This is a genomic window from Phragmitibacter flavus, assembly GCF_005780165.1.
Lineage (GTDB): Bacteria > Verrucomicrobiota > Verrucomicrobiia > Verrucomicrobiales > Verrucomicrobiaceae > Phragmitibacter > Phragmitibacter flavus.
On the sequence record NZ_VAUV01000001.1, the window covers coordinates 115,343 to 173,013 of the forward strand.

At 56.9% G+C, this 57,671-nt stretch carries 51 protein-coding genes (1 of these 51 cut by a window edge); 19 read left to right on the plus strand and 32 right to left on the minus strand.

What is annotated here, in order from left to right:
- A protein-coding gene (locus tag FEM03_RS00515) for a hypothetical protein (RefSeq protein ID WP_138084216.1) crosses the window boundary here: on the minus strand, nt 1-1,937 show its 5' portion. 220 nt of this gene lie to the left of the window's left edge; 1,937 of the gene's 2,157 nt are visible here — the first part of the coding sequence; it begins with the start codon at nt 1,935-1,937; the stop codon falls past the left edge of the window.
- Nucleotides 1,938-2,165: 228 nt separating this feature from the next.
- On the opposite strand from FEM03_RS00515, the gene FEM03_RS00520 reads away from it, so the two are divergent.
- Entirely contained in the window at nt 2,166-2,912 is a 747-nt protein-coding gene (locus tag FEM03_RS00520) for an RNA polymerase sigma factor (protein ID WP_138084217.1), read from the plus strand.
- A 6-nt stretch (nt 2,913-2,918) separates the two neighbouring features.
- Here the strand turns inward: FEM03_RS00520 and FEM03_RS00525 are convergent, their stop codons facing one another.
- A complete protein-coding gene (locus FEM03_RS00525) occupies nt 2,919-5,297 on the minus strand; it encodes a serine/threonine-protein kinase (protein WP_138084218.1) in 2,379 nt (792 codons plus the stop codon).
- Nucleotides 5,298-5,397: 100 nt separating this feature from the next.
- On the opposite strand from FEM03_RS00525, the gene FEM03_RS00530 reads away from it, so the two are divergent.
- From FEM03_RS00530 to FEM03_RS00540, 3 genes are read left to right on the plus strand one after another with little or no spacing between them, the layout of a single operon-like run.
- Nucleotides 5,398-6,807, plus strand: coding sequence for an outer membrane protein assembly factor BamB family protein (locus tag FEM03_RS00530; RefSeq protein WP_138084219.1), 1,410 nt, complete (start codon nt 5,398-5,400; stop codon nt 6,805-6,807).
- Between the two features lie 53 nt (nt 6,808-6,860).
- Entirely contained in the window at nt 6,861-7,418 is a 558-nt protein-coding gene (locus FEM03_RS00535; RefSeq protein ID WP_138084220.1) for a TFIIB-type zinc ribbon-containing protein, read from the plus strand.
- Nucleotides 7,419-7,457: 39 nt separating this feature from the next.
- Complete coding sequence (locus tag FEM03_RS00540) at nt 7,458-8,117, plus strand: hypothetical protein (protein ID WP_138084221.1); 660 nt, start codon at nt 7,458-7,460, stop codon at nt 8,115-8,117.
- A gap of 4 nt (nt 8,118-8,121) precedes the next feature.
- On the opposite strand, the gene FEM03_RS00545 is transcribed toward FEM03_RS00540, so the two are convergent.
- Complete coding sequence (locus FEM03_RS00545) at nt 8,122-8,733, minus strand: DUF2239 family protein (protein ID WP_138084222.1); 612 nt, start codon at nt 8,731-8,733, stop codon at nt 8,122-8,124.
- 185 nt (nt 8,734-8,918) lie between these two features.
- Here FEM03_RS00545 and FEM03_RS00550 point away from each other — a divergent pair, with 185 nt between their 5' ends.
- On the plus strand, nt 8,919-9,476 hold the full coding sequence (locus FEM03_RS00550; RefSeq protein ID WP_138084223.1) for a YqgE/AlgH family protein: 558 nt from the start codon (nt 8,919-8,921) through the stop codon (nt 9,474-9,476).
- Between the two features lie 89 nt (nt 9,477-9,565).
- Here FEM03_RS00550 and FEM03_RS00555 read toward each other — a convergent pair whose 3' ends face one another.
- The 5 genes from FEM03_RS00555 to FEM03_RS00575 form a co-directional block, all read right to left on the minus strand.
- Nucleotides 9,566-10,906 carry an outer membrane protein assembly factor BamB family protein gene (locus FEM03_RS00555; protein WP_138084224.1) on the minus strand — a complete coding sequence of 447 codons (1,341 nt, stop codon included), beginning with the start codon at nt 10,904-10,906 and terminating at the stop codon, nt 9,566-9,568.
- Between the two features lie 23 nt (nt 10,907-10,929).
- On the minus strand, nt 10,930-11,913 hold the full coding sequence (locus tag FEM03_RS00560; protein WP_138084225.1) for a Kelch repeat-containing protein: 984 nt from the start codon (nt 11,911-11,913) through the stop codon (nt 10,930-10,932).
- A 46-nt stretch (nt 11,914-11,959) separates the two neighbouring features.
- The gene (locus FEM03_RS00565) at nt 11,960-14,170 is read right to left on the minus strand and encodes a PEP-CTERM sorting domain-containing protein (RefSeq protein WP_138084226.1); all 2,211 of its coding nucleotides are present in this window, start codon (nt 14,168-14,170) and stop codon (nt 11,960-11,962) included.
- Nucleotides 14,171-14,174: 4 nt separating this feature from the next.
- Complete coding sequence (locus FEM03_RS24640; protein ID WP_206170781.1) at nt 14,175-15,029, minus strand: type II secretion system protein; 855 nt, start codon at nt 15,027-15,029, stop codon at nt 14,175-14,177.
- 108 nt (nt 15,030-15,137) lie between these two features.
- Complete coding sequence (locus FEM03_RS00575) at nt 15,138-15,827, minus strand: PEP-CTERM sorting domain-containing protein (RefSeq protein WP_138084227.1); 690 nt, start codon at nt 15,825-15,827, stop codon at nt 15,138-15,140.
- A gap of 170 nt (nt 15,828-15,997) precedes the next feature.
- Here FEM03_RS00575 and FEM03_RS00580 point away from each other — a divergent pair, with 170 nt between their 5' ends.
- From FEM03_RS00580 to FEM03_RS00595, 4 genes are all read left to right on the plus strand, one after another.
- A complete protein-coding gene (locus tag FEM03_RS00580; RefSeq protein ID WP_138084228.1) occupies nt 15,998-16,234 on the plus strand; it encodes a hypothetical protein in 237 nt (78 codons plus the stop codon).
- A 55-nt stretch (nt 16,235-16,289) separates the two neighbouring features.
- Nucleotides 16,290-17,333, plus strand: coding sequence for an A/G-specific adenine glycosylase (locus FEM03_RS00585; protein ID WP_138084229.1), 1,044 nt, complete (start codon nt 16,290-16,292; stop codon nt 17,331-17,333).
- Between the two features lie 39 nt (nt 17,334-17,372).
- Nucleotides 17,373-18,596: a tryptophan synthase subunit beta gene (trpB, locus tag FEM03_RS00590; RefSeq protein ID WP_138084230.1), complete on the plus strand. Its 1,224-nt coding sequence runs from the start codon at nt 17,373-17,375 to the stop codon at nt 18,594-18,596.
- Between the two features lie 110 nt (nt 18,597-18,706).
- Nucleotides 18,707-19,291 (plus strand): class I SAM-dependent methyltransferase, encoded by a 585-nt coding sequence (locus FEM03_RS00595; protein ID WP_138084231.1) that lies wholly within the window; start codon nt 18,707-18,709, stop codon nt 19,289-19,291.
- A 75-nt stretch (nt 19,292-19,366) separates the two neighbouring features.
- On the opposite strand, the gene FEM03_RS00600 is transcribed toward FEM03_RS00595, so the two are convergent.
- The 14 genes from FEM03_RS00600 to FEM03_RS00665 form a co-directional block, all read right to left on the minus strand.
- Entirely contained in the window at nt 19,367-20,719 is a 1,353-nt protein-coding gene (locus FEM03_RS00600; RefSeq protein ID WP_138084232.1) for a Gfo/Idh/MocA family protein, read from the minus strand.
- 331 nt (nt 20,720-21,050) lie between these two features.
- Nucleotides 21,051-21,401 carry a type II toxin-antitoxin system RelE/ParE family toxin gene (locus FEM03_RS00605; RefSeq protein ID WP_138084233.1) on the minus strand — a complete coding sequence of 117 codons (351 nt, stop codon included), beginning with the start codon at nt 21,399-21,401 and terminating at the stop codon, nt 21,051-21,053.
- The gene (locus FEM03_RS00610) at nt 21,401-21,700 is read right to left on the minus strand and encodes a type II toxin-antitoxin system Phd/YefM family antitoxin (protein ID WP_138084234.1); all 300 of its coding nucleotides are present in this window, start codon (nt 21,698-21,700) and stop codon (nt 21,401-21,403) included. The genes FEM03_RS00605 and FEM03_RS00610 overlap by 1 nt, the downstream gene beginning before the upstream one ends.
- A 199-nt stretch (nt 21,701-21,899) precedes the next feature.
- Nucleotides 21,900-22,604, minus strand: coding sequence for a hypothetical protein (locus tag FEM03_RS00615; protein ID WP_138084235.1), 705 nt, complete (start codon nt 22,602-22,604; stop codon nt 21,900-21,902).
- A gap of 50 nt (nt 22,605-22,654) precedes the next feature.
- Complete coding sequence (locus FEM03_RS00620) at nt 22,655-23,152, minus strand: hypothetical protein (RefSeq protein WP_138084236.1); 498 nt, start codon at nt 23,150-23,152, stop codon at nt 22,655-22,657.
- Between the two features lie 130 nt (nt 23,153-23,282).
- Nucleotides 23,283-23,726: a DoxX-like family protein gene (locus tag FEM03_RS00625; RefSeq protein WP_138084237.1), complete on the minus strand. Its 444-nt coding sequence runs from the start codon at nt 23,724-23,726 to the stop codon at nt 23,283-23,285.
- 12 nt (nt 23,727-23,738) lie between these two features.
- Nucleotides 23,739-24,503 carry a DUF2071 domain-containing protein gene (locus tag FEM03_RS00630; protein WP_138084238.1) on the minus strand — a complete coding sequence of 255 codons (765 nt, stop codon included), beginning with the start codon at nt 24,501-24,503 and terminating at the stop codon, nt 23,739-23,741.
- A gap of 4 nt (nt 24,504-24,507) precedes the next feature.
- Nucleotides 24,508-24,930, minus strand: a complete 423-nt coding sequence (locus FEM03_RS00635; protein ID WP_138084239.1) for a hypothetical protein — start codon at nt 24,928-24,930, stop codon at nt 24,508-24,510.
- On the minus strand, nt 24,927-25,364 hold the full coding sequence (locus tag FEM03_RS00640) for a G protein-coupled receptor family protein (protein WP_138084240.1): 438 nt from the start codon (nt 25,362-25,364) through the stop codon (nt 24,927-24,929). The genes FEM03_RS00635 and FEM03_RS00640 overlap by 4 nt, the downstream gene beginning before the upstream one ends.
- Entirely contained in the window at nt 25,361-26,140 is a 780-nt protein-coding gene (locus FEM03_RS00645) for a wax synthase family protein (protein WP_138084241.1), read from the minus strand. Before FEM03_RS00645 ends, FEM03_RS00640 begins: the two co-directional genes overlap by 4 nt.
- A gap of 59 nt (nt 26,141-26,199) precedes the next feature.
- Nucleotides 26,200-26,742 (minus strand): GbsR/MarR family transcriptional regulator, encoded by a 543-nt coding sequence (locus FEM03_RS00650; RefSeq protein ID WP_138084242.1) that lies wholly within the window; start codon nt 26,740-26,742, stop codon nt 26,200-26,202.
- Between the two features lie 93 nt (nt 26,743-26,835).
- Nucleotides 26,836-27,474 carry an HD domain-containing protein gene (locus tag FEM03_RS00655; protein WP_138084243.1) on the minus strand — a complete coding sequence of 213 codons (639 nt, stop codon included), beginning with the start codon at nt 27,472-27,474 and terminating at the stop codon, nt 26,836-26,838.
- Nucleotides 27,475-27,485: 11 nt separating this feature from the next.
- Nucleotides 27,486-28,346, minus strand: a complete 861-nt coding sequence (locus tag FEM03_RS00660; RefSeq protein WP_138084244.1) for a hypothetical protein — start codon at nt 28,344-28,346, stop codon at nt 27,486-27,488.
- A gap of 24 nt (nt 28,347-28,370) precedes the next feature.
- Complete coding sequence (locus FEM03_RS00665) at nt 28,371-28,868, minus strand: hypothetical protein (protein ID WP_138084245.1); 498 nt, start codon at nt 28,866-28,868, stop codon at nt 28,371-28,373.
- Nucleotides 28,869-29,151: 283 nt separating this feature from the next.
- Here FEM03_RS00665 and FEM03_RS00670 point away from each other — a divergent pair, with 283 nt between their 5' ends.
- Together FEM03_RS00670 and FEM03_RS00675 are read left to right on the plus strand one after the other, a co-directional pair.
- A complete protein-coding gene (locus tag FEM03_RS00670) occupies nt 29,152-30,660 on the plus strand; it encodes a S1C family serine protease (protein WP_138084246.1) in 1,509 nt (502 codons plus the stop codon).
- A 41-nt stretch (nt 30,661-30,701) separates the two neighbouring features.
- On the plus strand, nt 30,702-32,330 hold the full coding sequence (locus tag FEM03_RS00675) for a PDZ domain-containing protein (RefSeq protein WP_138084247.1): 1,629 nt from the start codon (nt 30,702-30,704) through the stop codon (nt 32,328-32,330).
- A 609-nt stretch (nt 32,331-32,939) separates the two neighbouring features.
- Here FEM03_RS00675 and FEM03_RS00680 read toward each other — a convergent pair.
- From FEM03_RS00680 to FEM03_RS00690, 3 genes are all read right to left on the minus strand, one after another.
- Nucleotides 32,940-33,698: a Nif3-like dinuclear metal center hexameric protein gene (locus FEM03_RS00680; protein WP_138084248.1), complete on the minus strand. Its 759-nt coding sequence runs from the start codon at nt 33,696-33,698 to the stop codon at nt 32,940-32,942.
- A gap of 51 nt (nt 33,699-33,749) precedes the next feature.
- Nucleotides 33,750-34,886, minus strand: coding sequence for a tetratricopeptide repeat protein (locus tag FEM03_RS00685; protein ID WP_138084249.1), 1,137 nt, complete (start codon nt 34,884-34,886; stop codon nt 33,750-33,752).
- Between the two features lie 108 nt (nt 34,887-34,994).
- Nucleotides 34,995-36,059, minus strand: coding sequence for a tetratricopeptide repeat protein (locus FEM03_RS00690; RefSeq protein ID WP_206170782.1), 1,065 nt, complete (start codon nt 36,057-36,059; stop codon nt 34,995-34,997).
- 281 nt (nt 36,060-36,340) lie between these two features.
- Here FEM03_RS00690 and FEM03_RS00695 point away from each other — a divergent pair, with 281 nt between their 5' ends.
- Entirely contained in the window at nt 36,341-37,078 is a 738-nt protein-coding gene (locus FEM03_RS00695) for an HAD family hydrolase (RefSeq protein ID WP_138084251.1), read from the plus strand.
- A gap of 96 nt (nt 37,079-37,174) precedes the next feature.
- Here the strand turns inward: FEM03_RS00695 and FEM03_RS00700 are convergent, their stop codons facing one another.
- Nucleotides 37,175-39,517 carry a Tex family protein gene (locus FEM03_RS00700; protein WP_138084252.1) on the minus strand — a complete coding sequence of 781 codons (2,343 nt, stop codon included), beginning with the start codon at nt 39,515-39,517 and terminating at the stop codon, nt 37,175-37,177.
- Between the two features lie 182 nt (nt 39,518-39,699).
- On the opposite strand from FEM03_RS00700, the gene FEM03_RS00705 reads away from it, so the two are divergent.
- A complete protein-coding gene (locus FEM03_RS00705; RefSeq protein WP_240772625.1) occupies nt 39,700-40,524 on the plus strand; it encodes a L,D-transpeptidase family protein in 825 nt (274 codons plus the stop codon).
- Between the two features lie 27 nt (nt 40,525-40,551).
- On the opposite strand, the gene FEM03_RS00710 is transcribed toward FEM03_RS00705, so the two are convergent.
- The 3 genes from FEM03_RS00710 to FEM03_RS00720 form a co-directional block, all read right to left on the minus strand.
- The gene (locus FEM03_RS00710; protein WP_138084253.1) at nt 40,552-40,986 is read right to left on the minus strand and encodes a PIN domain-containing protein; all 435 of its coding nucleotides are present in this window, start codon (nt 40,984-40,986) and stop codon (nt 40,552-40,554) included.
- Nucleotides 40,980-41,231: a type II toxin-antitoxin system Phd/YefM family antitoxin gene (locus FEM03_RS00715; protein ID WP_138084254.1), complete on the minus strand. Its 252-nt coding sequence runs from the start codon at nt 41,229-41,231 to the stop codon at nt 40,980-40,982. Before FEM03_RS00715 ends, FEM03_RS00710 begins: the two co-directional genes overlap by 7 nt.
- Before the next feature lie 110 nt (nt 41,232-41,341).
- Nucleotides 41,342-42,424 (minus strand): NHL domain-containing protein, encoded by a 1,083-nt coding sequence (locus tag FEM03_RS00720; RefSeq protein WP_138084255.1) that lies wholly within the window; start codon nt 42,422-42,424, stop codon nt 41,342-41,344.
- 189 nt (nt 42,425-42,613) lie between these two features.
- Between FEM03_RS00720 and FEM03_RS00725 the strand changes: the two genes are divergently transcribed.
- From FEM03_RS00725 to FEM03_RS00740, 4 genes are all read left to right on the plus strand, one after another.
- On the plus strand, nt 42,614-43,354 hold the full coding sequence (locus FEM03_RS00725; RefSeq protein ID WP_138084256.1) for a hypothetical protein: 741 nt from the start codon (nt 42,614-42,616) through the stop codon (nt 43,352-43,354).
- A 24-nt stretch (nt 43,355-43,378) separates the two neighbouring features.
- Entirely contained in the window at nt 43,379-43,714 is a 336-nt protein-coding gene (locus FEM03_RS00730) for a hypothetical protein (protein ID WP_138084257.1), read from the plus strand.
- 371 nt (nt 43,715-44,085) lie between these two features.
- On the plus strand, nt 44,086-45,066 hold the full coding sequence (locus tag FEM03_RS00735) for a YHYH protein (RefSeq protein WP_206170783.1): 981 nt from the start codon (nt 44,086-44,088) through the stop codon (nt 45,064-45,066).
- Between the two features lie 29 nt (nt 45,067-45,095).
- Nucleotides 45,096-46,538 (plus strand): sulfatase-like hydrolase/transferase, encoded by a 1,443-nt coding sequence (locus tag FEM03_RS00740; protein ID WP_138084259.1) that lies wholly within the window; start codon nt 45,096-45,098, stop codon nt 46,536-46,538.
- Between the two features lie 569 nt (nt 46,539-47,107).
- Here the strand turns inward: FEM03_RS00740 and FEM03_RS00745 are convergent.
- From FEM03_RS00745 to FEM03_RS00755, 3 genes are all read right to left on the minus strand, one after another.
- Nucleotides 47,108-47,674: a hypothetical protein gene (locus FEM03_RS00745; protein WP_138084260.1), complete on the minus strand. Its 567-nt coding sequence runs from the start codon at nt 47,672-47,674 to the stop codon at nt 47,108-47,110.
- Between the two features lie 222 nt (nt 47,675-47,896).
- Nucleotides 47,897-50,119 carry a serine/threonine protein kinase gene (locus tag FEM03_RS00750; protein ID WP_138084261.1) on the minus strand — a complete coding sequence of 741 codons (2,223 nt, stop codon included), beginning with the start codon at nt 50,117-50,119 and terminating at the stop codon, nt 47,897-47,899.
- Nucleotides 50,104-50,721, minus strand: coding sequence for an ECF-type sigma factor (locus FEM03_RS00755; RefSeq protein ID WP_138084262.1), 618 nt, complete (start codon nt 50,719-50,721; stop codon nt 50,104-50,106). The genes FEM03_RS00750 and FEM03_RS00755 overlap by 16 nt, the downstream gene beginning before the upstream one ends.
- A gap of 553 nt (nt 50,722-51,274) precedes the next feature.
- Here FEM03_RS00755 and FEM03_RS00760 point away from each other — a divergent pair.
- Both FEM03_RS00760 and vccA read left to right on the plus strand, forming a co-directional pair.
- Complete coding sequence (locus FEM03_RS00760) at nt 51,275-53,746, plus strand: PEP-CTERM sorting domain-containing protein (protein WP_138084263.1); 2,472 nt, start codon at nt 51,275-51,277, stop codon at nt 53,744-53,746.
- A 19-nt stretch (nt 53,747-53,765) separates the two neighbouring features.
- Nucleotides 53,766-57,671 carry a Verru_Chthon cassette protein A gene (gene vccA, locus FEM03_RS00765; protein ID WP_138084264.1) on the plus strand — a complete coding sequence of 1,302 codons (3,906 nt, stop codon included), beginning with the start codon at nt 53,766-53,768 and terminating at the stop codon, nt 57,669-57,671.

Here is a 57,671-nt window from a genome sequence, read left to right on the forward strand (position 1 = left end):
GCGACTGGCTTGCGTGAGGTATCCACCGCATACCGCTCAAGCCATTGTTCCGCACCTTCCAGAGCACCATCGGGTTTGACCTTCACCAATTGACGGGTCCAAGCGCTGACCTGCTGGGTGATTTTTGGCACCACGGCCACATTGCCAGCCCAGTCCACGGACTTGGTGGAATCAACGACGCGAAACATGAAACCTCCACGCCTCGGCAAGGGCGGCAGACTGGACTCGGAAATCATTCCGGCCGTGCCATTGATCTTCGCCGCATCCAGCACGATCTTTTGACCTGAACCATACAGATTGTTGAACACCGCCCTCGCTTGATTGAGCGATGCCAGCACATTTTTCGATTCCAATCCAGACACTCCGGCAGCTTCCAATCGTGAGCGGTCGGCCGCATTGCCGGCGGATGCGAGCGCATACTTGACGGTGAACACGGTGTCGCGATTGACCTTGGCCCCACCGTCGAGCAGTGATCCATCGGGACCGGTAATCGGCGGGATGTTGACCGGACCAAACTTGAACGTGTAGCCATTCGCCGGTGCCTGTGCCCAGTCGGACATCACTGCGAGTTTGCCTTTGGCGGGATCATTCGAATCGGCCAGCGTGGCTTTGAAAAGTTTGTCCGCATAGGTGCATTCCACCGAGGAAATGTTGAACCACGGAGAAACATCCGGGGCCACCGCGATGGTGGGCCGCGCCACCGACCAGTCGCTGGCCTGCGCTTCGGTGTAATGACGTTTGGTATTGCCGGGTTTGTAGGAGAAATCCAGCACAGCAAAACGCGAGTCCGACTTGGTCAGTTTGGTGCGCCCGGACCAGTTGAAGGTAAAGTCTTTCTGCTCCGACTTCTGCGACTGCTTCATCGAGAACGAAAAGGCAAGACCGGCTTTTTTCTCGGGAAGATTGGCCGGGGTTCCATCGAGATTTTTTTTGCCTTCGTTGAGGTTAACCGCCTCCATCTGCGGCTCGCCCTTGCCCTCGGCCAGTCCCGGCATCGGGGACACGGTGGAAAAATCCATGAAGTTCTCCAACACCTTGTCCACCACTTTGCTCTTGATGCGATCCACCAACTCGTCGTCCTTGCCAGCGTCGCCCAATACCGTCACCTTGATGGCATTGCTCTGCAGCAGGCTTTGTTTGAAATTTTCGTAGTCGGCACTCCCTTTGAAGAACCAGTATTGGCCTTCCACCCCTGTTTTGATGTGATCCGTCTTCATGATGGAGGAAGACTTGCCCGTCACTTCCACCGAATAGTCGTTGTCGTAACCTTCATAAGAGAAAGCGAGATAGGCAGTGAAGGGCGCGTTCGACGTGCCCGATGGGGTCTCCACGATAGGCTTGAGAATGTCGAGGGCGGACCGTGTCAGCGGAATGGTGACGGAGAAAACATCATCGGTAAGCGGTGCCGGAATTGGACCCAGCTTCACGCTTTTGCCGCCTTCCTCTGGATTGATGTATTCGATGTAAATATTGGCACCGCGCAGTGGAAGTCTGCCCAGCTTTTGTCCGGGCTTGAGCACCTTTTTGCGGATGATATCCAGCGCGCCTGGATCGAGTCCGAAATCGAACGTGGCCTGGAACACCCCTCCCTGAAGCACCCTGCCATCTGGGTCCACGGCGAGGCTGCCCTTCTCGTCGTAAATCTGGTCGCCCGAATACGCCAGATTGTATTTGGTCACCGTCCACATCGGCTCACCCTGACTGTCCTTCATGAACCGGATGGTGGAAGGCAGGTAATAAAATTGATTGGGATTTTTCAGCGACTGGAAAAGGGTGTCCATGCCCGTCGACTTGAAGGCCGAACTGGACAGGTCAAGCGCCTGGGTTTCCTCCTCAATCAAAGCGTCCGAGGCCACCAGTGCCGAACCTTGGAAAGACAGCCAGGCTCCGCAAAGAAGCGCACCAAAATGGGTAAAATGCCGGATGGATAATTTCATGATGTTAAGTCGGAGATGCTGAACTTTGCCAATGGATGCAGATGGCCCTCCAGTCCCACTACCGCCGCCGCCCAAATACACCCCCGGAGAGCAAAATCTCCGTTTGGCATTGGTAGGTAAGCGGTGGTAATTGACCGTGGTTTTAGTAGTAGCCTCCTTCCTTGTGCCCAACGGCCCTTCCTTCGTAACGGTGATGACGAAAAAAAAGAAAATCTCTCAAAGCCTTCCATGACCTCACCGTCCTCCCCCGACTCTTTTTCCTCCGATCCTTTTCCGACCACGCAGTGGACCCTCGTTCAGATCGCCCAAGGCGGAACCGCCGAGGAGATGCGCGTTGCGATGGAGGAAATTTGCCGGCGTTACTGGCGGCCCATCTTCAGTTTCCTCATTCACAGCGGTCATTCCAAACCCGATGCCGAAGACCTCACCCAAGTGTTTTTCCAGAAGATCATTTCAGAAGAAGCCATCCTCGCCGCCCGCAGCGAGCGTGGGCGGCTGCGGTCCTTCATGCTCGGCATGCTGCGACGCGTCATCAGCCGGCATGCGCGCCACGATGGTGCCCAAAAACGCGGCGGCGGCCGACAGGCCATCTCATTGGACGCCCTTCTCGAAGACGAATTCCACGCTCCCGAACTTATCGATGGTGCCGATCCCGAAACGCTCTACAACCGCCTGTGGGCCCGTCAGGTCATGGAACATGCCCGCCAGCAATTGCGCTTTGCCTTTGAGCAAAAGAGCCGCGTCGAAGTCTTCGATGCCGTATCCCCCTTCCTCGCCTTCGACACCGAACCTCCCTCATTTGGCGAACTGGCCATCGCCTTGAAGTCCAGCGAAAGCGCCGTCCGTCAGCTTCTGCATCGGCTTCGAAAAAAATATCGCGACCTCCTCGACCAGGAAGTCGCCCGCACCGTCATGCGACCGGAAGATGTGCGCGAGGAACTCGAATGGCTGCGTCATACCATGAGCCGGGGCTGAAGCACGCTACGTTTTCGGCACCGTCAAAACCTTCGCCAGGTTCATCGCTTCCGCCTTGATCAATCGCCGCTTGTCCACGTCCGCAGGTTTCGATTTCGACTTCGCCCGCAAGGCCGCAATGCCACGGGCGAAAATCTCCTGCGCCTCCTCGCGACGATCCGCGTGAACCACCGCCATCGCCTCCGCCCGCACGCAGTCCACCCATCCCGACGCCCCCTTGACCACCCCCGCAAAATCCTCTGCCCTTAGGAGTTCATCCACATAAACCAGACACAGTTGCGGATCATCCACCACCGCCCGCTCCGCATGCTCCAGCAGCACCTTGCCCAAGTCTTCCGCCGTCCATTGGTAATGCTGATGCCCCGCGGGATGAAACTTCTTCACCTCGTCAAACGCCTCGCGGGCATAGCGCATCTGGGCCTCCCAATTTTTTCTTCCGCCCTCCACCCGCTGCATGCCGCGCAGCAAATACCATAGGTTCGGCCGACGCTCCGCCTTGAAAAACTTCGCCTCCTGCCGCATCGCCTCCTCAAACGGCGCGGCCGCCTCATCAAAACGTTCCATCCGGCAATACTGCATGCCCAGATTGCCTAGGCAATTCGCCACAGTGGGATGCTCGTTTCCATACAACTTGCGCAACGCCGCCAAGTGTTCTTTGACCACCTCCAGGCTTTCCTCATGCCTCTTCAAGTGATGCAGGATCGCCGCCATCAGGTTGGGCGACAAATGCAACAGCGGGTCATCCGGATACTTGCGCCACTGCTCAAACGCCATCCGCGCTTCCGGTTCCGCCTCCCTCGCCCGACCCCAGCGCATCAAAATCCACCCCAGCTCGACTTGCGTCGACAAGGTCCGATGATCCCTCTCCCCATACAATCTCTGCTTCATTTCGAGCGCCTCACGCATCTGCTGCTCCGCCTCCTTCGGCTTGCCAAATTCATGCAGATGAAGCGCCCCAAAATGCAATGCCTCCGCCAGCGATGGACGATCTGACATCCCAAACGAACGCTCCAGTTCCAATGCCGCCGCCGACTGCTCGTGAGCCTGATCATAATAACCCAAATCCAGATAAGCTTGCGAAATGACCGCCCGCAATTCCGCCTCCACACGCGGCTGATTTTTTAAATCCTGCCCCACCCTCTTCGCCGTCTGGTCCAGGATCTCCAGCATCATGGTCGAATCCCGCCCCAGCGACTTCGAAGCCCTCGCATGCCCCAGCGTGTCCTTCAAAAACTGCGTCACCTGACGGCTTCGCTCCAGCTCCTGCTGAGCCCGAAGATACATCAACGTCGATGCCGTCACCCCCGCCAACAACGCCAGCACCACGACTGCCGTCGCCACCGTTGCCACCCGATTCCGACGCGCAAAACGTCGCATCAGATACCAGGCCGTCGGCGGCCTCGCCGTCACCGGACGATGCTCAAGAAACGCCAGCAAATCTGCCGCCAGCGCATCCGCCGAGTCATAACGCCGCTCCCGATCCTGTTCCAACGCCTTCACCACAATCCAGTCCAGATCACTCCGCACCTGACCAATCAACCGCGCCGCTTCCGTCTGCCGCGCCGTCGCGATTTTCTTCAGCTCTTCGCGATGCAATGACCTTAACACCGTCGACGGCCGTTTCACATCGCGCGATTTCGCGTCCTTCCGTTCCCACGGCACCTGACCCGTCACCAGTTCATACAACACCACTCCCAAGCTGTAGATGTCCGTTCGAGTATCAATGTCCACCCCCAGCCCTCCCTCCGATTGTTCTGGACTCATGTAAGCCGGTGTGCCCATCAACCGGTCCGCCCGCGTCACCAGCGTCTGCTCTATCAAGCGCCCGCCCGCCGTCGCTTTCGCAATACCGAAATCAATCACCTTCGGCACCACTTCGTTGCCCATCTCTGCCACCAGAATGTTTGACGGCTTCAAATCCCGATGAATCACCCCCTTTTGATGCGCATGTTGCACCGCATGACACACCTCAATGAACAACTCCAGCCGCTCGCTCAATGACAAAGTCCGCGCATCGCAATGCCGTGTCACCGGCTCACCACGCACCAGTTCCATCACAAAATACGGACGCCCCGATGGCGTCGCCCCCGCATCGAAAACCTTCGCGATCCCCGGATGATCCATCACCGCCAATGCCTGCCTTTCCAACTCAAACCGCGCCGTCACTTCACGAGTGTCCATGCCCAGCTTGATGATCTTGAGCGCCACCTCCCGCCGCACCGGTTGCGATTGCTCCGCCAGCCACACCGCACCAAACCCCCCTTGTCCCAAACACCTCACCAGCTTGTAGTGGCCAATCACCAACCCCGGCTGCTCGCCCATCGACTCGCCCAAATCCAACTCCTGCAAAGCTCCACCAACGAAGTATTCCAGTGAGTCCGACATCGGCGCAGAAGGTAGAATGTTTTTGCTCGATGACAAGGCGAATCCCGGTCACCATGATTCTCCATTGAATCCTCCTTGCCTGACGGTGTAGCCTGTCCCCATGCGAAGACTTCTCTGGCTGCTCCTCTTTTGCCTGCCCATGTTGGCCCAGGCCGAATCACCCCAGCCGTTTGACCGCCTCACCTTTCATCAAGGTCCCCAACCTCTCGCAAAAGATGCCGTCACCACCGACTGGCCACGCTTCCTCGGCCCCGACGACAACGCCATTTCCACCGAAAAGCCACTCCTTAAAACCTGGCCGGAAAGCGGTCCCGCCCTGGTATGGGAAGTCACCAAAGGCGACGGCTACGCCTCCCCCACCATCGTCGGCGACTACCTCATCCTCTTCCACGCCATCGACAATCACGAAACCATCGACTGCCTCCATCGCGAAACCGGCCAACGCTTCTGGACCTTCAACTACCCCGCCGAATACCGCGACCGATACGGTTATGCCAGCGGCCCACGCGGCAGCGCCGTCATCAGCGATGGAAAAGTCATCACCCTCGGCGTCACCAGCCAGCTCACCTGCCTCGACCTCAAAACCGGCAAGCTTCTCTGGCAACGCGACCTCCGCGCCGACTACCAGGTCCCCCAGGACTTTTTCGGCCACGGCAGCAGCGCCCTCATCCTCGACCAAAAAATCATTGTCAATGTCGGCGGCAAATCCCCCCAGGTCTCCGTCGCTGCCTTCGAACTCAACACCGGCAAAGAGATCTGGACCGTCCTCGACGAATGGGGCGCCAGCTACGCCTCCCCCATCCCCGCCATGATCCACGGTCAGCAAAAAATCCTCGTCTTTGCTGGTGGCGAAAGCAAACCCGCCACCGGCGGCCTGCTTTGCATCGACCCCAAAGACGGCACCCTCCACGACCGCTTCCCCTGGCGCGCCGACGACTACATCTCCGTCAACGCCACCTCCCCACTCGTCATCCCCGCAAAAAACCGCGCCTTCATCACCACCTGTTATCCCAAACGCACCCCACTCGGCGGAATCATGCTCGAATTCGACCACAACTTCAAAACCAAAGAAGTCTGGCGAAGTTCCAAATTCGGCATCCACTGGATGAACCCCATCTACCTCGACGGCTATCTTTATGGTATCGACGGCGAGCTCGACCGCACCTCCACCCTCGTCTGCGTCAATGCCGATACCGGCGAAGAGAAATGGCGCGAGTCCATCACCTGGCAGGACGCCAAAATGGGCGGCAAACTCGGCATCCAACGCGCCAGCCTGATGCATATCGACGGCAAATTTCTCTGCCTCGGCGAACTCGGCACCCTGCTCCGACTCGACCTCACCCCCGCCGGCTGCAAGATCGAACAACAAGCTCAACTTTTCTACGCCCCCCACACCTGGTGCCTCCCCGCATTGAGTCACGGCCTGCTTTATGTCATGCAAAACTACGACGAACAAGTCGGCCCAAAAACCGGCCAGCGTCTGCTTTGCTACGACTTGCGCGGACCTTGACGCCATCGTCAAAAATCCGTTAAATGAACCCTGAATATTTTTCCTCGACTCGCATGACACCCATCAAAAGTCCCATCTCCGGTCAAACCATGGAACGCGTCACCCTCGAAGAAGGATTGACCGCTTTCCGCTGCACGCAATCCGGCGGCCACTACATCCCCGCCACCGCCTACTGGAACTGGCTCAAACGCCAGCCCGAACGACTGCCGCATTTTCCCGATGGCGGCGACGCACTCGATCTAAGTCAGGACACCGCCACTCCTTTGTTCTGTCCCGAGACAGGAACCCTCATGACACGCTTCCGTGTCGGCCATGGATTCCCCTTTTCCATCAACCGCTCCATCACCGGCGGCCTGTGGCTCGACGGCGGCGAATGGGAAGCCCTCCGCCAGCGAAACTTTCACGACGAACTCCACCTCATCTTCACCGCCCCATGGCAACGCGCCGTGCGCGGCTCCGAGGCCCGGGCAGTCTACGAACAACGCTTGAAGGAAACGCTGGGCGAATCCCTCCTCGCCCAGCTCACCGAATTGCGTGACGCTTTGGAAGACCACCCCCACCATAGCCTGGCCATTGCCTATCTAACTGAGAACGATAGAAGTCGTATCTAAATCTCCCCCAAAGTATTTCATCACGTTCCCACCACTCTCGTGACACGCTTTAGCTCCATTTCATATTGGTTGTTATGGAGTGTATTCATCATCCTCGCCATCATCTCCTGGCGGATGGCTTGGAAGCGTGAATCCTTTCGAAAGCGAGCCCTTCCGCTGCTGAGACTCAGCCTATATCTCTGGAGCGTTGTCTCACTGGTGATGATCGCAGCGGTTGTTATCTATCTCACCACATTCGACGGATGGAAGGACCTTACTAGAGGGCGGGTCCATCGCATCGCTCATGACATTTTTTCTGACACTGCGTCTCTCACCAGGATCGAGATCTTTTTGCTCGATGGCGATGACTCACAGAAGGCCAACACCCGGTTTGAATGGCGTGGAACGGAAAACGGAGATCCCATCTATGGGGAGACCACCGTGTCCGGTGGAGCTCTCAGGGGTTTCTTGGAAACTTGGAACGGTCAACCGCTCAATGGTTCACATACCGGTGCCATGTGTCATGACCCGCCGTATGGCTTTCGGGGATATGATGGCGACAGATTGGTCTTTGAAACCACCATTTGCTGGCGCTGTCAAAACATCGCTTTCGTGCCCTTTCATGGATCTGAAATCTATTATGGGTTCGACAGCGAAAGCGATATCGCCAAAGAGCTACTGAATCGATGCGACCAACTTTTGCCATACAAACGCCATTGAGGGTTCAGTTACACGGTGCGAACGCCACCTCCCCAATTTTCAGCGCCATCCCGCGCACATCCTCCGGCCATCCGGCGATTTCGAGCTCAAACTTCTCCCGATTCCCCGCAAACAAGGCCCGGTTGGCTTCCTCGAATCCGGCGCGATCTCCCGCCATCGTTGTCATGAACCGATAACACGCCTCCTGTGCCTTGCGCTTCGCATCGCGCCCCGCGTTTGCCTTCTTCGCTTCCTCCACCAGTTTTCGCAAAGTTACCGAAGCCCCACCCGGTTGCTCGCCCAGCCATTCCCAATGCCTCGGCAGTAAGGTCACCTCCCTCGGCACCACCCCCAACCTCGGCCTGCCGCGACCTCGCACCGTTTCTGCCTCATCTTCCGATGCCGTCGGCTTGATCAAATGTCTGAGCTGCGCCGTCAGCTCCTCCGGCATGCAACGGAGATCGAGATCCACCGTCTTGCCAGTCGCTTCATCAAAAATCAGCACCTCCACGTCCGGCTGCTCCAGATGAAAACGCCGCGCTTCGGTCGCTACCTCCACCAATCCCCCCGTGAGCAACAACTGCTCCCCGGCAAAGACTGCATGCTCAATCGACTCCCCCGATAATAGTTCACTCATGCCGTGATTATGCCCGGGTAAAAATCCTCTGTCAAATATTACCCGGATCTAATTGAAATGGCCCGCGCATCGCGAATTGCTTGCCTCACCACGTCGGTCCCACGTATTTTTATTAAACATCGATCTCCTGCTCCGGCACGAAACATGCATTGTAAATCCACCAACCCATCAAGCCTCAAAACCACATGAATCTTGACGACAGCCAATCCAAGTCCCTAAGCGGTTCGCTGTTGCTGGCGGCCCCTTCCTTACGTGATCCCAACTTTTTCCACACGGTGCTGCTCCTCGCCGCGCACGACTGTGCTGAAGGTGCTTTTGGTTACATCCTCAATCGTCCGTTGGACAAAAAAGTCGCTGATCTGGTTGATGACGAAAAGCTCGGCACGCTGGGTGACGTCCCCGTTTTCATCGGCGGTCCGGTGGGCACCAACAAACTTTCATTTGCCGCCCTCGACTGGAACACCCGCAAACGCACGCTACGTGTGCAGTCCCATCTCTCCACCGCCCAGGCCAAAAAGGAGATCGAGAAAGGTCGCCTTGTGCGCGGATTTATCGGCTACTCCGGCTGGTCCGAGGGTCAGCTTGAGAATGAGCTGGAGCAAAAATCCTGGATCACTTGTGCCCCTCCGTCCAAAACGGTGATGAACCAAAGTCCCGAGGAGCTTTGGAAAGCGATCCTTGGGCACATGGGTCCTTATTATAAATTGATGGCGAACATGCCGGCGGATTTGTCTTTGAATTGAACCTTTGGAGTGCGGCGATTTTCGCCGCTTTGGGTTTGAGAAGATATGATGCGGAATTCAAAGCGGTGCCGAGCACCGCACTCCAAATTTCATTTCGCACGCACATCCAGGCACACCACGTCGCCTGCGTTGTTTTTGCAGAGAATGCGGCCGTTGCTCAATACGGGCAGCACATAACCCTTGCCAGCGAGCACCTGCACGCGACTGACGATCTCCAGAGCTTCTCTGCCGGGTTTGGCCAGCACCAGCTCACCCGTGTTGGTCAAAATCAGCAAATGCCCATCGCTTAAGATCGCCGTGCCTTTGTCGATGTCGCTGTTCACCCACAACGATCCACCCGTGGTTAGGTCGATGCAGCGGAAGTCTTTGGCCCCACGTTTCTGATCGTTGAAGGCGATCAGATTACCCTCCCAAGGGACTCCCGAGTTAAACAACAATCCGAGATCGCGATCATTCCACGCGGACTTCAACTTGCCATCCGCATAGTTGAAGACGGAACTCCCCTGCGATCCCGTGTGCGAGATGAACACGCGATTGCCATTCACATAAGGCGTTGCACAGTTGGAGAAATCACGGGTCGTGGCGGCATATTCGGCCAGCAAATTTCCGTTCGATGGATCAAGCAAAGTCAGAGCTTCACCCTTGAACAAAACCAACGTCCGTGTCGAGCTGCCGAAGGAGGCAAAACCTGGCGTCGCATAACCGGCCTCGCCCTTGCCTTTTGCCCAAATAATCTCACCCGACTTCTGTTCAAGGCACAAGGTCGATTGCGTATCGCCGCCGTTGTCGACAAACAGATGTCCACCCTCTGCCAGCACGCTGCCAGCATACCCATAAACCGGCCGTTTGCCTTTAAAATCTTCCACCAGATGTTTCTTCCAGATCAGCTTTCCTGTCCCTGCATCCAGGGCATGCAAATGACCCTCGCGGCTTAACGTAAACACCCGGCCGTCCACCACTGTTGGAGTGGCTCCGGGACCATAGGGCACAATCGGCATGGGATGCGTCGCCGTCACACAGGCATATTCAAAACGCCAAAGCTCCTTGCCGGAATCGAGATCAAGACACACCACCACGTCCTTGTCCGCCCCATCATTTCCTGCCGTATAAATCCGGTTGCCGACCACTGCAAAGGAAGCCAGACCACGCCCCACATTCGCCTTCCACAAAGTAGGAGGGCCATCCGCCGGCCAGTCCTTGGTCCATCCCGATTCCGTCGTGGTGTTGTTTCGCGCAGGTCCCTGGAAATGGGGCCAATCGACCGCCTTCACTTCGACCTCTTGCGCGCTCACCGCCGAAATACTTTCCGACTTTTGCGCCGGAGCGGAAGCCAGCAAACAAAGCAAAAATGCAAGGGCGATGATGAAGCCGATCATCAATCCACGGTGCAGGCCGTGCGGTTTGGTCATGGATGTCGTGCCTGGGTTCATGGGAAGAGGAGAGTGGTGGTGGTTTATTTTTTGATCTTCGCGACCTCAACATCGTCGAGTGGTTCATCACCGCTGGTGCCGCCAAGTGCGATCACGCGCCCGTCATCCAACGGCTCCAGTTGATGGAAATATCGCGACTGCTCGAGCTTGCCCGCCTCCTGCCAGGTGTCATTGCGCAGCGCAAAGATCTTGCCGCCACGGGGACTCGCAATCAGTTCGCCATCCACTTCACAAGCTGCCGTGGCAAAACCTTTCGTGCGTCCTTCCACCGGCATCTCAGGCAGCTTGCTCCAGGTCTTGCTGGCAATGTCATACACATCGGCTTCGGCACTCACCTTGTTCTCGGCATCCATTCCCCCCAGCACATACAACTTCCCGGCCAGGGCGACCAATGCAATGGCGCGACGTTGGAACGGTTGCTCAAAGCTCTGCCAGCCTGCACCCGGATTGGCCAGATCAAGCACCAATCCCTTGTCGTGAAACGCACGCTCGGCATGACGGTCGTCCGGTGCCTCGTCCGCTGAATCTTTTGCCGTGTTCAATGGCCAGCCGCCGACCACATACAGCTTGTTGTTCAAGATGGCCACGTCATGACTCGAACGCGGCTCCGGCAGTTTTGGCAACTCGCTCCACTGGCTGGTTTTCGTGTCAAACACCAGCGCATGATCGAGAGACTTCAACACCGGATCTTCCCCCTGGCCATTCTGAGGCTGCATGCCGCCAATCAGATAAACCTTTCCATCCGCTGCCGCCACTCCCGGACTCTGCACCTGTGGACCCGATGACAGAGCCTCCCATTTCCCGGGCTCTTTCAAATTGATCCGTTGCAACGCTCCGCTCGTGGTTGGCAATGACCACGAATGCGATTCCGCCATGTGTCCGCCGTAAGTGTAAAGATAACCCTCGGTCACTGCGGCACCAAAACTGGTGACCGGTTCCGACAATGCAGGAATTTCGATGGCATGAAGGGCGGGGGCAAAGAGCAGGGTGAGCAGGGTAAAACGCATGGATTGTTTGGATGGATTGAATGGGAAAATGATCAAAAGAATAAATTTAACGTCGGCGACGCAAGGCCGCAAAGCTCAGTGCGACCAGCAGGAGGGCCGCACGCCCAGGCTCTGGCACCACGTGAACATAACGCAGCACGAGGTCATTGTTTTGGGTCAGCAGACTGAAATGCCCCAAGATTTCTGCATCGAAAGCACTGGTATCAAACTGAAACGCATTGGCCTGGAAACCGGTGATGCCACCCGTGGCACTGGCAATCACCCAGTCAATGTCTTGAAACGCATCAAACCCCGCCGCCGCAGTGGTCGAAAGCTCGATGGTGAACCGTTCATTCGCATCAGCACTCATCACTAGCGAACCATAGATTTGCAGATGATCCCATCCGGCACCAGCAGCACCATCCGCATCGCTCATCTCCCAGCGATACGTGCCTCCTTTGCCAAACGTCAGTGTTTGCGACAAGGCGGCCTCCCCGATGGTCAGGCGCCCGACGCTGTTTCCTGGACTGATCACATCCCCGGCATCCACGGTGAAATTCTTTTTGATGATGCCCGCTCCTGACAACGTTCCCCCGTTCAGCGTGAGCAGCGTGTTGCTGGAGTTCCCCAAGATGGTGTTGACCCTCAACTCAGCCCCCGCCAGAACGGTGGTGTCGGCGAAATAGGTTTTGGCATTGCCAGAAAATTCCACCACTCCCGCGCCCCCAATATAGACCTGGGATCTCATTCCCGTTCCTGCCGCTGAATTACTCCCTCCGGTGATGTTGCCGGTAAAATTGACCCTGTCACCAGCGGCCGCTGCGGAGAAAGTGACGTTCGAAGTGCTCGCCGTGGTGGTTCCCAGTGAAATGTTGCCTGAAACCGTTGCACCGTTTGGAGCGGAAATCGCACCGATTGTTTTTTGGGTGGTATTGGCCGAGAGGGAAATGTTTCGACCCATGGTCCGGTTTCCTTCGATGTGGATTCTTGCGATGCTGTCAGGGTCCATCGCATAACTTGATCCGGCACCCAAGTTCACGTTGGTGGTTGAAACTCCCAGTGCTCCCGAACCATTCAAAGCATCCGCCGCTACGATCAAAGTCCCATAAAGCACGGTGGTAACTCCCGCATACAGGTTGCTTCCCCCGAACCTCAAGGTGCCATCATAAACCTCCACGTTGGAGAGCGCATCCAGGGAGGTGGCACGGTTGAAACTATTGTTATTGGTCAGGTCCAGCAATCCACCACCCATCTTCACCAGTCCGCCGAATCCTCCACTGACGGCACCGTTGATTCGCACCGTGGATCCCGTGTCGACGTCCATCACATTGGTGGCACCAATTCGATAGTTGGAATTGATGGTCAATTGTGAGGAATTCGTGGCCGAAATTCCGGTGTTGACGATGAGCGTCCGACCGCTGTTGACGGTCACATTCTGGCCGGTGAGAATCAGCTCCCCGACTTCCCGATCAACCGTTCCCAGTGAGATTGCGGCCGGTGCACTGTTGCTAAATTTGATGTTGCCCCCGACATCAACGGGTGCCGAGCCCTGCTGCCAGTTTCCGCCCGTCGCCCATCCCAAGGAAGAGCCGCTTGCGTTCCAGGTGTAGGCTTTAGAAACGGCTTGGGAAAACTGTGGCGAGGTATCCAAAACCGCGACCTGCAGACTGGTATGATCCGGGGTATCAAAGAGAATTTGATAAGTCGTATTCCCCGACAAATTCATCCCGCTGATGTCCCACTGAATGGCCGTGCGGTTTTCAATGCCGCCGTATGAAGAGGCTCCCGCGTATTCACGGATGTATTCGGCCAGTTCCCCATTGGCGGCATATTCAACGCCTCCGATTTTCAACCTCACTTGGGAAAGGTCAATCATGCTGCCGGAGACCTGATACTGAAACACAATAGTGTCCGTATTGAAGGGCGTGGTGTCGTTGATGACAATGGAGAGGCTTCCACCGGGATTGTAAATGTTGGCACCGCCATCACCCCAACCACCCGATCCACCGGAGGTCACGATGGCCCCGGGGGTGGTCTGGGTGAGAATCGGCGGGTTTGATGGAGCCGCCAGGTTGTCGGGAGCCGCCGGGACATTGACGAAGGCCTGGCTCGGATTGCCAAAGATGTCCCACTGGCTGAACTCTCCATTCGAACCAAAGCCCGGGTCGATGAACCCGTTGTAAAGATTCTCGCCGTTTGACGCAGAAGTGGTCGCGAACACGACCACCACCGTCGCCATGAAAAGGCCGGTCACCCGGTTGAAAAACATGCCTGCCATGAGTTTAGAGGCGCCCTCCGCCGGATGCTTTTTTCGTCCGATAGTCAGGGTTGTCCTGTGCCGCTGCCATGTGGCTCCACAACCTCATGTCCCGCAGTTCTTCAATGCTGTGCAACCGCACCGCGCCATCTAGAAATGCACACACCGCCTTGCCGCCATATCGTGCATCGACATGACCATAATCTTTTGCAGAAGAGGCGCTGGTCCATTCGATGTCCTTCCAGTTGGTGCCGGTCAAATTGGGGGGCGTGAGGAAGCAATATCCATCCACCTGTTCCTCTCCCATCTCGCCATTCGATGCAGAAGCAAAGACCAGCGGGGCAGAGCTTGCCTGGCTCAGGGAGGTGAGACAATCGGACGTCGATACCGGGTTTGCACCGTTGGAACGTGAACCACCAACAAACTGATGATTCATGCCCAAGGCGGGATAGAGGCTCACCAGATAGTGATCGTTTTTGTCGAACTGAGAGGCATTGCGATTCACCAGCACCGTGCCTTCCATGACGTAGTCAAAAAATTCCGCCAAACGGTAGGGATAACGTTGCGCTGCGGGTCCATGCACCGCATCGCCATTCGGCAATTCAATGACTCCCACCGTCAGATCATTCCCCGGAAGCAAGATGCCGTAGTTGTCTGCTGGATAAGTCAAATAAGCGCCGACCAGACTTTTTGCCGCAGTGATCTCACGAGTCTTCGCAGCCTGCTGGAGGGCCACCTTGGTTCCAGCGAAACCTAGCGAGGAAAGGATGGCGATGATGCCAATGACCACCAACAGCTCGATAAGGGTAAAGCCTGATCGACGACCCCTCGACGGGTTGTGGGGACAGTTCATTTGATTCTGTTTTAGTTTCAGTTTCATACTCATTGAAGGAAGCTCCCGCCGCACCGTCCGAACCCTGCTCAAAGGTGCACGCAGCCCTCACCCAGACCCGCGTGTTTTTGCACGGATGAATGCGACGGGAAGATTTTATCTGACCAAGGAGCGCCGGCGACGCATGAACAAAGCGCCCAGTGCAAGACCCCCAAGCATCAACCGCGAAGGTTCAGGGACGACTGCTGCATTGGTCTGAAGTTGAAAGGCTTCATATCCGGTGTGCGCCTCGCTGTTGAACCAGGTCAGCGTGATGGTTTGACCCGCCGTGAAATTCAAGTTCGACCAGCTATATCCGATTCCCACCACGGCACTGTCAGTGGTGATTGGAACCACGTTCTCGGGAGAGGCTGCCAGACCATTGAGCAGCACACCGTCACCACCAAAACCGCCTGCCGTGGTCAAACCTTGGAAAGCAAGATCGGTCAGGGTCCCGGAAGCCACCGTCAACACCATGGAAAACTGGGTGCGGGACCACAAGGTGTAGAAGGTTTCATTCGCATTGGTCGGACCGAAAGGATTGGCAGGGGCGGGATTGCCAGGATGATAGGTCTGACCTGGAGTCGCCGAGGCGGTGAGTCCGATGGTGACGTTGTTCGTGCTGGGATTTCCCGGGATGCCCGAAGCAAAAGCATAGGAGGGTTGATAATTTCCCCCCGCGAACAGATCCCAAGAGGCCGTGGTGCCTCCCGTATAGCCGTAATTGGTGAAAGCAGAGATGGCGGCTTGTGTTCTCCCGGCGGTAGACAGAAGGACTGCGGAGACGACAATGGCTAAGATCTTCATAGGAGAATTCAATTCGATTCACAACCTTTTGTTGCGAATGCGTCTCACTACCATCTTTGCTGATTGTCTGCTTGCCTGCGCTTGCACTTTGATTAGCCCGAACTTGCATGTTCGACTTTTGATCGAGGCAGTCGTTTGCTACGCTGAGGTTTCAAACCCACCCAGCCCACATGGACCGCCACGAACCGTCAGATCATGATCACACCGGATGGATCGTCGCGGCGGTATCAGCGCCATTCGTTTATGCATTTAGCATCTTTCCCGTTGCCATCGTGGCCAAGTTTTTGGGCTGGGGTAAGCCTCCTGATTGGATTTTTGTTTTCTACGCACCCCTCTACAAGCTTTTGGATTGGTGTGAACCGGCAAGGAAATTGTTTCAACACATTGGTCAATGGTTCGGGATATAGACCTTCAACCAAAGTTTGATTGAGCGACCGCCCCGGCCTAGGTTGGCCCCTGTCCTTGAAATCCCAACCGCCAGATCATGCTCCCGAAATCGCTGCCGCACTGGATCTGTGGTTTCAACAGCATGGCAAGGACTACCCCTGGCGGCAAACGACTGATCCGTATGCCATTCTGGTTTCGGAAATGATGCTGCAGCAAACGCAGATTACCACCGTCCTCTCGCGGGGATTCTACGCCCGCTGGATGGAACGTTTTCCTGACTTCGCCACCCTGGCCATCGCTGACGAAGAATCGGTGCTGCGCACTTGGGAAGGCCTCGGTTATTATCGTCGCGCGCGTTTTTTGCAAAAGCTCGCCCTAGCGATTGTCGGCCAACATGATGGCGTTTTCCCGCGCGATCTGGCCACGGTCCGTTCACTTCCCGGCATCGGTGCCTACACGGCGGGTGCGGTGCTCAGTTTCGCGTTCGATCAGGCGGAACCCATTGTTGATGGCAACATCGCGCGGGTGCTCTCCCGGGTGAACAACGATCCGACACCCATCGACTCCACCGCCGGTCAGAAGCGTCTTTGGGCTGCTGCCAGCCAGCTTTTGCAGCACGCCAAAAGTCCGCGCCGACACAACAGCGCCTTGATGGAACTCGGCCAGACGCTCTGCCGCACCGCCCAACCTGATTGCATTCGTTGCCCGATCAAAACTTGGTGCCGTGTTGAAAATCCCTCGCAGATCCCGGTCAAAATCAAAAAGATCGTGCTCACCGAAATCACCGAACGCGTCTTTTTCCATCAAACCCCTGCCGGCATCTGGCTGGAGCAGGAACAGGGCAACCGCCGCACCGGCTTCTGGAAACTTCCGGCTCTCGCGGAGACCCCCTCAAAAAGTCTGCCCCCAGTCCTGCATCGTTCCCGTTATGGCATCACCCGCTACAAGGTCACGCTCTGGGTGCATGAGAAAATGCCGGACAATCAGGACCAATCGACTGGCGAAGGACGTTATATTTCCATGGCAGAACTGCCCACCCTGCCCATGGCAACCCCTCATCGACGCGCGCTCAATGCGGTGTTGACCCTGCAAAATTTTTCCCTCCAAGATCCACCCTGAGTTTGTGCCCACCTGCTTTTGCACTATGTTGACCGTCCGATGACCACCGCCGCAACCGACTTCACTACCCAGCCCGATGCCCACGGTCACTTCGGCCAGTATGGCGGCATGTTCGTCCCCGAGACGCTCATGGCAGCCCTTACCGAGCTGTCCGACGAATACGCCCGCGCCCGCAAAGACCCCACGTTTCAGGCTGAACTCGATGACCTTTTGGCCAACTACGTGGGTCGCCCCACGCCTCTTTACTTCGCCAAACGCTGGTCCGAAGAACTCGGTGGTGCCAAGATTTACCTCAAACGCGAAGACCTCCTTCACACCGGCGCCCATAAAATCAACAACGCCGTCGGCCAGATCCTGCTTGCCAAACGCCTTGGCAAAACCCGCATCATTGCGGAAACCGGCGCCGGTCAGCACGGCGTGGCCACCGCCACCGTCGCCGCCCGCGCCGGACTCGAATGCGTCATTTACATGGGCAAGGTCGACACGGAACGCCAGGCGCTCAACGTTGCCCGCATGCGTTTCCTCGGTGCCGAAGTTCGCGGTGTCTCTGCCGGTCAGGCCACACTCAAGGAAGCCGTCAACGAAGCCATGCGCGACTGGGTCACCAACGTCCGTCACACGCATTACATTCTCGGCACTGCTTATGGTGCCCATCCTTATCCGATGATGGTGCGCGACTTCCATCGCGTCATCGGCCTCGAAGCCCGCCGCCAGATTCTTGAACACGAAGGCCGTTTGCCCCAGCTGCTCATCGCTTGCGTTGGCGGCGGCAGCAATGCCATCGGCCTGTTTCACCCCTTCCTCAACGATGCGGATGTGCGCATGGTCGGAGTGGAAGCCGGTGGTGAAGGCATCATCCCTGAACGTCACGCGGCTCGATTCCAAGGCGGTCGCCTCGGCGTCCTGCAAGGGGCAAAAACTTGGTTGCTCGCCAACGAAGATGGGCAAATTGAGCTTACCCATTCCGTCAGCGCCGGACTCGACTATGCCGCCGTCGGACCTGAACATGCTTGGTTGCACGATCAGGGCCGTGCTGACTACACCTACGCCACGGATGACGAGGCCCTCGCTGCGTTCCAGTCGCTGGCCAAAATCGAAGGCATCATCCCCGCTTTGGAAAGCTCACACGCTCTGGCCCACGCCATGAAAGTCGCTCCCGGCATGGCTAAAGATGACTTGATCATCGTCAACGTCAGTGGTCGCGGTGACAAGGACGTGGCCCAAGCTGCCCGTTTTGTGTTTGGTGAAGAACTGAAATTTTGAAGCTTCAAAAACCACAGATGGACACCGATAAACACAGATAATTTTTCTTATCCCCTCGCTGATAAAATCTGTGTCCATCCGTGTTAATCTGTGGTTGAACGAACTCTTTTATGGCCCTCCCCAACAACCCCATCGCGCAAGACATGCAGGTGTTGAGCGGACTGCTGCAAAACACCGTTGCCCCGCATCTTCGCAGCGCCACCAAAAACGACCTGCGCATCCTCAACCTTGCTTGTGGCCAGTGTGATGAAGCGGAAACGCTGGTGAACTTCGCCAAGTCGCAAACCGAAGGCGCGGTGCAACTGATCGGAGCCGACATCCGCATTCGCGAGATTCTTCAAGCGCGCGCCCAGCATTCGCACCTGCCTGCCGAGTTCCTGCTCGAAGACGCCACCAAACTCCAGCACCACAAACAGCTGGGCGAGGACTTCAACATGGTGCTCCTCCGACACCAGAATTACTGGCACGGACCCGAACTATGGAAACGCATCTTTGAACAGGGCCTCGCCCGCATGGATGAAAACGGCCTCCTCGTCATCACCAGCTATTTCGACAAGGAACATCAACTGGCACTCGAAGCCCTCGACAAACTTGGGGCGGAACTGATCACCACCCACAGCAACCAGGTTTCGCGCCAGCTGCTGACTCCTGGCAAGTCGATCGACAAACACATTGCCGTATTTCGCCGCCGCTGAGCTGGCCCAAGAACGAAAAAGCGTCCTGCTGCACAAGGGCAACAGGACGCTGAAGGGTTTAACGAGTGAGTTTAGTTACACCTTCCACTCGCCGCGATAGCTTTCGCGGGTGAGCCATTTGGCATCGCCGCCGCTGACGATCGTGTGGGTTTCTGGATTCCACTTCATGTTGGCACCGTAGTAGTAGGCGAAGTTCATGAGATGGCAGGCAATCACGCTGCTGGCACCAATCGCGACATCGCAAATCGGACGTTGGCGGCTGTGGATGGAGTCGATCCAGTCCTGATGATGCCCTTTGCTGTTGTAAAGTTTGACCTTCGCATCGGCAAGCAGTTCGCGTTCAGTGAGAATCACTTCGCGGTCCAGTGAGGTGCCTTTGTCGACTTCCTTGTCCCAGAACTTGTGGATGGTTTTGCCACCACGGATGAGTTCGAACTTGCCGCGGTTAACGTGCACTTCACCTTCGGAACCGAAGAAGGAGCAGCCTTTGCCCTCCGCATGGGTAAGCACCACACCGTTGGCATACACCAGCTGGGCTCCGCGTTTGGCGGTTTCCCATTTCTCGGGTGCACGGACTTCAACTGGTCCGCCGCCGTCGACGCCAAGACCCCATTGGGCGATGTCGATGTGGTGAGCGCCCCAGTCGGTGATCATGCCGCCGCCGAATTCGCGGGTCATGCGCCAGTTGGGGAAGTTGTCGTGAACGCCACGTGGGCAGAGGAAGGTGTTGTAGTTCACCAGCGGACCAGGACCGCACCAGCGATCCCAATCAAGGCCGGGTTCCATTTCTTCCGCCGGTTTGTTGTAGGGAGGAGCCGGGTCACCGAAGGAGGTGGTGATGGTTTTGAGTTCGCCAATGATGCCATTGCGCACCAGTTCGGCAGCGACGCGGAATTCTTTGGAAGAGCGCTGTTGGGAGCCGGTTTGAAAAACGCGGTCGGTCTTGCGAACGGCTTCGGTAAGGGTGACGGCCTCGTGGATGTTGTAGGTGAGCGGTTTTTCGCAATAAACGTCCTTGCCAGCATTGACGGCGGCGATGGCGATGAACGCGTGCCAGTGGTCGGGAGTGGCGATGACCACCGCGTCGATGTCCTTGCGGTCGAGCAGTTCGCGGAAGTCGTTGTAAGCCGCGCAGCCTTTGTATTCGGCGTTCTTTTTGTCGGCGTAGGTTTTCTCGACAATCGATTTAGCGTTTTCGCGACGGGTGGTGTCGACATCGCAAACGGCGAGGACCTGGCAGTCGTCGCGATTGACAAAGTTTTTGAGGTGACCGCCGTTCATCTTGCCCATGCCGATGAAGCCGAGCGTGATGCGTTTGCTGGGGGCGGACTCCTGCGACCACACACGGCCGGGAAGAATCAGAGGTGCGCTGAGCGCGGCGGCGGTGCTTTGAAGAAAGCGACGGCGGGTGGGTATGGTGTTTTGCATGGATGGATTGGAATGGAAACGCAATCTTTCCCTTACGGGTCAGGTGGGGGATTCTTGCATTTCTGGCGAGAAATAGAAAGGATGAACTACCAGCCTGTCGGTTGGCGGTCTCTGCTTCGCACCACACGGGCCTAACGTTGACGCTCGCGCGGATTGCGCTGGGAAACACAAAGCTCCCTCCACCAGCACATGCGCGAGTATCTCAACACACCACCTCAATACGGGCGATCTGATTCCGTTGATCCTCTGGAGACAATGAATCTCCATCCATTGGCGGCCTGTCTTGATTGACCGAGTTTAGGATGTAATTTTTCAAAGCATGCCGTATCGATCAAGTTTCGTCGGAGTCATCTTCAGGAAATTCTTGCCCAAAAAACTTCCTCGCACCGTGCAGCACGCGAATGATGGTGATGCGGTTCTTTTCCGATGTGAATAAGACGCGGTATTTTGTCCGGCTTTTGCCGTGAAGCACCTGATAGACGGTCTCGTCAGTGAAACCAAGTTTCGTCTCGGGTGACAGAGAATGTCGGCCTGGAAAATCAGGAATTTTTTCGATCACGAGTGAGATCGAATGGAGCAATTGAAGCGCGGCTTTCGGGTTGTCTCTGGCAATCCACCGGCATGCTTCCCGAATATCTTGCTCGGCTTCTGGGGATATGCCGACAATTGGACGGCTCGGCATCAGTCCTTGGCTTTAATGTCTTGAGCAAGCTCCTCCTCCAACTCTTTCACGAAGGAAGAAAATTTGCGGGATTTTCCTTCGCGCACCGATTGTAATCCACGATTGATGCTTCTGGCCGATTCAAGCAGCGCCAATCGGTCGAGAATCTCCTGGTAGGCTTCTGCACTCTGAACGACCAATTCGGCTTTGCCTTGCACCGTCAGGACTTGCGGCAGACCACTTTCGCGCATGCTGCTGATATGACGTGACGTGTTACGCTGGAAATCAGTCAGTGAGTGGATGTTTTGGATGTGAATCATGTTCTCTCCTCACGCAGTTAATTGACTGTTAATTAACAGTGTAACAACCCGATAGATGCAAGTCAACAACTCATCCACCTAGCGAGTCTCAGCGTTCGTTGCGGGTCACGGCTCGGAAAGCAACCGTTGCGCCCTCGATGTTTAATTGAGAGCACATTGAAGTCCCAGTTCAATCGAGTGGTGGGGAATCAATTTATCTCTACACAGGAGCCGAATCGCTGAGCAGGGGGCTCATGGGAAGAGGTTCTCCACCGCGGGCGAGATAGATTTGATAGAGTTGGCGGTCGAGGTGTTCGACCGCAAAGGCGATCAGGGCCATCACAACATACATCCCGACGCAGAAGGCGATGGCCCCGATGGGCAGGAGGACCATGCCGGCGACGCCGACGAGGACGGTGCAAATGAGAGATTCCATCCACATGAGGGTGAGGAAACGTTTGATGAAAACGAAGTCGAATGAGGGAACGAAGTCCTGGGCAAACACGGCGCGGATTTTCAACGGCTTGAGGATGAGAATGGCGGCGAGCCAGACGGCCGTCGACAACAGGAACATGATGAAACCGACGATGGCGGAGAGGAATCCATTGTCGCCAGCGATCATCCCGAGGATGAAACCGGGGATGCCGAGGACAATTAAGATAACCAGCCACATGCCGACCATGGCGGCGAAGAGAACCAGGAAGGGCCAGAGTCCGCGCTGAAGGTAGATGCCGAATTTGCCGAAGTCGAAGTCAGGGAAGGTTTTGGGATCCTGATCCTGCCGGGCCCAGAAGCCGAGGGAAAGCCAGCCAAGAAGCACCATGGGTCCGACAATGGGGATGAGCATGCACAGACCGCCAAAGAGCAGATTCTTGACGTAGTTGGGCTGCTGGAAAAAGTCCGTGATTGATTCGACGTATTTCATGATGGGAATGGTGGATGACTGACTGCTGGATGTTTGTGGAAGCGATCCGTCTAGTGACCGGCTTCCTTCATGGTGGCGACAAGGTGGTCGCTGAGGTAGGCGAGGTTGCGGTCAAAGAAACGCTGGCGGGAGCGGAATTCTTCCTCGGTGGCGAGGGCTTCCAGTTTGGCGAACTCTTCGCGGCAGTAGGCGAGGTTGAGCTTTAAAGATTCGACGCGCAGCTTGAAGTAGTCGCGCACGGAAACGGGAGCGTCGGTGTCGGCAAGGCCCTGAATTTCGGCATCCATGACGGCGAGTCCGCGGGTGGCTTTTTTGGAGTATTGAACGCGGTCCATGGTGAGGTGATCCTTGGAGCGTTCCCAGAAGGCATCTTCGCTTTCCTTGTCACTGGATTTTTTGGTGGCCTTGTCGGCGGCGTCTTTGACTTCGCCCAAAAGTTTTTGCAGGGCATCCTTGGCTTTGTCGGAATCAATTTTGTCAACCTGGGCATGGGAGGCCAGAGGCAGGCTGAGCGCGCAGGCGGCGAGGAGGAGAACAATCGGTTTCATGCGTGGGTCTTTCGGTTTTGTGCTTGCAGTTATTACGCCGATGATGGTGGGAATCACGCGGGATGCGTTGGTTCCAAGGTCATTTTTCGCTGTTGGGATCGACTTCACCAACCATGAGGAAGGCAGATCGTCAACCCACAAGGACGTGAGGTCGACGTGGCCACCACCATACCAAGGCGGCGCATACAAACAAACATGCATCTTTGGCAAGTCCACCAAAAGGATCATGCAGGGCTTCGGGATGGTTGCCGATGACGAGCACCATCAGGACAAGCACGGCGAGGGTGGCGACGGCCACGGCGAGTCGCTCAAGGATGCCGCTGATGATGGCGAGTCCGGCGAGAATCATGGCGATGCCGAGCCAATGGAGGGTGGCTTCGGGAGTGTGCCACCACCAACCGCTGCGTTCGACCATTTGGATCTGCAACGTTGAGGGAAACAAGATCTTGGGAACGAGCCCCTCCCAAATCCAAACGAAGCCAATGGAGATGCGGGCGGCGTTTTTGATGCGTCGGAGCTTTGTCCAATCGTCCTGTGGCATGGAAATGGTGGCAGTGTCTGGGTGTTGGTTCATGGCTGTATGGATTTAAGCGAGGCGGGGACGGCTCATCCAGACTTCGTCGAATCCGGGTGAGTAGGTGGCTCCGACAAACCCGGCGTGTTGGGTCCAATGTCCTTCGAGGTCCATCAAGGTATTTTCACGGAGGCAAATCGCAGCAGGAGCGTGTTGCCACGGAGGATGCCAGACGCGAAAGAGGCGGTCGATGCCAAAGGAATGCGTGAAGGCGGTGTAGCGTTCGAGAAGAAATTCGTGAAGTGAACCGGGCGTCGAAGCCTCGAATCCCCCATCGACGTGGCCGAGATAATCGAGGGTCGCTTTTCCGTCCGGGGTGCTGACCGTTCCATTAAGATTGCCAGTTCGTTGGGGATGTTGATAGCGAAGTTTGCCGAGCCGGTAGGGCAGGCCGAAGAGGGGTTTGCCTAAAGCGACGCTCAGAGCGTTGGGGAGCCATTCGCTAAGAAAATAGATGCCCGGCTCGCCGCGATGTTTGACATAGGTTCGGACGTTGAGGAATTCATGGGTGGCAATGGGGCGAAGCAGCCAGCGTCCAACGATTCCACCGTGGCGGAAGTGCATCTCTCGCAGGGTGAAAGCGACCAAACTGACGTAGGCGAGACCATCATAAGTGTCCAGCTTGAAGGGGACGTGGGTTTGCAAAGCCTCGACATCCACCGCGAAATGAAGCATCAGGATACGCTCCCAACCCGCGAGGAACAGCGGCTCGCCACGCAGGTGTTTCATGCGTTGCAGGCCGGTTTCGCTGGGCGTGGGATGATCGAGAAGTTTCATCGGATTAGGCGAGAACGGCGAAGAAATACACGGTGGTCCAGGCGAAATAACCGACGAACAACAGCCAGTGAATGAAGGTGCGTCCTGGTTTGCCCTGCCAGTGGGCGGGGCTGTAGTGAAGCCATTGCAGGACGCAGCGGATGCCCCAGAATATGCCGATGGCGGCGCACAACCAGCGGCTCAATTCGGTGGGGGCATGAGCCATTTCGGGTGCAAAACGCCAAGTGAGAATGCCGAACATGGCAACGGTGATGGTGATGAACCAGCCGTGAATGATGAAGACATCTCGGACCAGCGGGCTCATGGCGTCGACCTCGGGTTTCCAGTTAAGGATGCGTGCGATGAACAGGTTCAGCACCGCCAGGGCGAGCTGAAGGAGGGCGACAAAACGGAGAAGAAGATCCAGATTTTCGAAGATGAGTTTCATGGTTGGAAGGCGGTGAAGGTGTAGATGACGGTGAGGAGGATGAAGGTGACGGTGAGGGCATGGTATCCAAGCTTCAGCCAGGAGTTGGTGAGGTAGGGTCGGGCATCGAAAACGAAGCATTGCACCAGCAGTCGCGCGCCCCAGAACACAGCGGCGAAGGCGGCGATGCCACGGGCTGGGGCGTTGCCGCCGGCCATGGGTTCACGAAAGGTCAGGGTGAGGGTGCCGATACCAATGATGGTCAGCACGATGAAGATGCCGTAGACCCAGAACAGGCGGTGCAGCAGGGGCGGTAGTTTTTGCAGTTCATTTTTCCAGTCGAGCACTTTCGGAGTAAGTGCACTGGCGAAAAGGATGCCGAAGTTGGCCAGTCCGGCGAACAGCAGTGCGAGGTTGAGGGTGCATGGATTGATGAGGGCGGTGGCAGTATTCATGGCAGGGCTCCGATGGTTTTGAAAAAGGGCAGCATCACGCGGCTGACAAAAGGCGGATGAAACAGCAGTCCGACCGGCAGAAGGGTAAAGGCGTGGGTGAAGAACCAGCTGCGGAGGCGGAATCGACGCTCAATGAGCTGCCCGACGGCTTGCAGCATGAAGTAGCCGAAGGGGAGTCCGTATCCCGCACCGGCGGGGATGCTGATGACCAGCTCATGGACGATCCCTGACACGGCAAAACAGGCGAGCAGGGCAGGGACGGCACCGAATCGACGATGGACCGGCAGCAACACCAATGGGTGGGCGAGGTCACGAAAGGCCCGATTCCAGCGTTTGCCCCAGAACTCCGCGAGCGTCATGGCCGCAGCGGGCCGGTTCATCAACGGTTGCACGGCGTGACCTTGGGTTTGCCAAAAGTCGGCGAGGAGTCTGAAGAGTCCGAAGTGCAGGATTAGAACCAATCCCACCATGCCACACCATCCGGCGGCAAGCGGATGTGGCAGCAATCGGGCGATGCCCCACAACAACAACACACCGAGAAGGAGGGCGATAACTCCGGCACCGGTTTGCCGAACAAGGGGGCGACGTTGGGCGGGGGCATTCCATTCCTGCGGGTTCATGCCGACCCATCCAAACGCAAAGGCGGCCACCTGGAGGGGTCGATGAGTGATTTTCCAAAGCCACCAGGCACTGATGGTTTTGCCCACCGCGAACAGCAGTCCGGCGACGATCCACATGCTGACCCAGGCGGGGAGAGTTGTGTGGAGGGCGTTCATGTTGGTTGTGACGGATGTTTCGGTAATTACCGAAATCGTTTTTAAAAAAAAGGGGAGGGTCAGAGGCGTTCGAGAAGTTTCATGGCTTTGTCTCCCATTTTGGCGGCGCGGACGAGGGTTTTGGTGCTCATGCGGTCAAGCTGGCCGGCGAAGTTGAGCGTGATTTCAAAAAACTCTTTCATGGATTCCAGCTGGGCGCGCACATGGGCTTCGTCGGGTTGGGGGTGAGTTTGAGGTTTGCCATCATCCGTGAGGCAGTCGTTGATCAGGGCTAGGGTGGGGTCGATTTCGCGACGCCGACGTTCATTCATGATGACGCGGAACATTTCGAAAACGTCCTTCATGCTTTCGAAGTGATCACGTCGGTCACCTGGAAGGTGGACCAGTTTGACGATGCCCCAGCCTTGAAGTTCGCGCAGCGCCACGCTGACATTCGAGCGGGCAAGTTGGAGGGCGGTGCAGATTTCTTCGGCGTTGAGCGGCCGTTCTGAGAGAAACAGTAGCGCATGGATTTGCGCGAGCGTGCGGTTGATGCCCCAGCGCATGCCCATCTCACCCCAATGGAGAACGAATTTTTGGGTGATGGGTGGCAGCTCGGTCATGCGTCTTAAATTTCGGTTAAGACAGAAATAACGGAAGGATGCGGCACTGTCAAGTGGGGAGACTGCAAATAGTTCGGCATTCCACCAAAGCTCTCAGTCTGGAGTCGAAAGTTCCTTGCGCAGATTTTGAATCGCTGCACTGAGATTGCGCCGCGCCTGGGTTTCGCAACGTTCGCGAAAGATGGGAGTCAGGTAGACGAAATCGCGTGCGAGAAATTGATCGAGGACTTCGATGCGTTTGGCGGAAAAGAGGGCGGGTGGAACCCAGTGGTATTCAGCGCGAATTTGAGCTTCGTATTGCCAGTAGCGTTCGGAGGGTTTGCCAAGGATGCTGAGGTCGATGTCCAGCATGATGGCGATGGCAGGATTGTTGGAAGACGGATGGGTTTTGGTGGCCAGGATCAAGGCGCTTACCTGATCGATGAAGGAACGGGAGGCGTTGGCAGCAGAGAGCGTTTGCACAGCAAATTCCGCGCTGCGTGCTTCGTTGTCTGCGGCGTGGGTGTCGTAGACGGCATCATGAAACCACAGGGCCATTTCGACCGCGTGGATTTCGTGCTGCGGAAGCGCGGGTCTTACTGCTTCGAGTTCCGACAGGCATTCGGACAGGTGTTGAAGGTTGTGATAATGCCGGTGCGTTTCCGAGTAGGCGCGATACAACTGATCAAAAACGGCATCGGAATTACCATCAAGCTGACAATGCGTCCAAAGCTGGTGAAACGCGTCATTCATGGACCGCTTCACTACTGTCTTCGCTGGTTGATCCAGTCCTGATCTTCCTGACTGAGTCGGTTGGTGAATGAACTGAATTCATTGCCCCATTCGCCGGTAAACGTCGCTTGATTGGCGTCCAACTTGGTCAGACGGGCGAAGACATCGCGACCATCCTTGCTGTGCCAGTTCCGGTAACCCTGGCCTTCCATCCGCTCCCGCCGGGTCTCAATCGCTTTGGGAACATCTTTTTCAGCCGCATGGAGGATGCGCTTCAAGTAACTGTCATGGTATTCCGGTTTGTAACCGGCCAGATTCAATACTTCCGTTCCGTCCGGCAGAGTAAGCACCAGAGTGGGATAGCCGCTTGCCTTGAGACGCTTCTTCAGCGATTGATAGTAGTCGCTGCGCCGCGCCTCGGTATTGGAGAAATCCACCCGCAGCAGTGTCAATTGTTGTTCCGCAACACGCCGAAAATCCGGGGCACGCAGCAAGGTGTTTTCCATCTGCTTGGCGGGGATGCTGCTCTGATGCGTGACCAAAGTCAGCAAGGCCCGGCCCTTTTGGCGCGACTCTTCAATCGCCACCGTGGCGCTGGGATGCCAGGCAAGCCCGCCCATCGCGGCGCTGCTTTGCGGGAGCACGCTGGAAAAATCAAACAACCCCGGTGCCGCTGTCGAAGGAGTGCCACCATCCGCTGCCATCATGGTCCCCGAGGCGTCCACCTGGCCGCCGCCCGGGTTCATCAGTTCAGGATAAACCAAGGCCCAACCACGTGGAGAATTCTCATCGACAGAAGGTCCAGCCGTGACGTCGCGATTCTTCGTCAGCATCCCGCACGAAGTTAAACCAGCCGCACAGGTGGCGATGAGGATGGGGAGAACCGACTTCATAAATCCATGCGCCACCGGCCAACATCAATAGCGATAGTCCGTGGGCACCGCGACATCACGAAGCACATCAGCACTGCTCGGCGTATAACCCCGCTCGTTGCGCGCTCCCGTGGTCGGGTTCTGGAACGATCCGAAGCCTGACCCGACCTCACCCTTCGGCTGATAAAAACTGTTCGCCACGCCACCCAGTTGCGGAGCTTGAGGCGCGACCGGGGCATCGCCAGTCGGCTCTCCCCAGGCACGTTTTTCACTCTCGGAAAGCTCGTGGTGGGTCCAAGCCAGATCGTGCGCCTTTTTGCGAATGCCCGCACGAAGGCTGTCCGCACCCCTGTCGCGCTGCGCCTGACTAATCTCCCCACGCGCCAGTTGGGCGTCCAACAACGCAATCTGCCGCTCGGCAAGGTCGGTCGCCTGTTTCTCATATCGATCCAGATCCGCCGTGTCGGGAATGGTTGACTGACAAGACACCAAAGCCAGCAGGCCAAAGGCGAGAATGAAGAACGCTCGGAAAAAATCAGTCATGCAGATCAATAGACACCCGCATCCTAAAAAATTGCTGCAAAAAGTTCAACCAAAACCGGGAAAATCCTCTGCTCCGAGCTCCACTCGACGCTTGAACAGGAAAAAGAATGCCCTCTCGTGACAATTTTGGCAGTCTTCATTGATCCAACGCGTAATCGAAAGATGCCCCTTCCGAAACGATGTCCTGCTCCCAGCGAGCCGGGCTCGGTAAAAAAAGATTTGAGAACTCTTGTCAGTATGGTGTCTCATAGTGCCTGCTGTCTTTTTTGTTAATTGCTTTGTCATGATCCTGCCCCGCGTCATCCGAACCGCCTTCCTCGTGCTGGCTTCCACCGGTCTGTTGCTTCAAGCTCAAGCTCAAGCCCAGGAACCAAAAACTCCCATCTCCGCCGACTCCGTCGTGCCCGAACCCTGGGAAGGCATTGTGCGCATTGAGGCCTCGTTCCTCATCCCTGACTTCCGCGTGCCATGGAACTCCGGCCGTCCAACCTCAGGCAACGGCACCGGCTGGCTGGTCGGCAAAAACAAATTCATCACCAATGCCCACGTAGTCAGCAATGCCACCAAGATCGTCATCCGCACCATGAACGATCCCGAGCCTCTTGAGGCCCGGCTGGTGCATGTCGCCCACGACTGCGACCTGGCCATGCTGGAACTGGTCGACCCCAAACGCTTCGAGAACGTCAAACCGCTGGAAATTGACGGCATTCCCAAATTGAACTCCGAAGTGATCGCCGTGGGTTATCCGATTGGCGGCGAACGCGTCAGCGTCACCCGGGGGGTGGTGTCACGCATCGACTTCCAAAGTTATTCGCACAGCGGCATCGACCAGCATCTTGCCATTCAGGTGGACGCCGCCATCAACCCCGGCAACAGCGGCGGCCCGGTGTTGCAAAATGGCAAGGTCGTCGGCGTGGCTTTTCAGGGCTACAGCGGCTCAGTCGCCCAAAATGTAGGTTACATGATTCCCGTTCCCGTTCTCAATCGTTTCCTCAAGGATGTCGAAGACGGTGAATACGACCACTACATGGACCTTGCCATTGGAACCTTTGCCATCGAAAACCCCGCCCAGATCAAGGCTCTTGGACTTGAAGACAACGGCATCGGCGTGATGGTCAGCAGCGTGGAAAGCGCCGGCTCTGCTGGTGGCTTCCTCGAACCGGGCGATGTCATTCTCAGCATCGACAACAACCCGGTGTTCAACAACGGCTTGATCCGTGTCGATGGCGAAATGATGGACATGAACGAGATCGTCGAACGCAAGTTCGCCGGCGACAAGATCAATGTGGAAATCCTCCGCAAAGGGAAGATGGCGAAGATCGAGATTACCCTCAAACGTTTCCTTCCCTACCTGACCCTGGGCGAACAATACGACCGTCGTCCCGAATACCTGTTGTATGCCGGTCTGTTGATGCAGCCCATGACCCGCAACCTCATGGAGTCCCATGGCATCCGTGATCCCCTGGTCAACTACACCTTCGACAATTACCTCACCAAGGAAATCTACAAGGAGAGACCTGAAGTCGTCATTCTCACCGCCATCCTTCCCGATGAAGTGAACAGTTATCTTCAGGGGTATCAGCACAGCATTGTCGACGAGATCAATGGTGTGAAAATCAAAGCCCTCAAGGACGTTAGTGAAGCCCTCAAAAAAGGCGACGAGAAGTTTGTGGTCATCAAACTTCTTGAGAAAAACCGGCCCCTGGTGCTGCGTCGCGATCTGGCCGAAGAAGCCCATCCGCGCATCATGCAAACCTACAATATTTCGACCGACCGCTATCTCGGCGAATAAAAATTCCTACGTTGCCCTGCCTGCCTTTTTCTGACTCGATCATGAAACCATTTTTTATCGCCCTTCTGCTGTTCCTTACCGCTGGCGTTTCCATTGCCCAGCCAGCCGACAGCCCTCCTTCCACCACCCCGCCCGCAGACAGTCCGCCAGCGACGCCCGGAGAACCCAAACCTTCGACCCCCGGTAATGAAGCCCCAGATACCACTGCGTCTGCCCCCATCAATGCCCCGCCCTTGCTTGATCCCACGGCACCCACGCGAAAGAACACGTCATTGGTAAAAGTCAACGTCACCAGCCAGCCATGGAGCGACCGCATCCCCTGGCAAAAAAGCTCACCCAGCGCCCGCCGTGGACTTGGAGTCCTGCTCAAAGGCAACCGTATTCTGGTCACCGGTCAGATGGTGGCCGACGCCACTTATATTGAACTGGAACTTGCCGACTCCGGTCGTCGCATTCCTGCCAAGGTCAAAGGTCTCGATTATGAAGCCAACCTCGCCCTGTTGGAACCGGCGGGTGATGCCAAGACCTTCTTTGAAAAGCTCACCCCGTTGGAGATCGAGCCAAATGCCAGCGTGGGCGACCTGATGGAGACCTGGCAGCTAGGCCGGGTCGGCGAGTTGATTGTCACCCCGTTGCAGATCAACAAGGTGCTTACCTCACGCTATGTATTAGATACCAGCTTGTTTCTCGTTTATGAAGCCCTTGGCATCATTCGCAGCGAAGCGAACAGCTTTACCCTGCCAGTGACCAAAGATGGCAAGCTTACTGGATTGCTGCTGCGCTACGACTCAAAGGATCAAACCTCCACCGTGCTGCCTGGTCCGATCATCCAGCACTTCCTGAAAGACATGGATGATGGCGAGGGCTATCGCGGTTTCCCGAGCCTCGGAGTGGAGTTCCAGCAGACGCTGGATGACCAGTTCCGCGAATACATTGGCATGAAGCCCGACCAGCAGGGAGTGTATGTCAGCAACGTCACCAAAGACGGTTCCGCTGAAGCCATCGGCATCAAGAAGGAGGACATCATCCTTGAAATGAACGGCCACAAAATTGATTCCCGCGGTGACTATCAGCATCCGCAGTATGGCACGCTCAACATGAGCCACATCGTGCGGGGCGCGAGTTATGTGGGAGACGAACTCAAGGTAAAGCTTCTTCGCGAAGGCAAGGAGCAGCTTCTCAGCGGCAAACTGATTCGCAAGGAAGCCAAAGATTTTCTTGTGCCGCCCTTCCGTTTTGATACCGGCACCAATTATCTCATCCAGGGCGGCTTGTTGTTTCAGGAACTTAGTTTGCCTTACTTGAAGAGCTTCGGTGAAAACTGGGAAACCAGCGCCCCGTTGCGTCTCGTCTTCGCCGCCCAGCATACGGAAGAATATGAGAAAGCCGGAAGGCGCAAGATTGTCATTCTGACCGCCACCTTGCCAACGCGCACGACCCAGGGTTATGAAAGCCTCGGGGGATTGATCGTCAATCGGGTCAATGGCAAACCGGTGAACGACCTCGCCGATCTGAATGAATGCTTCAAAGAACCCAAGGACGGCATCCACACCGTTGAGTTTGATGATTTCCCCAAAATCATCTATCTCGACGCCTTTGCCACCGAGTCCGACAACCTGCGCTTGATCGACGGGGTTTATCGCATTGGCTCGCTGAAGCGCATTCAGTAGCCGGTTTCAGCATCAGAGGTGCCCGCTCACAGCGGGATCACCGGCGGCGGGAAAAAATGGGCCGCTCATCTTATCGGATGGAGGCGAAAAATTACCCGCATCCTTCGTGTGCGGTTCGCTGGCACCTGAAAAATCTTCGTGTGTTTGTGTCTTCGTGTGAGATACTTCAACCTGTGAAAACCACTGCAGCTATCGTTGGCGAACCACCCGACTCCTCTGTCCTCGCAGTGGCTCGGGAAGCGCTTGCGACCTACCGCACCCGCTGTTTTTGGTCGCTTGCGCCCGATTTTGACGTTACTCCGGAGACGCTGCCCATCATCATCGCGGGGCTTCGCCGCCACGGGGACCGCAAGGCCTTCCAGCTCGCCGCACGGCTATGCCGATAACCGCATTTCAGCATGAAGTCTTTGCGACACTCCGCCGAAGTCGCAGCCCCGAGAGTTTCGTTTTCGGTGCGACCGTGCTCAACGCCAGGTTGAACACACCGCGTTACTCACGCGACATCGAACCTCTGCCACGATCTTGAGATAGGCCTGTAGTGAATAGAAATACCATTTTCATGCGCCCGTTCTGTTTCAGGGTGCACAAAATCAAGCAAAGGGCATGCGCTTACAATCCGGTGGGATGATCAATGAACTCCCATTCCAACCCAAAGCGTTGGGCCAGGTCGGCTGCCAGGGCTTTGACTCCAAAGGTCTCGGTGGCATAGTGGCCTCCGTAAAACACGTTGATCCCCAACTCCTCGGCGAGGGTGTAACTCCAGTGAGGGCCTTCGCCGGTGATGAGTGTATCAATCCCGAGGGCTTTCACCGCTGCGACTTCCGAGCCGGCACCGCCAGTGATCACGCCGACATTTCGAATTACTTCGGGTCCGCCCGCGCACAGATGCACCTGGCCGTTAAGGGCATGGCCAAGCCGGTTGTGAAGTTCGTCGCGGGATATTTCGACCTCGGCACGCACTCCGATATTGAAGTTTTTATACGGGAAGAAGGGTGACCACGAAGCTTCAAGTTTGAGGGCCTGAGCCAGCAGGATGCTGTTGCCGTGCTCAAGATGCCCGTCCAACGGCAGGTGCGCGCTGTAGATCGCGAGGTTGGCTTCCATGGACTCGCGAAATTTCTGGAAGACTGCTCCCGTGATCGGCTGCAGGCCGCTCCAGAACAAGCCGTGATGCACCAGAAGAAAATCGCATCCACTCGCAATCGCCTTCTGCAGGACGGGGAGATGGGCATCCACCGCCGCTCCGATTTTGGTCACTTTGCCCGAGGTGTTTTCCAACTGAAGCCCGTTTAGTGCCGGCGGATAGTCCGGCAGCGTCGCGATGCTCAAATAGGCATCCAGGTGGGCGGTTAACTCAGCGAGTTGCATGCGTCCAGCATGCCGTCAGCCGAATCAGACCACAAGCGCAACGTGGCGAACTTACGGCGTTTTCTTCAGGGTCGGGTCCGCAGTGACGGTATTGGAACTGAGTTCGTCCAACGCCCGTTTCACCGTGGTGGAATCAGGATGATCCTGTCCCAAAGCCTTCACCAGCACTCCGTAGGCAATCTCCAGATCCTTGCGTGCCGCATCGCGCTGCCGCAGGTCCACACGGGCAAGTCCCGACAACAGAAAACAGCGGGCGTATTCCGAATGCTCCTTGGAAAAATGTTTCTCACAAAGAACCCGGGCGTCCTCCGTGTGTTGAAGCACATCTTCAGGATTGCCTTTTTTCAGCGCGGCATTTCCGAGAGCCAGATGGGCCGCTACCAGTATTTTCATATCGGCGGAATCGCTGTTCTTCGACTGGGTGATGGTATCGTTGAGCAGTAATTCAGCCTCATCCAGCTTGCCATCCTGAATGAGGATGCTTGCCAGTTGCTGCTGAACCCTGAGCCGGTCCTTGTCCGCCGGCGGCAGATGTTGGGCCGCGAGACGCACCGACCGTTGCAGAAGAATGCGCGCCTGATCAATCCTCTGGTGATTCAGATAAATCCCGCCCATCACAGAGCAAACGCGTGCGGTGTGCACCGGATTTTCCTCTGCCGTCAGTTCAGTGATCTCCATCACCTCTTTGGCGGCCTCGGTTGCTTCATCCTCCCGATTCAACAACAAAAACATGTCGGTCAACATGGCGAGAAAGTGGGTGCCCTCTTCCAGTCGGCGACCGTGCTTGACGTTGTCGTCCAAAGCCACCTGGAGCGTTTTGATGGTGTTTTCGTATTGTCCGGCCCCCTGATAACAGCGGGCGAGTTTCTCCGCACAGCTCATGGCCATGTCGCCTTCATGCCCGTTCCATCGCTTGGTCAGAGTCGCGTCATATTTGGAACGCTCCCATGCATACTTGAGCTGGGCGATGGCATCATCCCATCGGCCTTCGGCACGATACGCCTCCCCGAGCTCCGCACGCCGAATGGTCAGTTCAATGTCGCCCTCCTTGAAGATCAACATGGCCGAAGTGAGTGCCTTCTCGAACAACGCAACCGCCTGTTGGTTGTCGCCTCTGGAGGCGGCTTCCCTTGCCTGTTCACGAAACGACTGGGCGCTGGTAGAACTGGGCCAGATCAGCGCTAGCATTAGAGAAAGTAATGAATAGGCTCGGAACATTAGGCGATGTGATCGTTGATTTTGCGCCTCAGGCAAGTTTTTTTGCATTTCATCCCCAGGGGAACAAGGCGGAAAAAGTCATTTTTTAGTGGTCTTTTTTTCAATATCGACCCCGGATGCGGCTGGCTGGGGTGGCTGGTTCTGCTTTTTCAGCATGTCTGAAAGCGCCTTCTTGATGATCAGCACATCCGGGTGCTCTGTCCCCAGTAATCGTTCAAAAATGTCCTGCGCAAATTCCAAATCGTGCCGCGCCAGAACCGGCTGTTTCAGCTTGGCATGGGTCAGACCGGAGAGCAGATAGCTGCGGCCATTTTCATAACGGTCCTCCCAACCATTCTGCTCACACAATCGTCGAACCTCTGCGGTATGCACAAACGCGTCCTTGGGATCTTCTTTTCTGAGCTCGATGGAAGCCAGCGATAGGTGGCAGGCAAGCAGGGTTTGTTTGTCGGGCACGGCATTTTTGGAGAGTTGCTCCAGCGTTTGTTCCAACAACTGCTCGGCCTCTTTGAGTTTGCCATCTTTGATCTGCACCACAGCCAGTTCACGTTGCATCTGCGCACGCTCATTATCTGAAGGTGGCATGTGTTGGGTGGCGAGTTCCACCGCCCGATGCAGCATTTTGCGCGCCTCGTCCTGGCGTTGATGATCGAGATAAACCTTCCCAAGCACGAAGCAAACCGAAGCGGACTGACGGGGATCTTCCACGAGGGTCAGTTCGGCAATTTCGCTCGCTTCCTTAGCAGCGTCGGATGCTTCTTTTTCACGTTTCTGAAACAGGTAGGAGTCGGCGAGCAAAACCAGATACTGCGCCCTCTCCGGCAGCCGCCGCCGGTGCAGTGCGTTGTCATCCAGCGCCATTTTCGCCACTTCGATGACCTTGTCGTGATTGCCGATGGCCTGATAACATTGGGAGAGTTTGACGGCGCAGCCCATGCTGAGATCGCCTTCCTGCTCCTCCCAGCGGTTCAGGGCGATGGCGTCTGCTCGCGACCGTTTCCAGGCGTAGTCGAAATGCACAATCGCTTCCGTCCAGCGGGATTCGATTCGATAGGCTTCGGCCAGCTCCGCCCGCCGGACGGTCATTTCAATATCCGTATCCTTGAACACCTGACTTGCCGAGCTCACGGCTTTTTCAAACAATTCCACTGCCAGCTTGTGATCACCCATTTCGGCTGCAAGCTTCGCCTGTTCACGAAAGGACTGGGCACTGAGGCTGCTGGTCCAAACAAGCGCCAGCAGCAATCCGAATCCAAAATAGCGACGGTTGCGTTGCATCTTGCGATGCCATCGCCTCGTTCACGCGACAGGCAAGTTTTAATTTTGCCACCGACCCTGCATCAATCTCGCGGGGTAGATGTTGCAAAAACCGCAAAATCCGCATTGCCAATCCTCCCGTTTGGCGGCAGGGCTTTTCACACTTCATGGCTTCCTTCGCGTTTTTTGACCTCGACCACACCCTGTTGCCGTTCGATACGCAAACGCTGTTTGCGAACTTCGTGCAACGTCGCGAACGCTGGCGGTCCGTCTACTTGTTGGGTTTCGTTCCGGTGGCGTTGCTGCGCGCGGTGAAGGTAGTGCCCACGGTGACGGCGAAACGCGCGTTCATGGGTTACTTGTGGGGGATGAAGCGCGAAACCATGCAGGCGATGGCGAGGGAGTTTGCGGAGACCGAAGTGAAACGCTGGATCTATCCCGAGTTGCTGAAGATCATTGAGGAGCATCGCGCTGCGGGCCGAACCTTGATCCTGAACTCGGCCAGCCCGGATTTTTATCCCCACGAAATCGCACGCGTGTTGGGATTCGACCACTGCATCGCCACCCGTATTGAAGCGCACCCGGTGCTTCCTTTCATGCCTCAGGTCATCGGCACCAACAACAAACGCGAGGCCAAAATCAGTGCGATGAAACGCGACATTCCCGTGGTCGCCAACGCCACCGCCGAGGAGCTGGCGGATTCGTGGGCTTACTCGGACAGCTCCGCCGATCTCCCTCTGCTGGAGTTTGCCGGGAATGCGGTATTGGTGCATCCGTCTGCCTCGCTCGAAGCCATTGGCAAAGAACGGGGCTGGCCGGTGCTTCGGCCCGAGCGGCCCTATGGCGGAAAGTTCGGCGACATGTTTGCCGCCGGCCGCCAGGTGTTGGGAATTTATGGCCGCTGAAGCGGGCGGGAAAAAGTAGAAGGGACGTCCCGTCCCTTGTCGTTTGAGTTCGGCAAGGCTCGGGACGAGCCTTCTACTTTCTAACAGTGCGCGAGGTTATTTTTTGCCCTTGGTAACGGCTGCGGAGAACCAGTCGCCTCCACCCATTCCACCACCGCCGCCGCCGCTGTTGGAATTGTTGCGGGAGCCACCACCACCGCCACCGAATGAGCGGTTGCCACCGCCACCACCAGCCTGGGCAGGTCGGGCACCACCAGGTTGACCGCGTTTTTCAAAGTCAGGATTAGCCTTCATCGAAAGGGCGATGCGTTTGCGCTGGAGATCGACCTCCACCACGGTCACCTGCACGCGCTGCTGCACTTTCACCACCTCGCTGGCGTCTTTGATGAAGTGATCGGCGAGCTGGCTGACATGGACCAATCCATCCTGATGCACGCCGATGTCCACGAACGCTCCGAAGGCGGTGACGTTGGTGACAATGCCGGGGAGCTTCATGCCCACCTGCAAATCTTCCGGCTTCTCGACGCCTTCCTGGAACTTGAAGATCTCAAACTGCTTGCGTGGGTCACGACCCGGCTTGGCCAGCTCGTTGACAATGTCCTGCAAGGTCGGCAAACCGACGGTTTCGCTGACGTATTTTTTGAGATCGATGCGCTTGCGAACGTCTTCTTTACCGAGGAGGGCAGCGATGTCGCTGGAGAGGTCACGCGCCATTATCTTCACCAGATCATAACGCTCTGGATGCACGGCACTGGAGTCCAGGGGGTTTTCCGCCCCGCGAATGCGCAGGAATCCGGCGGCTTGTTCAAACGCTTTGTCGCCGAGTCTTGGGACTTTTTTGAGTTCCGCGCGTGATTTGAACGGACCGTTTTCGTTGCGATAACTGACGATGTTGGCGGCAAGGGTGCTGTTGAGTCCGGCAACGTAGGAGAGCAGTTGTTTGCTGGCGGTATTGACCTCAACCCCCACGGCGTTCACGCTGCTTTGCACGGTGTCGTCGAGACTGTCTTTGAGCAGATTTTGATCAACATCATGCTGATACTGACCGACTCCGATGGACTTGGGATCGATTTTGACCAGTTCGGCAAGCGGGTCCATGAGACGTCGCGCAATGGAGACGGAACCGCGCACGGTGATGTCGTGATCGGGAAATTCTTCTCGGGCCACGTCGCTGGCACTGTAAATGGAGGCACCACTCTCATTCACCATGACGACCGAAACGTGGCTCGGCAGTCCGATACGATTGAAGAACATCTCTGTTTCGCGGCTCGCGGTGCCGTTGCCAATAGCGACGGCTTCAATCTTGAAGCGGTCGACAAGGGCGAGGATGAGGGCCTTGGCTTTGAGCAGGTTGTTGCCTTCGCCGAGAAGATAAATGACATCGTTGTGCAGCAGTTTTCCCTGGGCGTCGAGACAGGTGATTTTGCAACCGGTGCGGAAGCCGGGGTCAACGCCCATCACGCGCTTCTGGCCGAGGGGCGCGGCGAGAAGGAGCTCGCGAAGGTTGTCGGCAAACACCCGGACAGCTTCGGCGTCGGCTTTCTTTTTGTTTTCCAGACGCGCTTCGGTCTCCATGCTGGGCTGAAGCAGGCGTTTGTAGCCATCGTGAACGGCTTCGACGATCTGTTTGCTGGCGGCGCTGTTGCCTTTGACGAACAGGTTTTCGAGAAGTCGGAGCGCGTCGGCTTCCGGCGCGGTGATGCGCATGATGATGAATCCTTCCTTCTCGCCGCGGCGCATGGCGAGCATGCGGTGGGACGGGCAGTTTTTAAGGGGTTCGCTCCAGTCGAAATAGTCACGGAACTTGGCGGCTTCCTGGTCCTCTTCCTTGCCGAACATGACCTTGGAAGAAACGGTGCCTTGCTCGGCAATGAGCTTGCGGATGGCGGCGCGGGCATCGGCATGATCGCTGACCCGCTCGGCAATGATGTCGCGGGCACCGGCGAGGGCTTCATCGGCGGTAGCAACCTGTTGCTCGGCTTCGCCGTCGGTTTTGATGTAGCTGACGGCTTCCGTTTGCGGATTGGCAGCGGTGTTGGTCTGGTTCGCTTCCAGCCAGTCGGCCAATGGCTCCAGGCCTTTTTCTTTGGCAATGGTGGCGCGGGTGCGACGTTTCGGACGGAACGGGGCGAAGATGTCTTCTAGTGCGGTGATGGTCTCGGCCGCGAGGATTTTGGCCTTGAGGAGATCGGTGAGCAGCTTGCGCTCGTCGAGGGATTTGAGGATGGCTTCGCGGCGGTCATCCAACTGGGCGAGACGCAGCATGCCGTCGCGGATTCCGGTGATGGCGACTTCATCGAGCATTCCGGTGGCCTCCTTTCGATAGCGGGCGATGAAGGGCACGGTGCCGCCTCCGGCGATCAGTTCGGCAGTGGCGGCGACTTGGGCGACCTTGATGTTGAGTTCGCGGGCGAGCGTTTGGAGGTGTTCGGGTTTCATGCGGGAGGTGACCGTTGGCGATGTGGGGAAAAGGGGCAAGCGAAAGTCGCAGGGGGGTGTTTTTTAGCTTGAAATCGCTCAGCAGGGCGTTGCTTCAAATCGAACTGCTTGGAGATTGCCTTGTCCAATCAGTAGCCGGATACTTTCCCCTAGGGTTTGGCTTTACGTGGGCGTTGAATGACATGAAAAACCTGTTTTGGATGAGCTTTCTGGCGGTCGCGCTTTTTGCGTGGAGCTACCGTCGCGAAGTCTCACCGCCCTGCCTGACCTGCATCCCGATGCCTGAGTTTGAATTTCGACCCGAAATGCTTGATTCCCTGCCGAAACATCCGCTTCCACCCGAACCGGGCGCCTGGCAGAGCCTTGAGCCTGAGCAACGGCTGAAGGACGTTCACGAGCGCGTGAAGCCGGTTCTGGCCACTGAGCTAGAGGCGGAAGGTTCCAGTTTGGGCACGCCGGTGTTTCTGCGCGTGTTTAAGGAATCCCGCGAAATGGAGTTGTGGATGAAAGTGAGTTCCGACTGGACGCGATTTCGGAACTATCGCATCGCCGCGATGTCTGGTGAACTGGGTCCTAAACTGAAGGAAGGCGACCGTCAGGCTCCCGAGGGGTTTTATGCGGTGAGGGCATCCGCGCTGAATCCGCGCAGTGCATTCCACCTGTCTTTTGACATTGGATATCCCAACGCCTACGACCGATTTCATGACCGCACCGGGACCCACATCATGGTGCATGGCAATGAGGTGAGCCTCGGATGTTTTGCGATGACTGATCCGATGGTGGAGGAAATTTATCTGCTGGTCTCGGAGGCGTTGAAAGCCGGGCAAAAAGAGGTGCCGGTGCATGTGTTTCCATTTCGGATGACGGAGCAACGGATGCTGGCTGCGGGAGGGCATTCATCGCGGGAGTTCTGGGAGAATCTGCGCGAGGGCTACGAACTTTTTGATCGCGACCGTGAAGTGCCGGTGATGGGGGTGAAAGACGGTCGGTATGTGGTGGAAAAGTGACCATCCCCGGATCCCGATGGTCATCGGTTACAAAGGAACGATGAGGCCTTCCGCCTCGGCGAGCTTTTTCTGATTGTGGTCGAAGGTGAGGAAGTGCGTGGCTTTCAGCTTGAGTGCTCCTGCCACATGAAGGATGTCAAAACCGCGATGGCCGCCCAATAGCGTGCGCATCGCAGAAAGACGATCAGCCACTTCCACCACGTCAGCCAGATTGCAGTTTTCGACGATCAAGCGCCCTTGTGAGATGGCGACTTCAAATCGCGTCCGATGCTGCAAAGCTTCTCCTGATTTGAGGACCTTGCGGAATTCGGCAAATCGAAGCGCATTGCCAAATTCAAACTGCGTCAAAGTGGTCAGACGTAGTGGCACAGCAATGGTGGATATGAAAGACACCGCACGCTCGCTGTGTCGATCGGATCCATACAGCGAAAAGAGAAAGCTGGTGTCACATGCGATTACCATTTGCCCGATGCTTCCGCGAGGATGGCTGCCGATTCTTGAGCGGTCAACATGGTCTCCCCGCTGCGATCGCGCAATACTTCCGGACTCTGAGACCAGTCGACGGTCGCCGGGCTGGCCGGAGGCTCGGGGATGAGGCGGGCGATGGGTTTACCGCGCTGGGTAATGATGATTTCTTCGCCAGCGCCAATCCAGCTCAACAAGCTGGTGTAGCGATTTCTCAGGTCGCGGACGGTGGCGGTTTTCATTGTGCTACATGATCGTAGCACATCGTGGATACGTCAAGAGCGGGGAGAAATTAGAAGGGCCGTCCCGGCCCTTGGCGTGGAATGAAAGGCTCGGGACGAACCTTCTACTTTCACTTTTTGCGCAGGACTCGCACGCGATGGGCTTCGCTGTCGCCGATGTAAATGGCTCCATCCGTATCGACAAAGATGCCGTGAAGTCGGGCCATTTTGCATTGTAATGGGTCGCCAACAGGGCCATCGCCTTTTTCGCCGGTGCCGACAATGAGCTCAAGGTTGCCGGTTTTGGCGTCCACCATGCGCACGGTATGGCTTTCCGTGTCAGCAAGCCAGATGTTGCCGTCGGCGTCGATGGCGATGCCTTTGGGTCCTTTCAATGTCGCCTCCTTTGCGGGACCCCCGTTTCCGGTGAAGCCGCTTTTTCCGGTGCCGGCGATGTGATGAATCTTCCCGGCGGCAAGGTCGAATTTAAAAACCTGATTGCCTTCGCGGGTGGCGAGCCAGAGATGGCCGTCCTTGTCGAAGTCAAGGGTGCGCGGGCCTTTGAGGGGCGTGCCCTTGATGGGTGATCCGTCAGGCGTGGGTCCCGGCGCTCCGGTGCCGGCAAAGGTTTCAATGTTGCCGGTTTCCATGTCGATCTTGCGAATGACGTGATTGCCGATGTCGCAGATGTAAAGGTCGCCGTCAGGGCCGAACTGAATGCTGTGGGGCTGTTTAAACTGGGCGTCTTTGGCGGGGCCACCATCGCCGCTGTAACCGGGTTTTCCAGTGCCGGCAATGGTGGAGATGATGCCGGTTTTCATGTCGACCTTGCGAACGCAATGGTTGGTCATGTCGACGATGTAAAGATCGCCATTTTTGTCGAAGCGAATTTCGTGGGGCAGGTTGAGTGACGCCTCCAGAGCGGGACCGCCATCGCCACTGTAGCCTTTTTTGCCATTGCCGACGATGGTTTGGATGGTGCCATCAGGGTTGATCTTGCGCACCCGCTGACCGCCGTATTCACAAAACCAAAGGGCACCATCGGGACCGCGAACGACACCAAAGGGATCGTCAATATCGGCTTGCGTGGCTGGACCGCCATCACCACTAAATCCTTTTTTACCGGTGCCTGCCACGTTGTCGATGGTCCATTCTGCCGCGCTGAGAGGGAGGGCAATGGAGAGGATCAGGGGAAGCAAAAGAATAGGGCGCATGGTGAATTGGAAGAGGGAAAAGGTTACGGTCGGACAAGGAAGGAACTGGCGAATTTCTTTGCGGTTCACCCCATTTTTTGCCGGATGCCGTGGTGCAGCAAGTCCAAAAATCGCAACCGCTGGTTGCGCAATGCACGGTTTCGGTGATCATAAATGCCCGGTTAGTTTATTCGATTTCATTCCATTGTTATGGCAGACGACCAGTCCAACGATCTTTGGCGCGGCCTCAGCAGCGTCGCACGCGCGGCCCTGCAGACCCGCGATTACAGCGACAGTTCACTGGCCGCCCGGCTGCATCAGACGGGGAGAGTGGAAGCCCGCGAACTGGTTGGAGGCGTTCCTCCAGAAGTGGGGATTCCCGGCGTGGAAGTGTTCCAGCGCCGCATTTTTCATCAGCGTTATCGCGGTTATTTTGGCGAGTTCGCGCGTGAGGGCGAGTCGGTGCTTGGCAAGATCGGCATGTGGCCAAAACAATGGGCCACCGCCAAGATGTTCGCCGGCACCAGCAAGGGGTTTCATATCCATCCGCCTGCCATTCCTGCAGACATTGCGCCGGAAGACTGGTTCAAGCGATTGTTTGTGGATGAACCCACCAACTACGGTCTGCGGCCTTATGACGACGAGCAGTGGGACGTGATGTTCTTCATTCAGGGCATTTGCGAAATGTTCCTCATCGACGAACGCGCCGGCATGCCCCGCAAGAAAATGCGCTTCATCATCGAAGGCGATGACCTGCGTGGCGACAACAACGTTGGCGTGGTGATTCCCGCCGGGGTTGCCCACGCGATCCGCAGCGCGAGTTCGCAGGATTTGATCATGGTGTATGGCACCAGCACCAAGTTCCTGCCCGAGAACGAAGGCCGCATCGAACACGCCATCGAAACCCCCGAAACCCCCGCCGACTGGGAGAAGTTCTGGGATCTCGTGTAATCGATTTAAAACGACATCCAAGCCATGCCGACGCCAACCCTCGCTGCGTTTCCAAAACTTGAACAAGATTACCCGCGTGAAGTCATCGAGCGCGTGTGGCAGTCCGCGCAAACCGTGACTGGCAATGATCCGGATTTGTGGCGCAAGGACGAACGCGGAGCCTGGATCCACCGCGCGTCCTACCGGGATCGGCACAACGAGTTTGGCTGGGAGATCGCCGACTGTGCTTTTACCCAAGGCAGTTTTGGCATCGCCGCATTGCGTGCGATGCAGTGGCAGAATCATCTGGATTTTTTGATGGCATCAAGGCAAAGCGTGGTCACTGCGGACGGACTCCGCAATGCCCGGCGCTTGCTTTAGGAGAGGCTAAATCGAGAATGTGTCCACTGGCGGAGAAACCGTTGCGTGGCCTGCACGTCCAGACCGGGTGACTCCATCTCCATTTGGCGTATTCGTCTGATGTAGCGTTATTTGGAAACTCTGATCACAAAGGGGAGTTGAACAGGCACGTCGCAATCATCGAGCGCCTTCCCCTCATGAAACACCCCACCCCCACGCGTTCCATTTCCGTAACCATCTTGATCGTGCTTGCGTCGCTCGCGGCTTTTCAAAGGCCCTGTATCGCCCACCCTTGGAAGGCAGATCACGACCACCACCATCATGATCACAATCATAATCATCGCCACCCGACTATTCCCAGCCATTCCTCCACCACCATCAGTCCAACTCGAGTGGTTTCACAAGCTCCCGCACTGGCAATCGCCGCCGCCGTTGTCGCCAATGCCGCCAACGCACCGGCCACGGCCAAATCTTTCCTTCTCTTCCCCAATCTCGAACTCAAATTCGACCGGGACCATTTGTATGTAGGTTCCAACGGGCTTCCCGCCCATCCCATGATGATCGGCATCACCAACTGGCAGCAGCAGGTCCCTCTTCCGCAAAACTACACCGGCGACAATGCCTGGCGCATCCCCCTCAACCCGATTCCAGCCGCGAGCCCTGCGATGATCGACGATCGCTTCTTGCGTGGTGCCATCGCCCTTGCTGTCAATGGCATCCCCATCTTCAATCCGCAGAACAACCGCGGCGAAATCTCCTATGAAATCGGTGAACTCGATCAATGGGGTGGCCATTGCGGTCGGGCTGATGACTACCACTATCATATCGCGCCGCTCCATCTGCAAAACACCGTGGGCAAAGGCAGGCCCATCGCCTTTGCCCTCGACGGCTATCCCATCTATGGCCTCACCGAGCCCGACGGCTCAGCCGTCCGGAACCTTGACGCCTGCAACGGCCATCATCAGCCGGGCTTGGGCTACCATTACCATGCCTCCAACCAGTATCCCTACGTCATTGGTGGCTTCCACGGTCAGATCAACGAGGTGGAAGGCCAGGTCGATCCCCAGCCCCGCGCCCAACCGGTGCGCCCAGCCGCCACCCCTTTGCGCGGTGCCAAAATCACCAAGTTCGAAGCCATCAATCCCACCACCTACAAGCTCAGCTATACCCTCGGAGCCGACCAACACTCGATCAGCTACACCATCAAACCCGACAACGTCTACGAGTTCACCTACGACAACAGCACGGCTGGCACCACCACCGAAAGTTACACCCCTCGTCCCCGAGGCCAGGACCGGAATCGACCTCCAAGACGCGACGCCGGGACACGCCCACCGCGCCCGACACCTTCTTCCCCTAAGCCCACCAACTGACGGAGCAGGCAACCCTTCTCCCGCAAGCCATGAACATTCGCCCACCTGGTTCCCTTGATTCGCCGCTCCTGCTGCTTCTCACGTCATTAATGTTGCTCTCGGTCGCTCCGCTTCACGCCTCCGTCCCACTCACCAAGAAGCCCAACTTCATTGTCATCCTCGCCGAAGCTCAAGGATGGGCCTCCATGTCCAGTCCTCAGGACGACCGCCATCCCGAAGCCTCCACCAGCTCCATCATCCGCACTCCCCATCTCGATGCCCTCGCGAAACGCGGCATGCGCTTTTCCGACTTCTATGCCGCCTCCCCGCGATGCACGCCCACCCGCGCCGCGTTGTTCACCGGTCGCAGCCCCGCCAGCCTCCACATGACCTTTGTCCATGAAGGCAGAAAAGCCCCCGTCGTTCATCCCAGCCAAAAAACCATCGGTCCGATCTCCATCACCCAACTCCCCACTGACATTCCCACCATCGGCAGCCTTCTCCAGCAACAAGGCTACACCACCGCCCACTTTGGAAAATGGCACTGTGGCCGAACCCAGCCCTCCCAACACGGATTTGAACATCACGACGGACCCAACGGCAACGGCGGTCCCGACAACGTCGAAGATCCCAACCCCAAACAGGCCTACGCCATCGCCGAAAAAGGCATCCAATTCATCACCGCGCAGTCAGCATCCGGACAACCTTTCTACCTGCAACTCTCCCAATACCCCTCGCGCGGACCCGTCACCGCCCGACTGGACACCATCGAATCCGTCAAAAAACGCCTCGGCACGCGGATTGGATACCAGCGCATTGGCATCGCCGCCGGAGCCGAAGAAATCGACAAAACCCTCGGCCTCCTCTTCGCCAAACTGGCGCAGCTCAACCTTCTCGACAACACCTACCTCATTTACACTTCCGATCACGGTGCCCAGGGCATCAACGCCAACGGCGGGCTCTCCCAAGGCAAAGGCAGCGTCTGGGAAGGCGGTCTGCGTGTCCCCCTCATCATCGCCGGGCCCGGCATTTCACCCAACTCTTTCACCCATGTTCGGGCCAGCACCGTTGACCTGCTTCCCACCGTTCTCCACCTCGCCGGTGCCACCAGAAGCCAGCTCCCGACCCACCTTGAAGGAACCAGCCTCGCTTCGACCCTTCTGAATAATCCGACTCCCAGCGCCATCCGCCAACATGAAGAGTTCGTGGTGCATTTTCCTCATCACGACAAAGACCCGCTGGGACCCGCCAGCGCCATCTACTCAGGCAAATACAAGCTCATCCATTTCTACGAAACGGGCGACCTCAAACTCTTCGATCTCAGCACTGATGTGGCCGAGCAGACCGATGTCGGCCCTCAGCAGTCCGAAATGGTTCAGCGCCTCCACCGACTCCTCACCGACCATCTCGCCTCGGTCCAGGCCGCCATGCCCACTGCCAATCCCGACTATGATTATGATTCCGGCAACTCCGTTATTGGCCCGGGTAGATAGCGATCCAAATAAGGCGGCGGCTCTGCCATACAGCCAAACGTTTACCGACGGCAATTGAGGTCCCAACGGCGCATGAGAAACGGCGTCCCTCCGATTCTCCATGAACGCGAAGATTTTTTCCGAAAAAGGTGAGGCGATCTGCTTTTGAGGATGTGGACGCCATGCCTTGAGATGCGCGTGCGCAATGCGGTGAGCCAGTGTTTGCGGGAGTATGGCAGCCTTGGAGCAGTCTTGGTCACCGATCATCTGAATGAGCCGATGGGTGATGATGAAGCGAGGTGACCCGAGGCATTGAAAATGAGCGCGCAGCTTGAGAGAGGGGAAGGCTGAAGCGTTCAAGCCCATCCACAGGGTGTTGACGCGCCATCTTGGGGAACTGGAGGCTTATTGAAAAGGTGGATCGCGAGGATCGGTTGATAGATCAAGATGGCTAGCTAGCCATGAATTGAGTCGGCTTGAATGGGTCGGCAACTCAGTCGGATATTGACGCAAAAAGACCACCGCTTGATGCCTTCGTTGGCAACCGAAGCGATGGTCCGAGTCCAGGTAACGGCGACAAACGCTTATGATTATTGTTCGGCGGCTTCTCTGAGCTCTTCACGGCGTTCCGCTTCGATTTCAGCGGCTTCGGCGGCGGCTTCCTGCTCTTCTTCGGTCATTTGACGAGTCGTCGTCGTCGTGGTCTTTTCCCTCTCAACGGCAGGAACGGGGACTGCTGGGACCGGGACTGGAGCAGGGGCAGGAGCGGCGGTGGTGGCGGTGGTTTGAACCACGATGCGCGATGCTACGATCTGATCGCCCATGGTGGTGTAATGAACTTCAGCGGGAACTCCGGCCTGGATGGCGTCGATCATCATCGGACGTCCGGTCTGGTCGACCACGATGGTTTTTTCGGTGACGCTGTAACTCACGGGATTGGGATCGGTTTTGGTGGTCACCACCACCGTTTTGGAAGCAGGAGTGTATTGGGTGATGGAGCCTCGGGTGACCGTGGCCTGGGTTTGACCCGTGGCTGCGGTTTCTGTGACCACTTGTTGTTGCTCGGTCACCACGGATTGGGCTGGCGCATGTGGAGAAGCAGCAAGGAGCAGCGTCGCCGCCAGGGAGCCTCCGAGGTAATGATTGATGTTTTTCATAGATTTGGGTTTCTTTTGTTTTTGTTTTTCTTGATCGCCATCCTGCGCTTGAAAAGACCAGCGCCCGGTTGACGGAAATGGGTTTTTGCACACTCCTTCAACATTCGGAGTGCAGGTCACAGTAGGACGTGTGAATGCCGACCCTTACTCAATGGCCCAGCACCCACTACCCGTTGCTCAGGGTGATTCCTGAGAATTTCACTGGTTCTCAAGGCACACTGTTCAGGGCGTTTTTTCCGCCTCTGCCAATAGCAGCGATGCAATCTCCCAATCATACCACTTGGGGAAGATCGCCTTTTCCTCGTTGGTGTTGTCGACCCGCGGTTTTCTGATGATGGAACGAGCCGACTCCAGCCCGGCTTTTGATTCCTCAAGGTTTCCAAGCTCTCGGTGTGAAACCGCCATCAGAACGCGGAGGGCGGCAGCGCAGATTTCCCGAATGTTGGGAGAGAAAATGGTTCGCTGACCGATCTCGATGACCTTGGCAAAGTTACCTTTGCGGTAGTAATAGAGAGATAGTGACAGTCCTTCCCACGCCGGAAAAGGTCCTTCAACATACTCGTTGATTTGTTTCTCACACAAGGCAGCCGCCCCTTCCAACTGCTGCAACATCTGGGGCGATGCTTTGGTGATGAGGCAGGCTTTCAGAATGTGCTCCGCTTGTAGAGAGTCAGATACCGGCAAATGGCGCGCCAGAGTCTCTTGCCGAAACTTTTCGTATCCAATATTGTCTCCGAGTTTTAACAGTGCCGGAGCCGTTACCAGAAGGTCAGTTCCACGAAGAATTTCTTCAGCGCGATTCATTTTTGTGGCCTGCGCCATGAGCCGATAACATTCCACCGCTTCTGACCATCGATCATAAGTGGCATACCAGTTACCAAGCGTCCTGAAAACCGACGAGGCTTCTTTGGAAGGTTCAATGGAGACCAGCGGGTTTAGCTGCAACAACTCATCCGCCTCACTTACTTTGCCTTCCCCAAGCAGGAAGGCGGCGTAGGAAACATTCGCTCTTGATTGAGCCTGACGTCGCAAGCGCAATTCCTGATCGCGCGATCTTTCGGCTTCAAGGCTCAAGCGCTCCTGCTCCTTAAGTGCCGCTTTCTCGCGGAGATACAAAGTGGTGGAGGTTCCAAATCCGAACAGGATGGAAAGGATGGCGGCTAGTGCGGAAAAGAACGGCACGCGATTGCGCCGGACAAACTTCGTGAAGGTGTAGAGGCCGTTGGGTTTGCGGGCCGCCACGGGTTTGTTGTCGAGATGCCTCTTCAGATCCAGCATGAGGGCATTGGCCGTCTCATATCGCGCATTGCGATCTTTATCGAGCGCCTTCATCACGATCCAATCAAGATCTCCTTTGATGCTGGAAAGCAATCGAACGGGATCGGTGCCGCGCGCATCCGCGATGGCCTGCGCTTCGCTCGCGCTGAATTCACCAAGACGCGTGGATGGTTTGAGATACTGATTGTCCAGGATCGCTTTGCGAATGCCGGACATGCCGGAGTTCGGCAGCTTGTGAAAATCCAATGGAGTGGCGGAAGTCAGCAGTTCATAAAACAACACGCCAAGGCTGTAAACATCGCTGCGGGTGTCGATGTCGATGCCGATCATCTCCACCTGCTCCGGACTCATGTAGGCGGGGGTTCCGATGAACTGATCATGCCCCGTGATCAAAGGTTGCACCTTGTAGTCGGCCACCACTGCTTTCGCGATGCTGAAATCAATCACCTTGGTCACGCGCTGGTTGCCTGAACCACCGACCAGCACGTTGGATGGTTTGATGTCGCGGTGAATGATTCGTTTGGAATGCGCGTGCTGGATGGCGTCGCAGACCTGGATGAAAAGTTCGATGCGCTGCCTGATATCGAGTTTGTTCTCATCGCAGTAGCGGGTGATGGGGATTCCCTCAACGAGTTCCAACACGAAATAGGGGTTGCCATTGTGAAAGCCGCCCACATCCAGGACCTTGGCGATGTTGGGGTGATCCATGATCGCGAGCGCCTGACGTTCGATGTCAAATCGAGCTTTCGCCAGAACGCTTTCGGTATCGAGATGGAAGATCTTGAGGGCGACCCGCCGCTTCACGGGATGGGCCTGTTCCGCTTCATAGACGTTGCCGCTTCCTCCAGAGCCAAGACAGCGAAGCAGACGGTAGTCTCCGATCGTCGCTCCTAGCTCAACCGTGGTTGAAGGGTCGTCAGCAACGGCCGGTCGCTGCGGAAGTTCTCCAACCAGCCCGCCTGCCAGTTGGTCACGAGCCTCGCGCGCTTCCAGAAAAAATGACGTGGCTTCTCCTGCCGATTCCAGAAGCCTTTCCATGCGATCCTGACCTTTGGGATCATCCTTGAAGGTGCGCTTTAGAAATTCCTGACGCAGGCTTTCATCTTCGAGAGAAAGGGCGGTCTCAAAAATTAAAGTATCGACTTCCTGATTCAGCGAACTTTCCATGGATCGGTCTGATGGTGGCCAAGATCGTCGCGGATGATCTGAAACAATTTGGCTTTGGCGAAGGTCCACTGCCTTTCGATGGTGCGCACGCTTTGCTTCATCACCGAAGCGATTTCCGCGCTCGTGCAGCCGCTAAAAAATTTGAGGGTTACGATCTCCGCCGCATCCGGGTCTTCCACTTCCAATTGTTTCAATGCCTCCTCAATGAGCAGGAGATAATCCTGATCGGTCTGTGGATCACTTAGTGCAGTGACAACTTGCTCGGTAAGTTGACGTTTCGCGGTCGCCCTGGCTCTGGCACGGTCCACCAGAATGCGCCGCATCGCCTCCGCCGCTGCTCCAAAGAAGTGGGCCTGACTATCCCAATCCGTATTGGCTCTGTCCAAGCGCAACCAGGCTTCATGCACCAGTGCCGTAGGTTGCAAGGTTTGCATGCCGGGCTCATAAGACATCTTGGATGCTGCCAGCCGTCGCAGCTTTTCATACAGGATGGGCATCAACTCATTGGATGGCAGACTCTTCCCAGGCTCCAGGCTGTCAAAACTCTCAGACCCGTTGATGCCGGTCAGGTCAGTGTTGTCAGCCTGGTGAGTGTTTCTCATTGAAAATGAATGGGGTGCGCTGCTCAAAGAATGATGGATGCATCGGGATTTGGCAAGCGTCTATCGCGTCACATGAACCGACATCCGGGGACGCGGAACGAATTTTTTAAAACTTTGGCGGACTTGGCGGATCGATCTCGCATTCACTGATGACCATGATCCGACCATCTGGGAATGATACAATTCAATCGCATCATTTCAAGCCGCTAACTGAGCTTGCTGGCCCTACTCGGATCAAACTAAGTGACAAAAACGTCACCGTTACCCGGCATCTAAGTTGGCAACCAAAACCTACTCCAGAGTTCCCCTTGGCGTGTGATGTTAGTCATGCGCTGCGCGTTGGCACCAAGGTTTTGGGAACAATTTCTCCACCTATTTTGAGGTCAGTTACGACAAAAGTTCTATCTCGCTTTCGATGCAAATCTAAGGGCGCGTTAGTTAGGGTCCTGGAGGAAAACGGCGTCATTTGCTTGCTGGTAATATCCGGGCGGCAACCCCTGCCATGGTCAGGTCAACACCTTCCACATGTTAGTCATAGCAACCCGCTGAATTCATGAGTTTACTTCGCTTGATCATCCTCGCCACCCTCGCCGCACCGCTCTCCTCCGGTCGTGCCGCCACCATCATCTCGACAGGTTCCGGTCACTGGAACACCAATGCCTCCACCATTTGGACTGGGGGTGCGGGGACGACAGGCCCACGAGTAGGAAACGCGGCGAGCTCCGCTGACAGCGTTGAAATTCTGGCAGGCCACATCATCAGTTTCTCCGCCGGAAGTCCTGGCACCGGCAGCATCGGAACCAACGACTTCGCTCTTGGCAATGGCAACGTCGTCAGCATCAATGGTGGCGTCTTTGCCCATGCCAACAACGGCGGCAACTGGTTCCGCCTCGGACAGTTCAGCGGCGGAACTTTTAATATCAACGATGGTGCCGCCTACCTTCCAGTAGGCAACGTTCAGGTCGGACTCGGACCCGCCGGCAGCAGCACGGTTCGCATCGGCGATGGCACCGGTGCAGCCGGATCGGCCATTCTTAACATGCGCGATGCCTTCAACGTGACCAACGGCACGACCTCCGCCAGCGGACATATCTCCGAGTTGAACCTCGGTTCCCAGCAGGACAACACGCTGACCGGCAGTGCCGGATTCATCATCATTGAATCGGACGGCATTCTCGAAGGTGCCCAACACACCACCACCAATACCGCGACCGCTGGCAACCCGCCCAACTGGGTCTACAGTCAGAGCACCACCCGCATCGGCCGCTACGGCTCGGAAACGGAAAGCTCTCTCATCATCAAGGCGGGCGGGCGTTTCAATGCGCGCGGCAACATCGAAGTTGGAGCCAATCGCACTGCGGCAGGATTGTCCGCCAAAGGATTGCTTCACCTGGATGGCACCGGAGCCAACCTCACCCACAGCTTTGGCGACCTGACCATCGGTTACACCGGCGACGGACGGATGATCATCGAGAACGGTGCCGAATACATTCGTCTCACCCACGCGGTTGATCCCATCAGTGGGGTCATCCCTCGCAGGAACACCCTCCACATCGGAAGAAATGCTGCTGGCGTTGGCACCCTTGATATTCGTTCCGGTGGGAAATTTATCCGCGACTCCGGCGGTAACGTCGGAGATTTATACATTGGCACCAGTGGCCGGGGAACCGTCACCATCTCTGATGGCGGCGAATTCATCAACCGCTCCACCAACTGGGATTGGGTCGGTGTCGACCCCGGCGGTCAAGGAGCCATCATCGTTAACGAAGGAGGCATCTACACCTCAAGCGCCAATCTTGTGCTCGGTCGCGACGCAGCCAGCGGCTCACTGGCAGCCGCAAACGGACGGCTCGAAATCAACAACGGTCAGATGACGATTGGCGATATCCACATCGGCCAGGATGGCAGGGGCCATTTCCTCATGAATGGCGGCACCGCCTCTGTGAACAGACTCACCATGGCTCGAGGCACGGGAACCAGCACTCTCGACATCAGGGACGGGGAACTCACCATCCGTGGCAACTTCTTCGCCGGCGGCGATTCCGACGCGGCCTACGCCAACAGCACCGCCCCCGGCATCGCGACCATCACCCAAAGCGGCGGCACCGTCACCGCCACGAACGCCATGTCCATCGGCCTCTCCGCCGGACACACTGCCACGTTCGACATGACCGGCGGTGAGTTCTACCACGAAATCGGCGATATCACCATCGGGGAAAAAGGAACCGGCACGACGCGCATTGGCAAGGACGCCACCTTCATCGACCAGTCCAACCAAGTGGATTCGTTTCTGTTCGTTGGGCGTCAAGACGGGTCCAATGGCATCCTCATGGTCGATGGCTACCTTGAAAAAACCAATGCCGCTGCGGGCATCCGTGTGGGTTATGGCAGTGATGCAGCCGGTCTTGAGAACAATACTACTGGTGTCGGATTGATCGGTGGAACTGGGGAGATCAAAGCACCTGGCAGCATCTGGGTGGGCAATCGTGGCACCATCACCGGCGGCACCAAAACAACGGCGGGGCTGCTGACCATTGATGGCGGACTCAACCTGGTTTCCACCGTTGGTTCAGCCACGCAAAGCACCCTGTTCGTCAACTTCGACAGCAATTTTGAACTCGGTGCCGACCGCATCGAGATCCATGGGGCGTTCAACGTCGACGGTGCCGTTATCGACGGCATTTGGGATGGCGGCGGTGAGGTGGGTTTTGACAGCCGCTACTGGATCGTGGTGAACAGCGACGCAGATCAGATCGGCGCAGGGTTGTTTGCCAACATGAGTTTCGACTCCACCCATGAACTGGCGAATGCCTACCTCAATGATCTCTATGCCGATGGTTTCATCACCCTTGGCGGGATGGAATTCGCCATGTTCTACTCAGCCGACTTTGAAACCAGAGCCACCACCGGCGGCAACGACCTGCTCCTTTCCGCCATGGGGTCCGTGGTGCCCGAACCCTCCATGGCGACGCTGTTCGGTGCTGGCCTTGCCGCCCTCGTGATGCGCCGTCGCCGTCGTCATTGATGCCTGCTTTGTCTCCTCAATGAATCCATTTTCCCATCATCCCTCTCCGCGCCGCCAAGGCATCGCTTTGGTAATGGTGCTGGTGGCGATCGCCGTCATCTCCATGTTGGTGCTGGCTTTCCTGGCGAACGCTCGCACCGAACATCGTTCCGCGTCGGCCTTTTCGGACATCGCTTCGGCGCGGACCTTGGCGGAACTGCCCGTCAACATCGCGATCGGGCAAATCCGCCGTGCGACCGAACAAAACGGACTGGAGAAAACCTGGGCTTCACAGCCGGGACTCATCCGCGTGTTTGGCACCGAGCCGGATGCCCAGAACAGTGGACCGCGCTCGAAGACCACCGCCCTCTACAAATTGTATTCCGATGAAACCATGGTGGTTGCTCCCGCCAGTGCCAGCGCCACCGCCGATGGCATGAACATCAATGTGGTCAGAAACGCCCTCGACAGCGACGCCAATGATCTCGCCGACTGGCAGAATGTGCCAGGCATGTATGTGGACATCAATGAACCCGCACCGGTGATACAGGAAGGGTCCAACAAGGTTCAGACCGTGTTTCCCATCAGTGATCCGCGCGGCACTTTTTCGCGTGACAACGGCCGGCCAGTGGATGGCTTCCAATTTGATGACAATGCGGTGCCCGGCACTGAATCCCCCTCCAGTGTCGAAGACATCAGTGCGCGCCTGCCCATGCCGGTGAAGTGGCTTTACGTGTTGGCCGACGGTCAGGTGCTGCCGCCGACGGGAGGCAATGCCACCACCGGCCTGTCCTTTGGAGGCGATGGCGCGGCCGTTCCTAGTGAAGCGAATCCCATCGTCGGACGCATCGCGTTTTGGACTGACGACGAAAGCACCAAAATCAACATCAACACCGCCACTGAAGGAACGGGCTGGGATGTGCCTCGCGCCTACACGGCCACAACCGTCAAGTTTGCCCGCCGCCAGGCTGCGCAGAACGAATATTCGAGATATCCCGGTCATCCCGCGCAGACTTCACTCAGCCCGGTGTTCCAGGCGTTTGGAGAAAAGCTGGTGGCGGAACCGTCCATGAGTGATGACGAACTCGCCACGGTGCTGGAGCGCTATCATCGCATCAGTCCACGAGTGCCTTGGGGCGGAAGCATGGGCGGCACGCAACCCACCGCCGCTGCCGTGGTGGCAGACAAGGAGGACCGCCTTTACACCACACTTGATGAGATGCTCTTCAATCGAGACCGCGACGATCAAGACCCCGCGTTGACCCAGCAGGACATCGCCACCTCGAGATTTTTCCTGACCACCCACAGCCGGGCTCCAGAGCTCAATCTCTTCAACCAGCCGCGCATGATGTTATGGCCCATTTCGGCAGACCCGGTGGACCGCAACGCCAAGGACAAACTACTGTCCTTCGTAGGCACCGGTGGCGGCAAGCCTTGGTATTTTTCCCGACTGCAAAACTTCAAGACCGTGGACAACGCCGGCTCCGCCCAGCGCATCCGCGGTGATCTGGATCTGGATAACTCAACGGGCGCTTCGAGTGCCCTGGCACGCAACCGTGAGCTTTATGAAGATCACCTCATCCCGCTCACCGGTGGTAATGGCGGGAGCTCTGCTCATGACATTCCCGGTTTCGGCAGCAACTTTGCCGAGAAATACACTCCTCTGCGACGCGACCAGATCCTCACGCAGATCTTCGATTTCATGCGTTGGTCGGTCAACAGCTACAGCACTGGACTCGCTCCAAAATACACCTACACGCCGCCACGCGCTGGCGACCGTCGCGGTGAATCCTCCGCCGTGCCTCTCATCCCCGGCAACGACACCAAGGGATTTGGACGATTCCCCACCATCACCGAAGCGGCGATTGTCTTCATGGCCACCAGCAAACATCCCGTGACTGACGCCACCACCCAGATGCAGGCCTTCATCGCACTGGAACCCTTCATCCCCGTGACCGGAGCCCCCTCAGCAGCCCCCAATGTTCGCTATCGAATCTCCGGTCTGAACACCTTTACCGCTGCTGGCAGACCCATGCTGTTTCCCGCAGCGGCCACCATTCTCTGCAACACGGCAGGCGGTTATCTGGACTCCGCCGGCAGCACGGCATTCAACGGATTCGGCCAGCAATTCAGAATGGCCAATCGCGACTCTGGAGACCAGAAAGCTCGCGAGATGACTAGAGGAAAAGAACGTGACGGCTTCCCCTTTTGTAGCAGCTTCCTAACGGTAAGCAATCTCACCGAGTTCGCCTTCAGCGGAGGCACCATCACCATCGAAGTGCTCACCGGTTTTGCCGCTTCAGGCTCCGAGGAACTGGTGCAAAAGATCGAGCTCAACTTCCCGGCGGCGACCCTTAAAGTGCCGCAGATGCGCGGCGCCGACGCGGCCACCTACAACACCTTGGCCAAGCGCATTGACGGCTCTGCTGGCAACTTTGTGAACACGTTGGTCCGGGATGGCGATGTCACCCGCAGCGTCGAAGTGGACGTCAACGGTCCGTCACGTGGCGACCTGCGTCTGCTTTGTGCAATGAGCGACGTGCCTGCGAACTGGTTCACCAGCCATCCCCGATACCCCGACACCAGTGTGGAAAGGCTGCACTTTCTGCGCGTCGACAGCCAGATGGTCAACGGTCAGTTTGGCCCATCCGACAGTGCCACAGGCCCGTTGGGCGTTGATCGCGGCGGACGCGTTTCCACCGTCAACACCGCAGGCACCCTCGTCAATGGCATCTGGTATGCCCGCGACTCCATCCCCGCCGTGGTTCGCGGTCAAAATGGTGCGCTCAACCGCAACAACCGACCCGGTGATTTCGACAATGGCATCGGCCGCATGGCAGACGGTCCCTACATCAACAAGGCCGACGAAAACAACATCAACAGCAACACCAGCGCTGTCGACGGTGATCTCGGCTACTTTAGCCGCCACAGTTTCGGAACCGAAAACGGCATCAGTTTCAGCCCCAACCGCCAGATCGCATCCGCCGTGGCTTTCGGTTCGCTGCCCTCCGGCATCTTCGGCAGTCAGGCCGCCAACGCCCACCAACCCTGGCAAACCTTGTTGTTTTCTCCTATTCCCGCCGCGCGCTCGACTCCTGCCGATCAGGAGCCGGATGAAAACGATCACGAAGGTTTCAAGGGTCCCCGCGATCACCTTTGGCTCGACCTGTTTTGGATGCCGGTGGTGGAGCCTTATGCGATCAGCGAATCCTTCGCCACCGGTGGCAAGATCAACATGAATTACCAGCTCATGCCGTTCCGCCACATCGAAAGAAGCACCGGCCTTCACGCGGTTCTCAAACCCACCCTGCTCAGCGCCATCTCTCCGAACTCCGTCGGCGGCACCACCCCCGCAGGTCACACCAATGTGGGCGGAAAAAACTACAAGGAAGGCACCTCCCACCAATACGAACTCCACTATCAGGTCAATCGATCCGAAACCCTCAAAGCGTTTTCCCGACGATTCAACTCCGGCGACGTTTTTCGCTCCGCCTCGGAGATCTGCGAAATCTTCCTCGTTCCGCAACGCATCGCCGGTGCCACTTACAATACCGACGCTTCTGCTCCACCGACCAGCTACGACGACATGGTCACCTGGTGGAACGGCAGCCTTAACAATGTCGACGCCTTCGAACCCACCGGCGACAACAGCCGCGAAGCTCCCTACAACCAGCTTTATCCGCGACTCACCACCAAATCGAACACCTTCACCGTGCACTTCCGCGTGCAAACGCTCAAGAAAGCCCGCAGCACTCCTCAAGACCGCTGGCTGGAGGACGAGGACATGGTGCGCTCCGAACATCGCGGCTCCGCCACTCTCGAGCGTTATCTCGACCCCAATGATCCCGAGCTCACCGTCCTCGCCAGCAATCCCCCGGACCCCACGCAAAGCTGGGATCAATACTACCGCTTCCGCATCATCAACCGCAAAACCTTCTCCCCGTAA

Coding starts and splice junctions, on each gene's coding strand:
- FEM03_RS00520 (WP_138084217.1), top strand. CDS start 2,166: ATGACCTCACCGTCCTCCCCCGACTCTTTTTCCTCCGATCCTTTTCCG.
- FEM03_RS00525 (WP_138084218.1), bottom strand. CDS start 5,297: ATGTCGGACTCACTGGAATACTTCGTTGGTGGAGCTTTGCAGGAGTTG.
- FEM03_RS00530 (WP_138084219.1), top strand. CDS start 5,398: ATGCGAAGACTTCTCTGGCTGCTCCTCTTTTGCCTGCCCATGTTGGCC.
- FEM03_RS00535 (WP_138084220.1), top strand. CDS start 6,861: ATGACACCCATCAAAAGTCCCATCTCCGGTCAAACCATGGAACGCGTC.
- FEM03_RS00545 (WP_138084222.1), bottom strand. CDS start 8,733: ATGAGTGAACTATTATCGGGGGAGTCGATTGAGCATGCAGTCTTTGCC.
- FEM03_RS00550 (WP_138084223.1), top strand. CDS start 8,919: ATGAATCTTGACGACAGCCAATCCAAGTCCCTAAGCGGTTCGCTGTTG.
- FEM03_RS00555 (WP_138084224.1), bottom strand. CDS start 10,906: ATGAACCCAGGCACGACATCCATGACCAAACCGCACGGCCTGCACCGT.
- FEM03_RS00560 (WP_138084225.1), bottom strand. CDS start 11,913: ATGCGTTTTACCCTGCTCACCCTGCTCTTTGCCCCCGCCCTTCATGCC.
- FEM03_RS00565 (WP_138084226.1), bottom strand. CDS start 14,170: ATGGCAGGCATGTTTTTCAACCGGGTGACCGGCCTTTTCATGGCGACG.
- FEM03_RS24640 (WP_206170781.1), bottom strand. CDS start 15,029: ATGAAACTGAAACTAAAACAGAATCAAATGAACTGTCCCCACAACCCG.
- FEM03_RS00575 (WP_138084227.1), bottom strand. CDS start 15,827: ATGAAGATCTTAGCCATTGTCGTCTCCGCAGTCCTTCTGTCTACCGCC.
- FEM03_RS00580 (WP_138084228.1), top strand. CDS start 15,998: ATGGACCGCCACGAACCGTCAGATCATGATCACACCGGATGGATCGTC.
- trpB (WP_138084230.1), top strand. CDS start 17,373: ATGACCACCGCCGCAACCGACTTCACTACCCAGCCCGATGCCCACGGT.
- FEM03_RS00595 (WP_138084231.1), top strand. CDS start 18,707: ATGGCCCTCCCCAACAACCCCATCGCGCAAGACATGCAGGTGTTGAGC.
- FEM03_RS00600 (WP_138084232.1), bottom strand. CDS start 20,719: ATGCAAAACACCATACCCACCCGCCGTCGCTTTCTTCAAAGCACCGCC.
- FEM03_RS00605 (WP_138084233.1), bottom strand. CDS start 21,401: ATGCCGAGCCGTCCAATTGTCGGCATATCCCCAGAAGCCGAGCAAGAT.
- FEM03_RS00610 (WP_138084234.1), bottom strand. CDS start 21,700: ATGATTCACATCCAAAACATCCACTCACTGACTGATTTCCAGCGTAAC.
- FEM03_RS00615 (WP_138084235.1), bottom strand. CDS start 22,604: ATGAAATACGTCGAATCAATCACGGACTTTTTCCAGCAGCCCAACTAC.
- FEM03_RS00620 (WP_138084236.1), bottom strand. CDS start 23,152: ATGAAACCGATTGTTCTCCTCCTCGCCGCCTGCGCGCTCAGCCTGCCT.
- FEM03_RS00625 (WP_138084237.1), bottom strand. CDS start 23,726: ATGAACCAACACCCAGACACTGCCACCATTTCCATGCCACAGGACGAT.
- FEM03_RS00630 (WP_138084238.1), bottom strand. CDS start 24,503: ATGAAACTTCTCGATCATCCCACGCCCAGCGAAACCGGCCTGCAACGC.
- FEM03_RS00635 (WP_138084239.1), bottom strand. CDS start 24,930: ATGAAACTCATCTTCGAAAATCTGGATCTTCTTCTCCGTTTTGTCGCC.
- FEM03_RS00640 (WP_138084240.1), bottom strand. CDS start 25,364: ATGAATACTGCCACCGCCCTCATCAATCCATGCACCCTCAACCTCGCA.
- FEM03_RS00645 (WP_138084241.1), bottom strand. CDS start 26,140: ATGAACGCCCTCCACACAACTCTCCCCGCCTGGGTCAGCATGTGGATC.
- FEM03_RS00650 (WP_138084242.1), bottom strand. CDS start 26,742: ATGACCGAGCTGCCACCCATCACCCAAAAATTCGTTCTCCATTGGGGT.
- FEM03_RS00655 (WP_138084243.1), bottom strand. CDS start 27,474: ATGAATGACGCGTTTCACCAGCTTTGGACGCATTGTCAGCTTGATGGT.
- FEM03_RS00660 (WP_138084244.1), bottom strand. CDS start 28,346: ATGAAGTCGGTTCTCCCCATCCTCATCGCCACCTGTGCGGCTGGTTTA.
- FEM03_RS00665 (WP_138084245.1), bottom strand. CDS start 28,868: ATGACTGATTTTTTCCGAGCGTTCTTCATTCTCGCCTTTGGCCTGCTG.
- FEM03_RS00670 (WP_138084246.1), top strand. CDS start 29,152: ATGATCCTGCCCCGCGTCATCCGAACCGCCTTCCTCGTGCTGGCTTCC.
- FEM03_RS00675 (WP_138084247.1), top strand. CDS start 30,702: ATGAAACCATTTTTTATCGCCCTTCTGCTGTTCCTTACCGCTGGCGTT.
- FEM03_RS00680 (WP_138084248.1), bottom strand. CDS start 33,698: ATGCAACTCGCTGAGTTAACCGCCCACCTGGATGCCTATTTGAGCATC.
- FEM03_RS00685 (WP_138084249.1), bottom strand. CDS start 34,886: ATGCTAGCGCTGATCTGGCCCAGTTCTACCAGCGCCCAGTCGTTTCGT.
- FEM03_RS00695 (WP_138084251.1), top strand. CDS start 36,341: ATGGCTTCCTTCGCGTTTTTTGACCTCGACCACACCCTGTTGCCGTTC.
- FEM03_RS00700 (WP_138084252.1), bottom strand. CDS start 39,517: ATGAAACCCGAACACCTCCAAACGCTCGCCCGCGAACTCAACATCAAG.
- FEM03_RS00705 (WP_240772625.1), top strand. CDS start 39,700: ATGAAAAACCTGTTTTGGATGAGCTTTCTGGCGGTCGCGCTTTTTGCG.
- FEM03_RS00710 (WP_138084253.1), bottom strand. CDS start 40,986: ATGGTAATCGCATGTGACACCAGCTTTCTCTTTTCGCTGTATGGATCC.
- FEM03_RS00715 (WP_138084254.1), bottom strand. CDS start 41,231: ATGAAAACCGCCACCGTCCGCGACCTGAGAAATCGCTACACCAGCTTG.
- FEM03_RS00720 (WP_138084255.1), bottom strand. CDS start 42,424: ATGCGCCCTATTCTTTTGCTTCCCCTGATCCTCTCCATTGCCCTCCCT.
- FEM03_RS00725 (WP_138084256.1), top strand. CDS start 42,614: ATGGCAGACGACCAGTCCAACGATCTTTGGCGCGGCCTCAGCAGCGTC.
- FEM03_RS00730 (WP_138084257.1), top strand. CDS start 43,379: ATGCCGACGCCAACCCTCGCTGCGTTTCCAAAACTTGAACAAGATTAC.
- FEM03_RS00740 (WP_138084259.1), top strand. CDS start 45,096: ATGAACATTCGCCCACCTGGTTCCCTTGATTCGCCGCTCCTGCTGCTT.
- FEM03_RS00745 (WP_138084260.1), bottom strand. CDS start 47,674: ATGAAAAACATCAATCATTACCTCGGAGGCTCCCTGGCGGCGACGCTG.
- FEM03_RS00750 (WP_138084261.1), bottom strand. CDS start 50,119: ATGGAAAGTTCGCTGAATCAGGAAGTCGATACTTTAATTTTTGAGACC.
- FEM03_RS00755 (WP_138084262.1), bottom strand. CDS start 50,721: ATGAGAAACACTCACCAGGCTGACAACACTGACCTGACCGGCATCAAC.
- FEM03_RS00760 (WP_138084263.1), top strand. CDS start 51,275: ATGAGTTTACTTCGCTTGATCATCCTCGCCACCCTCGCCGCACCGCTC.
- vccA (WP_138084264.1), top strand. CDS start 53,766: ATGAATCCATTTTCCCATCATCCCTCTCCGCGCCGCCAAGGCATCGCT.